Annotated in this window: 55 protein-coding genes (1 of these 55 running past the window's edge); 35 read left to right on the top strand and 20 right to left on the bottom strand. The window is 54.5% G+C overall.

Annotated elements, in window-relative coordinates:
• A protein-coding gene (locus tag OK409_RS14670) for a glycine C-acetyltransferase (RefSeq protein ID WP_061704418.1) crosses the window boundary here: on the bottom strand, positions 1–855 show its 5' portion. The gene continues 342 nt to the left of window position 1, outside the view; the window shows 855 of its 1,197 coding nt (coding positions 1–855); its start codon is at positions 853–855; the stop codon falls past the left edge of the window.
• Between the two features lie 230 nt (positions 856–1,085).
• Between OK409_RS14670 and rfaD the strand changes: the two genes are divergently transcribed.
• From rfaD to coaD, 11 genes are all read left to right on the top strand, one after another.
• On the top strand, positions 1,086–2,018 hold the full coding sequence (rfaD, locus tag OK409_RS14665) for an ADP-glyceromanno-heptose 6-epimerase (RefSeq protein WP_010258257.1): 933 nt from the start codon (positions 1,086–1,088) through the stop codon (positions 2,016–2,018).
• Between the two features lie 17 nt (positions 2,019–2,035).
• Complete coding sequence (gene rfaF, locus OK409_RS14660) at positions 2,036–3,091, top strand: ADP-heptose--LPS heptosyltransferase RfaF (protein WP_010258260.1); 1,056 nt, start codon at positions 2,036–2,038, stop codon at positions 3,089–3,091.
• Positions 3,079–4,056 carry a lipopolysaccharide heptosyltransferase RfaC gene (gene rfaC / locus OK409_RS14655; protein ID WP_010258262.1) on the top strand — a complete coding sequence of 326 codons (978 nt, stop codon included), beginning with the start codon at positions 3,079–3,081 and terminating at the stop codon, positions 4,054–4,056. Before rfaF ends, rfaC begins: the two co-directional genes overlap by 13 nt.
• Complete coding sequence (locus tag OK409_RS14650) at positions 4,053–5,129, top strand: glycosyltransferase family 9 protein (RefSeq protein ID WP_050680319.1); 1,077 nt, start codon at positions 4,053–4,055, stop codon at positions 5,127–5,129. Before rfaC ends, OK409_RS14650 begins: the two co-directional genes overlap by 4 nt.
• Before the next feature lie 9 nt (positions 5,130–5,138).
• Positions 5,139–6,143: a glycosyltransferase family 8 protein gene (locus OK409_RS14645; protein ID WP_033773154.1), complete on the top strand. Its 1,005-nt coding sequence runs from the start codon at positions 5,139–5,141 to the stop codon at positions 6,141–6,143.
• A gap of 327 nt (positions 6,144–6,470) precedes the next feature.
• The gene (locus OK409_RS14640; protein ID WP_264367180.1) at positions 6,471–7,457 is read left to right on the top strand and encodes a glycosyltransferase; all 987 of its coding nucleotides are present in this window, start codon (positions 6,471–6,473) and stop codon (positions 7,455–7,457) included.
• A gap of 73 nt (positions 7,458–7,530) precedes the next feature.
• Positions 7,531–8,607 (top strand): putative lipopolysaccharide heptosyltransferase III, encoded by a 1,077-nt coding sequence (gene rfaQ, locus OK409_RS14635; RefSeq protein WP_010672090.1) that lies wholly within the window; start codon positions 7,531–7,533, stop codon positions 8,605–8,607.
• Positions 8,600–9,733, top strand: coding sequence for a glycosyltransferase family 4 protein (locus tag OK409_RS14630; protein ID WP_163799712.1), 1,134 nt, complete (start codon positions 8,600–8,602; stop codon positions 9,731–9,733). Before rfaQ ends, OK409_RS14630 begins: the two co-directional genes overlap by 8 nt.
• A gap of 92 nt (positions 9,734–9,825) precedes the next feature.
• Positions 9,826–11,100: a lipid IV(A) 3-deoxy-D-manno-octulosonic acid transferase gene (waaA, locus tag OK409_RS14625; RefSeq protein WP_010258275.1), complete on the top strand. Its 1,275-nt coding sequence runs from the start codon at positions 9,826–9,828 to the stop codon at positions 11,098–11,100.
• Positions 11,100–11,876, top strand: coding sequence for a glycosyltransferase family 2 protein (locus OK409_RS14620; RefSeq protein WP_010672093.1), 777 nt, complete (start codon positions 11,100–11,102; stop codon positions 11,874–11,876). The genes waaA and OK409_RS14620 overlap by 1 nt, the downstream gene beginning before the upstream one ends.
• Complete coding sequence (gene coaD / locus OK409_RS14615; RefSeq protein ID WP_010258279.1) at positions 11,873–12,352, top strand: pantetheine-phosphate adenylyltransferase; 480 nt, start codon at positions 11,873–11,875, stop codon at positions 12,350–12,352. Before OK409_RS14620 ends, coaD begins: the two co-directional genes overlap by 4 nt.
• Here the strand turns inward: coaD and mutM are convergent.
• From mutM to radC, 4 genes are all read right to left on the bottom strand, one after another.
• Positions 12,349–13,158, bottom strand: a complete 810-nt coding sequence (mutM, locus tag OK409_RS14610) for a bifunctional DNA-formamidopyrimidine glycosylase/DNA-(apurinic or apyrimidinic site) lyase (protein WP_010258280.1) — start codon at positions 13,156–13,158, stop codon at positions 12,349–12,351. The genes coaD and mutM overlap by 4 nt on opposite strands.
• Before the next feature lie 69 nt (positions 13,159–13,227).
• Complete coding sequence (gene rpmG / locus OK409_RS14605; protein ID WP_003024094.1) at positions 13,228–13,395, bottom strand: 50S ribosomal protein L33; 168 nt, start codon at positions 13,393–13,395, stop codon at positions 13,228–13,230.
• 19 nt (positions 13,396–13,414) lie between these two features.
• Positions 13,415–13,651, bottom strand: a complete 237-nt coding sequence (rpmB, locus tag OK409_RS14600; RefSeq protein WP_006121249.1) for a 50S ribosomal protein L28 — start codon at positions 13,649–13,651, stop codon at positions 13,415–13,417.
• A 241-nt stretch (positions 13,652–13,892) separates the two neighbouring features.
• Complete coding sequence (gene radC, locus OK409_RS14595) at positions 13,893–14,549, bottom strand: RadC family protein (protein ID WP_010258361.1); 657 nt, start codon at positions 14,547–14,549, stop codon at positions 13,893–13,895.
• A 180-nt stretch (positions 14,550–14,729) separates the two neighbouring features.
• Between radC and coaBC the strand changes: the two genes are divergently transcribed.
• From coaBC to slmA, 3 genes are all read left to right on the top strand, one after another.
• Positions 14,730–15,950, top strand: a complete 1,221-nt coding sequence (gene coaBC, locus OK409_RS14590; RefSeq protein ID WP_182500989.1) for a bifunctional phosphopantothenoylcysteine decarboxylase/phosphopantothenate--cysteine ligase CoaBC — start codon at positions 14,730–14,732, stop codon at positions 15,948–15,950.
• Positions 15,928–16,386, top strand: coding sequence for a dUTP diphosphatase (gene dut / locus OK409_RS14585; protein ID WP_022624903.1), 459 nt, complete (start codon positions 15,928–15,930; stop codon positions 16,384–16,386). Before coaBC ends, dut begins: the two co-directional genes overlap by 23 nt.
• 120 nt (positions 16,387–16,506) lie before the next feature.
• Positions 16,507–17,103, top strand: coding sequence for a nucleoid occlusion factor SlmA (gene slmA, locus OK409_RS14580; RefSeq protein WP_010258372.1), 597 nt, complete (start codon positions 16,507–16,509; stop codon positions 17,101–17,103).
• Between the two features lie 35 nt (positions 17,104–17,138).
• Here slmA and pyrE read toward each other — a convergent pair whose 3' ends face one another.
• Both pyrE and rph read right to left on the bottom strand, forming a co-directional pair.
• Positions 17,139–17,780: an orotate phosphoribosyltransferase gene (gene pyrE / locus OK409_RS14575; RefSeq protein ID WP_010672097.1), complete on the bottom strand. Its 642-nt coding sequence runs from the start codon at positions 17,778–17,780 to the stop codon at positions 17,139–17,141.
• Between the two features lie 49 nt (positions 17,781–17,829).
• Positions 17,830–18,546, bottom strand: coding sequence for a ribonuclease PH (rph, locus tag OK409_RS14570; RefSeq protein ID WP_010258378.1), 717 nt, complete (start codon positions 18,544–18,546; stop codon positions 17,830–17,832).
• A gap of 150 nt (positions 18,547–18,696) precedes the next feature.
• Here rph and OK409_RS14565 point away from each other — a divergent pair, with 150 nt between their 5' ends.
• A complete protein-coding gene (locus OK409_RS14565) occupies positions 18,697–19,881 on the top strand; it encodes a NupC/NupG family nucleoside CNT transporter (protein WP_010672098.1) in 1,185 nt (394 codons plus the stop codon).
• Positions 19,882–19,919: 38 nt separating this feature from the next.
• On the opposite strand, the gene OK409_RS14560 is transcribed toward OK409_RS14565, so the two are convergent.
• Positions 19,920–20,345 carry a DUF3574 domain-containing protein gene (locus OK409_RS14560; RefSeq protein ID WP_010672099.1) on the bottom strand — a complete coding sequence of 142 codons (426 nt, stop codon included), beginning with the start codon at positions 20,343–20,345 and terminating at the stop codon, positions 19,920–19,922.
• 155 nt (positions 20,346–20,500) lie between these two features.
• Here OK409_RS14560 and OK409_RS14555 point away from each other — a divergent pair, with 155 nt between their 5' ends.
• From OK409_RS14555 to OK409_RS14525, 7 genes are all read left to right on the top strand, one after another.
• Positions 20,501–21,364 carry a YicC/YloC family endoribonuclease gene (locus OK409_RS14555; protein ID WP_010258384.1) on the top strand — a complete coding sequence of 288 codons (864 nt, stop codon included), beginning with the start codon at positions 20,501–20,503 and terminating at the stop codon, positions 21,362–21,364.
• A gap of 423 nt (positions 21,365–21,787) precedes the next feature.
• The gene (gene lpxP / locus OK409_RS14550) at positions 21,788–22,711 is read left to right on the top strand and encodes a kdo(2)-lipid IV(A) palmitoleoyltransferase (protein ID WP_022624898.1); all 924 of its coding nucleotides are present in this window, start codon (positions 21,788–21,790) and stop codon (positions 22,709–22,711) included.
• A gap of 234 nt (positions 22,712–22,945) precedes the next feature.
• Complete coding sequence (locus OK409_RS14545) at positions 22,946–24,088, top strand: alanine racemase (protein WP_061902121.1); 1,143 nt, start codon at positions 22,946–22,948, stop codon at positions 24,086–24,088.
• Positions 24,089–24,224: 136 nt separating this feature from the next.
• Positions 24,225–24,620: a polyketide cyclase gene (locus OK409_RS14540; RefSeq protein WP_122889940.1), complete on the top strand. Its 396-nt coding sequence runs from the start codon at positions 24,225–24,227 to the stop codon at positions 24,618–24,620.
• Positions 24,621–25,054: 434 nt separating this feature from the next.
• Positions 25,055–25,255, top strand: a complete 201-nt coding sequence (locus tag OK409_RS14535) for a hypothetical protein (RefSeq protein ID WP_010258393.1) — start codon at positions 25,055–25,057, stop codon at positions 25,253–25,255.
• Positions 25,256–25,401: 146 nt separating this feature from the next.
• Entirely contained in the window at positions 25,402–26,046 is a 645-nt protein-coding gene (locus OK409_RS14530; RefSeq protein WP_010258395.1) for an oligosaccharide flippase family protein, read from the top strand.
• Between the two features lie 432 nt (positions 26,047–26,478).
• On the top strand, positions 26,479–27,096 hold the full coding sequence (locus tag OK409_RS14525; protein WP_264367179.1) for a trimeric intracellular cation channel family protein: 618 nt from the start codon (positions 26,479–26,481) through the stop codon (positions 27,094–27,096).
• Here the strand turns inward: OK409_RS14525 and ligB are convergent.
• A complete protein-coding gene (ligB, locus tag OK409_RS14520; RefSeq protein ID WP_264367178.1) occupies positions 27,034–28,785 on the bottom strand; it encodes an NAD-dependent DNA ligase LigB in 1,752 nt (583 codons plus the stop codon). The genes OK409_RS14525 and ligB overlap by 63 nt on opposite strands.
• A gap of 239 nt (positions 28,786–29,024) precedes the next feature.
• Between ligB and gmk the strand changes: the two genes are divergently transcribed.
• From gmk to OK409_RS14485, 7 genes are all read left to right on the top strand, one after another.
• Positions 29,025–29,648, top strand: a complete 624-nt coding sequence (gmk, locus tag OK409_RS14515; protein WP_010258405.1) for a guanylate kinase — start codon at positions 29,025–29,027, stop codon at positions 29,646–29,648.
• A gap of 54 nt (positions 29,649–29,702) precedes the next feature.
• Positions 29,703–29,978, top strand: coding sequence for a DNA-directed RNA polymerase subunit omega (gene rpoZ / locus OK409_RS14510; RefSeq protein ID WP_003851346.1), 276 nt, complete (start codon positions 29,703–29,705; stop codon positions 29,976–29,978).
• Between the two features lie 20 nt (positions 29,979–29,998).
• Entirely contained in the window at positions 29,999–32,107 is a 2,109-nt protein-coding gene (gene spoT, locus OK409_RS14505) for a bifunctional GTP diphosphokinase/guanosine-3',5'-bis pyrophosphate 3'-pyrophosphohydrolase (protein ID WP_010258411.1), read from the top strand.
• 2 nt (positions 32,108–32,109) lie between these two features.
• The gene (trmH, locus tag OK409_RS14500) at positions 32,110–32,808 is read left to right on the top strand and encodes a tRNA (guanosine(18)-2'-O)-methyltransferase TrmH (RefSeq protein ID WP_003851348.1); all 699 of its coding nucleotides are present in this window, start codon (positions 32,110–32,112) and stop codon (positions 32,806–32,808) included.
• The gene (gene recG / locus OK409_RS14495; RefSeq protein ID WP_010258417.1) at positions 32,805–34,883 is read left to right on the top strand and encodes an ATP-dependent DNA helicase RecG; all 2,079 of its coding nucleotides are present in this window, start codon (positions 32,805–32,807) and stop codon (positions 34,881–34,883) included. Before trmH ends, recG begins: the two co-directional genes overlap by 4 nt.
• A gap of 103 nt (positions 34,884–34,986) precedes the next feature.
• Positions 34,987–36,360, top strand: a complete 1,374-nt coding sequence (locus OK409_RS14490; RefSeq protein ID WP_033786501.1) for a nucleobase:cation symporter-2 family protein — start codon at positions 34,987–34,989, stop codon at positions 36,358–36,360.
• A 118-nt stretch (positions 36,361–36,478) separates the two neighbouring features.
• Positions 36,479–38,158, top strand: coding sequence for an AsmA family protein (locus OK409_RS14485; RefSeq protein ID WP_052271768.1), 1,680 nt, complete (start codon positions 36,479–36,481; stop codon positions 38,156–38,158).
• Between the two features lie 34 nt (positions 38,159–38,192).
• Here the strand turns inward: OK409_RS14485 and fabY are convergent, their stop codons facing one another.
• From fabY to typA, 5 genes are all read right to left on the bottom strand, one after another.
• Positions 38,193–39,140 carry a fatty acid biosynthesis protein FabY gene (fabY, locus tag OK409_RS14480; protein ID WP_010258423.1) on the bottom strand — a complete coding sequence of 316 codons (948 nt, stop codon included), beginning with the start codon at positions 39,138–39,140 and terminating at the stop codon, positions 38,193–38,195.
• A gap of 56 nt (positions 39,141–39,196) precedes the next feature.
• Entirely contained in the window at positions 39,197–39,634 is a 438-nt protein-coding gene (gene dtd, locus OK409_RS14475) for a D-aminoacyl-tRNA deacylase (protein ID WP_052271767.1), read from the bottom strand.
• Entirely contained in the window at positions 39,631–40,500 is an 870-nt protein-coding gene (locus OK409_RS14470) for a virulence factor BrkB family protein (RefSeq protein ID WP_010672108.1), read from the bottom strand. The genes dtd and OK409_RS14470 overlap by 4 nt, the downstream gene beginning before the upstream one ends.
• A 3-nt stretch (positions 40,501–40,503) precedes the next feature.
• On the bottom strand, positions 40,504–41,100 hold the full coding sequence (gene yihX, locus OK409_RS14465; RefSeq protein ID WP_010258428.1) for a glucose-1-phosphatase: 597 nt from the start codon (positions 41,098–41,100) through the stop codon (positions 40,504–40,506).
• Positions 41,101–41,311: 211 nt separating this feature from the next.
• Positions 41,312–43,135, bottom strand: coding sequence for a ribosome-dependent GTPase TypA (gene typA, locus OK409_RS14460; protein WP_010258429.1), 1,824 nt, complete (start codon positions 43,133–43,135; stop codon positions 41,312–41,314).
• A gap of 438 nt (positions 43,136–43,573) precedes the next feature.
• Here typA and glnA point away from each other — a divergent pair, with 438 nt between their 5' ends.
• The 3 genes from glnA (at position 43,574) to glnG (ending at position 47,589) form a co-directional block, all read left to right on the top strand.
• Complete coding sequence (gene glnA, locus OK409_RS14455; RefSeq protein ID WP_010258434.1) at positions 43,574–44,983, top strand: glutamate--ammonia ligase; 1,410 nt, start codon at positions 43,574–43,576, stop codon at positions 44,981–44,983.
• Between the two features lie 139 nt (positions 44,984–45,122).
• Complete coding sequence (gene glnL / locus OK409_RS14450) at positions 45,123–46,172, top strand: nitrogen regulation protein NR(II) (RefSeq protein WP_008926971.1); 1,050 nt, start codon at positions 45,123–45,125, stop codon at positions 46,170–46,172.
• Positions 46,173–46,179: 7 nt separating this feature from the next.
• Positions 46,180–47,589 carry a nitrogen regulation protein NR(I) gene (glnG, locus tag OK409_RS14445; RefSeq protein WP_010258440.1) on the top strand — a complete coding sequence of 470 codons (1,410 nt, stop codon included), beginning with the start codon at positions 46,180–46,182 and terminating at the stop codon, positions 47,587–47,589.
• Positions 47,590–47,630: 41 nt separating this feature from the next.
• On the opposite strand, the gene hemN is transcribed toward glnG, so the two are convergent.
• A complete protein-coding gene (hemN, locus tag OK409_RS14440) occupies positions 47,631–49,004 on the bottom strand; it encodes an oxygen-independent coproporphyrinogen III oxidase (protein WP_052271766.1) in 1,374 nt (457 codons plus the stop codon).
• 232 nt (positions 49,005–49,236) lie between these two features.
• Positions 49,237–49,761: a Der GTPase-activating protein YihI gene (gene yihI / locus OK409_RS14435; RefSeq protein ID WP_010258445.1), complete on the bottom strand. Its 525-nt coding sequence runs from the start codon at positions 49,759–49,761 to the stop codon at positions 49,237–49,239.
• A gap of 551 nt (positions 49,762–50,312) precedes the next feature.
• Between yihI and yihA the strand changes: the two genes are divergently transcribed.
• Complete coding sequence (yihA, locus tag OK409_RS14430) at positions 50,313–50,948, top strand: ribosome biogenesis GTP-binding protein YihA/YsxC (RefSeq protein WP_010258448.1); 636 nt, start codon at positions 50,313–50,315, stop codon at positions 50,946–50,948.
• Between the two features lie 417 nt (positions 50,949–51,365).
• Here yihA and polA read toward each other — a convergent pair whose 3' ends face one another.
• The 4 genes from polA to OK409_RS14410 all read right to left on the bottom strand — a co-directional run bounded on the left by polA (position 51,366) and on the right by OK409_RS14410 (position 56,494).
• On the bottom strand, positions 51,366–54,152 hold the full coding sequence (polA, locus tag OK409_RS14425) for a DNA polymerase I (protein WP_031591928.1): 2,787 nt from the start codon (positions 54,150–54,152) through the stop codon (positions 51,366–51,368).
• A 378-nt stretch (positions 54,153–54,530) separates the two neighbouring features.
• A complete protein-coding gene (gene dsbA, locus OK409_RS14420) occupies positions 54,531–55,160 on the bottom strand; it encodes a thiol:disulfide interchange protein DsbA (RefSeq protein ID WP_010258458.1) in 630 nt (209 codons plus the stop codon).
• A 26-nt stretch (positions 55,161–55,186) separates the two neighbouring features.
• On the bottom strand, positions 55,187–56,173 hold the full coding sequence (locus OK409_RS14415) for a serine/threonine protein kinase (RefSeq protein ID WP_033773175.1): 987 nt from the start codon (positions 56,171–56,173) through the stop codon (positions 55,187–55,189).
• A gap of 45 nt (positions 56,174–56,218) precedes the next feature.
• Positions 56,219–56,494, bottom strand: coding sequence for a YihD family protein (locus tag OK409_RS14410; protein ID WP_033759287.1), 276 nt, complete (start codon positions 56,492–56,494; stop codon positions 56,219–56,221).
• A 44-nt stretch (positions 56,495–56,538) separates the two neighbouring features.
• Here OK409_RS14410 and mobA point away from each other — a divergent pair, with 44 nt between their 5' ends.
• The gene (mobA, locus tag OK409_RS14405) at positions 56,539–57,105 is read left to right on the top strand and encodes a molybdenum cofactor guanylyltransferase MobA (RefSeq protein WP_033781132.1); all 567 of its coding nucleotides are present in this window, start codon (positions 56,539–56,541) and stop codon (positions 57,103–57,105) included.
• 1 nt (position 57,106) lies between these two features.
• Positions 57,107–57,613: a molybdopterin-guanine dinucleotide biosynthesis protein MobB gene (mobB, locus tag OK409_RS14400; RefSeq protein ID WP_052271761.1), complete on the top strand. Its 507-nt coding sequence runs from the start codon at positions 57,107–57,109 to the stop codon at positions 57,611–57,613.
• The last annotated feature ends 58 nt before the right edge of the window (positions 57,614–57,671 follow it).

Below are 57,671 nucleotides of genomic sequence, written 5' to 3'. Positions count from 1 at the left end.
CGAGGCGGCAACAATGGCCGGGGCCAGCGAGTTAGAGAACAGATAGGGACGGGAACGCTGGCGCAGCCACTCCACCACTTCTGCTTTTGCGGCGGTGTAGCCACCGGAGGCGCCACCCAGCGCTTTACCCAGCGTGCCGGTAATGATGTCGACCCGGCCCATGACGTCGCAATATTCATGGGTTCCGCGTCCGGCGTTCCCGACAAAGCCCACCGCATGGGAATCATCCACCATCACCAGCGCAGAGAACTCGTCGGCCAGATCGCAGATAGCGGGCAGATTCGCAATTACCCCATCCATTGAGAAGACCCCATCGGTGGCGATCAGAATATGACGCGCGCCTTTAGCGCGCGCTTCCTGCAAGCAGGCGCGCAGCTGCGCCATATCGTTATTGGCATAGCGGTAACGCTGCGCTTTGCACAGCCGGACGCCATCGATAATGGAAGCGTGGTTCAGCGCATCAGAGATGACGGCATCCTGCGCATCAAGCAGGGTTTCAAACAGGCCGCCATTGGCATCGAAACAGGAGGAGTAAAGAATGGCATCCTCCATGCCGAGAAAGTCTGCCAGCCGCTTTTCCAGCTGCTTATGACTATCCTGCGTGCCGCAAATAAAGCGCACCGACGCCATACCAAAACCATGCGAATCCATCCCCTCTTTCGCCGCCTGAATCAGCGCCGGATGGTTCGCTAAACCTAAGTAGTTATTAGCACAGAAGTTAATCACCGCCGGGTTATCGCCAACCGCGATCTCCGTCTGCTGGGCAGAGGTGATGATCCGCTCCTGTTTAAACAGTCCTTCCTGACGTGCATCATCAAGTTGCTGACGAAGTTGTTGATAAAATTGCGCAGGCATCATTGCTCTCCTCAGATGGCAAAAATCTGGCATATCTTACTGAACAGGCCGCTTCTTCACGATAAATCGCCCAACAGAATGTCATTTTTGCAGCATAGTTCACGCCGCAAGGATGTACGCACAAAGCGTTACAGAGTCATCTGGCTGTCTGCACCCTGATGAAATGTTATGATGTGAGGTATTCGTGTGTGAAACCTCCTGTTTCACCCCACAACGTTGAAGGTAACAACATGATTATCGTAACTGGCGGCGCAGGAATGATTGGCAGCAACATCGTCAAAGCGCTGAACGATCGCGGTCACACCGACATTCTGGTGGTGGATAATCTGAAGGATGGCACCAAGTTTGCCAATTTAGTCGACCTGGATATCGTCGATTACATGGACAAAGAAGAGTTCCTGATGAGCGTGATGGCGGGCGATGATTTAGGCCCGATCGAAGCGGTGTTCCATCAGGGCGCCTGCTCCTCCACCACCGAGTGGGATGGCAAGTACATGATGGAGAACAACTATCAGTACTCCAAAGAGCTGCTGCACTTCTGTCTTGAGCGCGAGATCCCGTTCCTCTACGCCTCTTCCGCAGCGACCTACGGCGGACGCAACGAGAATTTCATTGAAGAGCGTCAGTATGAGCAGCCGCTTAATGTTTATGGCTACTCTAAGATGCTGTTCGACCATTACGTCCGTCAGATGCTGCCGGAAGCGAACTCGCCGGTATGCGGCTTCCGCTATTTCAACGTCTATGGACCGCGTGAAGGCCACAAGGGCAGCATGGCAAGCGTGGCATTCCATCTGAACACGCAGATCAGCAACGATGAAAATCCAAAACTGTTTGAAGGCAGCGACGGCTTTAAACGTGATTTCATCCACGTTGATGATGTTGCGGAAGTGAACCTGTGGTGCTGGGAAAATGGCGTCTCCGGGATTTACAACTGTGGCACAGGCCGCGCCGAGTCCTTCCAGGAAGTGGCTGACGCAGTACTGAAGTTCCACCAGAAAGGTCAGATCGAGTACATCCCGTTCCCGGAAAAACTCAAAGGACGGTACCAGGCCTATACTCAGGCCGATCTCACTAAGCTGCGTGCGGCCGGCTACGACAAGCCATTTAAAACGGTGGCGCAGGGCGTCGCTGACTATATGGTCTGGCTGAACCGTAACGCATAAAGGAAGCTGCTCCGGCGATGAAAATTCTGGTAATCGGCCCGTCGTGGGTCGGCGATATGATGATGTCGCAAAGTCTCTATCGCACCCTCAAGGCCGAACATCCCGATGCGGTGATTGACGTGATGGCACCTGCATGGTGCCGTCCGTTGTTGTCACGCATGCCGGAGGTGAATCAGGCGCTGGCGATGCCACTTGGGCATGGCGCGCTGGAAATCGGTGAGCGTCGCCGGTTGGGCAAAGTGCTGCGCGCCAGTCACTACGACCGTGCTTATGTGCTGCCTAACTCCTTCAAGTCGGCGCTGGTCCCCTTCTTTGCCGGAATAAAACGCCGCGTCGGCTGGCGCGGTGAAATGCGCTATGGCCTGCTGAATGATTTGCGCGTGCTGGATAAAGCCGCGTTTCCGCTGATGGTTGAGCGCTACGTTGCGCTGGGCTACGACACACCTGTTGCGTCGGCGGCGCAGCTGCCACAGCCGCTGTTGTGGCCAAAACTGCAGGTTGAAGAGCAGGAAAAAATTGAAACGGCCGCACAGTTTCAGCTCGCCGCGACCCGTCCGGTCATCGGTTTTTGTCCGGGCGCTGAATTTGGTCCGGCCAAACGCTGGCCGCACTATCACTACGCCACGCTGGCCCGCCAGTTGATTGCTGAAGGCTTTCAGATCGTGCTGTTTGGCTCCGCCAAAGATCGCCCGACCGGCGAAGAGATTATCGCGGCGCTGCCCGAAGAGGCTCGCGGCCACTGCCGTAATCTGGCGGGTGAAACCCAGCTGGAACAGGCGGTGATTCTGCTGGCACAATGCCGTGCCGTGGTCAGCAACGACTCCGGCCTGATGCATATCGCCGCGGCGCTGGATCGTCCACTGGTGGCGCTCTATGGACCAAGCAGTCCTGACTTTACGCCGCCGCTGGCAAAGCAGGCGCGAATTATTCGCCTGATTACCGGCTATCACAAAGTGCGCAAAGGCGATGCCGAACAGGGCTATCACCAGAGCCTGATCGATATTCAGCCTGAACGTGTACATCAGACGCTGAGCGAACTGCTCGCGCCACAGGAGGTGCCATGCACGTCCTGATTGTTAAAACCTCATCAATGGGCGATGTGCTGCATTCGCTCCCGGCACTGACCGATGCAATGCATGCCATTCCCGGCATCCGTTTCGACTGGGTAGTGGAAGAGAATTTCGCACAGATCCCTGGCTGGCATCCCGCAGTAGATAAGGTGTTACCGGTTGCGATTCGCCGCTGGCGCAAACACTGGTTTGGCAGTCAGCAGCGTGAAGAGCGCGTGCTGTTTAAGCGCGCGTTACAGTCACGTGAGTACGATATCGTGATTGATGCACAGGGCCTGATCAAAAGTGCCGCGCTGGTCACCCGCTTATCGAAAGGGGTGAAACATGGGCAGGACAGCCGCAGCGCGCGTGAGCCGTTCGCCAGCTGGTGGTATGACATCCGCCATGAGGTCAGTAAGCGACAGCACGCGGTTGAGCGGACGCGCGAACTGTTCGCCAAAAGCCTGGGCTATGAAAAACCGCAAAGTCAGGGTGACTACGCGATTGCCGGACACTTTCTGCATCATCTGCCCGCTGACGCACATCATTACCTGGTCTTTCTGCATGCCACAACGCGTGACAACAAGCATTGGCCGGAATCACACTGGCGACAGCTGATTGAGCAGATGCAGCCCAGCGGGTTGCGGGTGAAATTGCCCTGGGGTGCTGAACATGAGCATCAGCGTGCGCAGCGCCTTGCAGAAGGATTTGAGCATGTCGATGTACTGCCTAAGCTGACGCTGGAAGCGATAGCACAACAGCTGGCGGGCGCACGCGCGGTGGTCTCAGTGGATACCGGATTGAGCCATCTGACGGCGGCACTGGATCGCCCCAACCTCACGCTTTATGGTCCGACCGATCCTGGACTGATTGGCGGTTACGGGCAGAACCAACAGGCATTGAGCGCCCCGAATCATAATCTGGCGGAGCTGACTGCTGACACGGTGGCAGAGAAACTGCGGGCCGTTATTACGGAAAACATGCCATGAACTATGTGCTGATCTACCTGCTGTTGCTGCCTTTCCGGGCCATAATGCGGCTGTTTTACCGGCCAACCGGACGCAGCCTGATCATCCAGACGGCGAAGATTGGTGATTTTATTAATATCACCCCGATGCTGCGCGCACTGGGTCAGTCTGAGTTGCTGATCAGCAAAGCGGTGGAGCCGCTGGCGCGTCACGATGACACGGTCAGCCGCTATTTCCTGATTGAAGAGGCGAAGCGCAGCTTTTTTGCCAAACTGAAGCTCGCGTTCACTCTGATGAACCGCTATGACAACGTCTATCTGGTGCAGCCAAACAGCGTGAACCTGTTTTTCGCCGCGCTCTGCAACGCATCGAACAAGCAGTTTCTGCGCACCTATGTGCGTAAGTCCTACCATAAGACCTTCTATCGCAGCGCCAGCGGTATTGTCGACCACACCAAAACGGATTTAACGCTCGACAGCTACCTGAAGCTGATTAATCGTGACTACCGCTACACAGATTTCCCTAAGCATGCGACCTCACCGCTCTGGCAGCCGCCTGCGCCGCCCGCCGCGCTGCTTAATCCGCGCAGCGGTATTAAAATTGGCATCAGTATTTCTGCTGGTAACCGGGCTAAAACCATTCCTGCCAGCATCTGGCAGCAGCTGATGGCGTCGCTGGCTGACCTGCCCTGCACCTTTTATGTGTTTGGCCCACCGGCTGAGCAGCCGTGGCTGGATGAGTTACTGAGCCTGACCGGCCCGAAAGACAATATCGTCAGTCTGATTGGTGAGCTAAAACTGGAAGAGGTTCCGTGGGCCATTGCACAGATGGATTTCTACATCTCCTCTGACTCTGGCAATGCTTATATTGCGGATGCGCAGCAGATACCGGTGATCATGCTTTATGGCCCGTGTGAAGTCCGGGAACAGCGTCCGGTCAATAACGTTTTGTTTATCGGACCGGATAATATTGCTGCGTCGACGTTCGTTTTTGCCACCCGTTTTCAGTTTGATCAGCCTGCTGAAAAATTATTCGGGCTGGATCACGATAAACTGACTAGAATACAAACGTTTATTACTCATAATCTGGAATAGTGAAGCGTAATGGCAATTACCCCTCTTGCTGAGGCCGTTCAGCAAAGTCAGCTGCTGGTTAACACGCTTGCTGACACGGATGATAATCCGGTTCATGTTGCGTTTGGCATCAACTACGCCTACGCGCGTGGCCTGGGCATTACGTTGTTTTCACTTCTCAGCCATCATCCTGATACCGCTTTCCACGCCCATGTTTTTTCAGACTCGCTTTGCGAAGAGGATGTGGAAAAACTGCGTTCACTGGCCACGGGCCATCGTCTGGCGATCACGCTGCATATCTTTAACCGTGCCTGGGTTGATCAGCTGCCTGCGGTCGGACGCTATCCCAAAAGTATCCACTACCGTTTCCTGATCCCGGAAACCGTAGCGAGCTACAGCGATCGGGTGATCTATATTGATGCTGACACCCTGGTGGTGGGCGACTACTCTCCCCTGTTCACACTGGATATCACTGATTACACGCTGGCGGCCTGTAATGACACACCGCGAGCGCGACATAACCAGTGCGCAAGGCTGGGGCTGAAGCACCACCACTATTTCAACTCCGGCTTTATGCTGATTAATATTCCACGCTGGCTCGAAAGGCAGACCACCGCGCGCATTACCGACGTGCTGGTAACGCGGGGCGCAGAGTTTGGTTTTCCCGATCAGGATGCGCTGAATATCGTGCTGGAGGATGAGGTCCTGATCCTGCCAGACCGCTATAACCACATTTACGACATCATCGCCAATAAAGTCTGGGATCACACGAGCGTGCCAGAAGAGACGGTAATGATTCACTACACCGGTAAATGCAAACCCTGGCATGCATGGGCTGGCAGCGATCTTTCCCAGCGCTACTACAGCTATTACCAGCGCTCCCCCTGGGCTTCACAACCGCTTGATACGCCAAAGCATTATAAAGAGATGAAGCGATTCGCCCGCGTAAAGTGGCATCAGAAACAGTATGCTGAAAGCCTGAGCTGGATGATGAAGTATGTCAGTCTCAAGTTTTTTAAGCAGAGTGAGCAATAGCACACTCAGGTTTATCAGATTGATACGGGCGCTGTTATTTCAGCGCCTGACTTTCCCGCCATTTATCCCGCCAGCTGTTTGCCACAACCTCTGTAATAACGGCGCTGACAGCAAGCCAGCATAATAATCTGTTTACCTGCACGGCCACATTGCGTAAAAAAAGCGCATATAGCGCATTATTATTGTCGGGCGTGGTTTTTAGTAAAGCAGGGATGCAACATCGTTTTATAATTGTGAACTCCCTGATTTCACTCTGCTGATTTGGAAATGATTTATGACGAGGCAACGCCTTTTCGCAGTGAATACAATGCTGGTGCAGATATTGTCATGAGTACTTCTCCTCTGCTGAGTATCATTACCCCGATGTACAATGCGGGCAGCATGTTTGATGAGTTCATGCAGTCACTGCTGGCGCAGACGCTGACTCTGCTTGAGATCATTATCGTCGATGACGGTTCAACCGATGGCTCAGGCGAGCGCGCCGATCAGTATGCACAGCAGCATTCTCACATTCGTGTGATACATCAGAAAAATGGCGGCGTCTCGCGCGCCCGCAACGCCGGACTGGCGATTGCCCGCGGGAAATATGTCACCTTCCCTGATGCGGATGACACCATGCAACCCGATATGTATCAGACGCTGGTGACGCTGGCGGAAGCAGATAATCTGGATGCGGCACAGTGCAACGCCGAGTGGTTTTTCAAACACAGCCAGCGGGTAAAGCCGCTGATTCCGCTGGATCGCCTGCGCAGCACGCCGGTGCTGAGCGGTGCCGACTGGCTGAATACCGCGCTAAAAACCCATCGTTATATGCATGTGGTCTGGCTGGGCATCTATCGCCGGGAACTGATTGAGCAGCATCAGTTGCAGTTTGAACCCGGCCTGCATCATCAGGATATTCCCTGGACCACCGAGTTTATGCTGCTGGCAAAACGCGTGCGTTATACCGAAGCGGTACTCTATCGCTACTATATGCACGACGCCTCAATCAGCAATCGCAAACGTACCGGCGAGCGCAACGTAGAGTATCAGCGTCACTACATGAAGATTGCGCGACTGCTGGAAGAGCTCAATGACCGCTATCGTGACCGCGTGAAGATCTACCCGTCGTTTCACTATCAGGTGACCCATGAAGCGCTCAGCGTTTGCCACAGTGTAAGACGTGAGCCTGACGCCCGCGCACGCCAGGCAATCATTGCCGAGCTGTTCGCCACCCGGACGCACCTGCGCATGTTACGCAACGCCCGGGGAATTAAGCAGTGGTATCAGTTGCTGTTGTGGCTGGCCCGGCTCTATCGCTGGCGTGATAAATAACCTTTGAGGCTGGCTTTATCCTAAAAAGGGTTTGCCCTACAATCGGTTCACTGAATTCTGAGAACTCTTGTTTATGGCCAGCCTGACTCCAGCAAACATCTCTCCAAAAAATATATTACTGATTAAGCTGCGCCATCATGGTGACATGCTGCTCACAACGCCCGCCATCAATGCGCTTCATGAGCGTTATCCGCAGGCCAGCATCGACGTGTTGCTCTATCAGGAGACGCGTCCGATGCTGGAAGCGCATCCGGCTATCCGCCATTTGCACGTCATCGATCGTAAATGGAAGCAGGAGGGCACCTGGCGCAAGCTGGGCCATGAGCGTGCATTAATTCGCGCCATACGTGACGCACATTATGATCTGGTGATTAATCTGGCCGATCAGTGGCGGGCTGCCCTGATTACGCGGCTCTCTGCGGCACCCGTTCGCATCGGTTTTGCCTATAAAAAACGCGATAACGTCCTGTGGCGATGGTGTCACAACCAGCTAGTCTCCACACACAATCACAGCAAGCTGCATACCGTTGAGCAGAATATGTCGGCGCTGGCACCCCTCGGCATCAGCAGCGACGGCGCACGGGTCTCAATGCACTACAGCGACGCTGACCAGCAAATTGTGCTGACCCGACTGGCAGAACACCAGGTAACCGCGCCCTATATTGTGGTGCAGCCGACCTCACGCTGGGGCTTTAAATGCTGGGAAGAGGAGAGTGTTGCCGCCACGCTCGATCAGCTGGCGCAGCCGGGCCGCAAAGTGGTGCTGACCGCCGGGCCGGACAAACAGGAGCTGGCGATGATCAACCGCATTCGGGCACTGTGTGCGTCGCCGGATGTGGTTTCGCTGGCCGGTCAGTTTACTCTGCCACAGCTGGCGGCGCTTATCGATCATGCCCGGCTGTTTATTGGTGTCGACTCTGCACCAATGCACATGGCCGCCGCACTTGAAACGCCCTGTATTGCGCTGTTTGGCCCGACCAAGCTGCAGCACTGGCGGCCATGGGGCGACAATAATCATGTCATCTGGGCGGGGGATTATGGCCCGCTGCCCTCACCCGATTCCATCGACACCAAAACAGACCAGCGTTATCTGTCGGCCATTCCGGTGAAGGATGTGGTCGCGGCAGCGAGGAGTTATCTGAATGAGTAAGTTACGGCTGGCGATTGTCCGGCAGAAATATCGTCCGGATGGCGGTGCCGAGCGTTTTATCTCGCGCGCGCTGGAAGCGCTGGGCAGCGAGCAGCTCGATCTCAACATCATTACCCGCAGCTGGCAGGGCACACCCAATCCTGACTGGCATCTGCATATCTGTAATCCTGCAAAGCTGGGCCGGGTATCCCGTGAGCGCGGTTTTGCCCTTGCAGCACGCGCCTGCTGGGAGCGCGAAAAGTTCGATATTGTGCAAAGCCACGAGCGCATCGCGGGCTGTGATATTTTTCGCGCGGGTGATGGTGTTCATCGCGTCTGGCTGGAACAGCGCGCCCGCATCGTCTCATCGTGGCAACGACTGAGTGCTGTGCTCAGCCCTTATCATCGCTATGTCCTGCAGGCGGAAGCGGAGATGTTTAACTCTCCGACGCTGAAAGCGGTAATCTGTAATTCTGAGATGGTAAAGCGCGATATCCTGCGCTGTTTCTCGCTCGACGCCGGAAAAATCCACGTTATTCATAATGCTATCGATGCCAGCCGTTTCCAGCCCGCCACGGAAGCTGCACGTCGCGCCACCCGTCAGCAGCTGGCGCTGCCCGATGCGGCCACCGTACTGATTTATGTCGGCTCCGGCTTTGAACGCAAGGGGTTGAAAGCGGCGATAAAGGCGCTGGCTGCCAGCGACCGTTATCTGATTGTGGTGGGTCAGGATAAGCAACTGCAACGGTATCAGCAGCTGGCAAATCAGCTTAACTGTCTGGATCGCCTGCGCTTTGTCGGCGTACAGCAGGATGTGCAGCCGTTCTATCACGCGGCTGATGGCCTGCTGCTGCCCACCCTCTACGATCCTTTTCCTAATGTGGTACTGGAGGCGATGGCCTGCGGCTTACCGGTGATTACCAGCACTGGCTGCGGTGGCGCAGAATTTATTACCGCTGGTCAGGAAGGCTTCGTCTGTGATGCGTTGGATATCAACGGGTTAAATCAGGCTGTTAATGCAATACCGGCGCTTTCCGTCGATTCACGAATGGGTGACGCGGCGCGGCGCAAAATTGAACCTTATGGTCCACAACGGCTGGCGCAGGCGCTGACTTCGCTTTATCAGCAGGTCCTGAGCAGCAACTGACAATGTGGGATGAGTGCATGCGGGGTTTCTGATAACATGCCGCCATCTGATTTTAATCTGCTTTTAGACGCGAATTTGCTGTAACGGTAACTATGACGACCTTTTACACCGCATTGCTCTACTTAATTCAGCCACTGATTTGGCTGCGCCTGTGGCTGCGCGGTCGTAAAGCGCCTGCCTATCGCAAACGCTGGGCAGAACGCTATGGCTATTGTGTCGGCAAAGTTAAGCCCGACGGCATTGTGCTGCACTCGGTCTCTGTGGGTGAAACCCTGGCTGCGATCCCGCTGGTGCGCGCTCTGCGTCATCGTTACCCGACCCTGCCGATTACCGTCACCACCATGACGCCTACCGGCTCTGAACGCGCGCAATCTGCATTTGGCAAAGATGTGCATCACGTCTATCTGCCTTATGATCTGCCGGGTTCGATTAATCGTTTTCTGGATACGGTCAACCCACGCCTGGTGATCATCATGGAAACCGAGCTGTGGCCGAATATTATCCGCATTCTGCACCAGCGTAATATTCCGCTGGTGATCGCCAATGCCCGCCTCTCGGCCCGATCGGCCAAAGGCTACCGCAAGCTGGGTAAATTCATGCGCCGACTGTTGCAGAGCATCACGCTTATCGCGGCGCAGAATGCGGAAGATGGCGACCGCTTCCTGAGCCTGGGCCTGAAACGTTCTCAACTAACGATTACCGGCAGCCTGAAGTTTGATATTTCCGTGACGCCAGAACTGGCCGCCAGAGCGGTGACGCTGCGTCGTCAGTGGGCGCCGCGCCGTCCGGTGTGGATCGCCACCAGCACGCACGAAGGTGAAGAGGCCATTGTGCTGGATGCTCATCGCCGCCTGCTGCAGACCTTCCCGGATTTGCTGCTGATTCTGGTGCCCCGCCATCCCGAGCGTTTTAACGATGCCCGTGAACTGACGCAGGAACGCGGCTTCAGTTTTATCCTGCGCAGCAGCGGCGAGATCCCTTCTGGCTCAACGCAGGTGGTTATCGGAGACTCAATGGGCGAACTGATGCTGCTATACGGCATTGCCGATCTGGCCTTTGTCGGCGGCAGCCTGGTTGAACGGGGTGGACACAACCCGCTGGAGCCTGCTGCCCATGCGCTTCCGGTTCTGATGGGACCCCATATCTGGAACTTCAAAGATATCTGCAGCAAGTTGCAGGAAGGCCAGGGGCTGATCACCGTCACCGACGTGATTTCGCTGGAAAAAGAGGTCACCAACCTGTTACAGGATGATGATTACCGCCGTTATTACGGACGTCATGCGGTAGACGTGCTGCACCAGAATCAGGGTGCGCTACAGCGTCTGCTACAGTTACTCGAACCGCATCTGCCACCACGGGCCCACTAATGTCAGCACGCCAACGTCTTTCCGTGGTGATGATCGCCAAAAACGAAGCGGAACTGCTGCCTGACTGCCTGGCCTCGGTCAGTTGGGCCGATGAAATTATCGTGCTGGACTCAGGCAGCCATGACAACAGTGTCGACATCGCCTCACAGGCTGGGGCGAAGGTCTACCACAATGATGACTGGCAGGGCTATGGCATCCAGCGCCAGCGCGCGCAGCACTATGCCACCGGCGACATGATTCTGATGATCGATGCGGATGAACGCGTGACACCTGAACTGCGCGCCGCGATTGAGCAGGTGCTGGTCGCGCCACCCAGCCGTACGGTTTATAGCCTGGGCCGCAGTAATCTGTTTCTCGGCCGCTTTATGCGCCATAGCGGCTGGTATCCTGACCGCGTCATGCGACTCTACCCACGCACCTTCCGCTACAATGACAATCTGGTGCATGAATCACTGCAGAGTGACGGCGCGCCGGTGGTGGCATTACCCGGCGATCTGCAGCATCTGACCTGCCGCGATTTAATCGCCTTTCAGCGCAAGCAGCTGGCTTATGCCGAAGCCTGGGCTACGGAACGCCATCGGCGCGGTAAGCGTTGCAGCCTGTTTTCTCTGTTCAGCCATACGCTGGGCGCGTTTATGAAAACCCTGCTGCTGCGTGCCGGTTTTCTTGACGGAAAGCAGGGCTGGATTCTGGCGGTGGTCAATGCGCAATATACCTTCAATAAATATTCAGCCCTCTGGGCGCTGAATCATGCTTCGGCAAAAGGGCGAGTATGATCACGAAAGCCATCTATCCCGGAACGTTCGATCCTGTGACGCTCGGCCATCTCGACATCGTGACGCGAGCAGCGCAGATGTTTGATCAGGTCATTCTGGCCGTTGCCGCCAGCCCCAGCAAAAAACCAATGTTCAGCCTGGATGAGCGCGTGGCGCTGGCCGGTGAAGTGATAGCCCATCTGCCCAACGTTGAAGTGGTCGGATTCAGCGACCTGATGGCGAATTTCGCCCGTGACCAGCAGGCGAATGTGCTGGTTCGTGGCTTGCGTGCGGTGTCAGACTTTGAATATGAAATGCAGCTGGCGCAGATGAATCGTCACCTGCTGCCAACGCTGGAGAGTGTTTTCCTGATGCCGTCTGAAGGCTTCTCGTTTATCTCATCTTCGCTGGTCAAAGAGGTGGCGCGTCACGGCGGCGATGTGACCGCCTTCCTGCCCGCGCCGGTGCATCAGGCATTGCTGGCTAAACTGGCTTAATGCTGGCAATTCGGGCACCAGTAGGTGCTGCGCTGTCCATGTCTGCCGCTGACAATCGGCGTACCGCATGCCCGGCAGGGTTCGCCTGCCCGCCCATAAACCTGTAACTGCTGTGCAAAATAGCCGGGTTTACCGTCGGTCTGTAAGAAGTCACGCAGTGTGGTTCCGCCCTGCTCAATGGAGCGTAACAGCACCGCTTTGATGGTATTGACCAGCAGTTCCGCTTCGGCCTGCGACAGACTGCCGGCAGCACGATCGGGAATGATCCCGGCGGTAAACAGTGACTCGCTGGCGTAAATGTTGCCCACGCCCACCACCACTTTGTTATCCATCAGCCACTGCTTGATGAGCGTCCGCTTGCCGCGTGACTTCTCAAACAGGTAAGTGCCGTCAAACTCCTCGCTAAGCGGCTCCGGCCCGAGATGTGCCAGCACGCTGCTGCCCGCCAGATCGCTGCTCCAGAGCCAGGCGCCAAAGCGGCGCGGGTCGGTGTAGCGCAGCACTTTGCCGTTGCTCATGACCAGATCAACATGGTCATGCTTCGCCGCTGGCAGCTCTTCTGACAGCACGCGCAGGCTACCGGACATGCCAAGGTGGATAATGATCCAGCCATGCGGCAGCTCCAGCAGCAGATATTTCGCCCGGCGCTGCACACTGAGCACCGGCTGATCGCTCAGCGCCAGGATCTCCTGCGAAACAGGCCAGCGCAAACGTGAATTACGCACCACGGCGTGAAGGATGGTTTCACCGACCAAATGCGGTTCGATACCGCGACGGCTGGTTTCAACCTCTGGCAACTCTGGCATACCCTCTCCTCAGCGTTTTACACAAACAAAAAACCCGGCCGGAGCCGGGTTTTTAGCAGAACACTAAAATTACTTAATTTTAGCTTCTTTGTAGAGCACATGCTGACGTACAACCGGATCGAACTTTTTCAGTTCCAGCTTCTCTGGTTTAGTACGTTTGTTCTTCGTGGTGGTATAGAAGTGACCTGTACCAGCAGAGGAAACCAGCTTGATCTTCTCACGAATACCTTTAGCCATGATTCAGTTCCTTAGTACCTTAGTACTTCTCACCACGGGCACGCATATCGGCTAACACCGTATCAATGCCCTTTTTATCAATAATACGCATACCTTTAACAGATACACGCAGAGTAACGAAGCGCTTCTCGCTCTCAACCCAAAAACGGTGTGAGTGCAGGTTCGGAAGGAAACGGCGTTTCGTCGCGTTCATTGCGTGGGAACGGTTGTTACCCGTCACCGGACGCTTTCCAGTTACCTGGCAGACTCGTGACATGTCAATATCTCCAAAAATCAAATCAGCTCGAGCTTTAAAAATTAGGTTTGGGCCGCCTCGTCAGGCTTGCAGCCCGCCAGGCGAATTCCATGGAACCCGCTAAGCTGGCCTAACCGCCAAACCCGAGATTCTCAAAGGTGGCGTAGTATACGCCGCTCAGCCCAAGTGCTCAAGTCCCGAACAGATAAAGATCCCGAATGATCGGGCAAAAAGCCGCCACCTGGCGTGAAATTCCCCCCTGTCAGAGCCATCCCCGCTCGGCAAAGGAGACATATTCGCCATGCCCAATCACCAGATGATCGAGCAGACGGATGTCGAGTAGCTGGCAGGCTTCGCTGACTTTATGGGTCACTTCACGGTCTGCACGGCTCGGCTCCGCCATGCCCGACGGGTGATTATGCGCCAGTATCAGAGCGGCAGCATTGAGCTTCAGCGCTTCCCGGACAATCTCGCGGGGGTGAACTTCCACGCTGTTAATGGAACCAGAGAACATATTTTGTGCCCGTAGCACCCGATGCTGATTATCCAGAAACAGTGCCATAAAGATCTCACGCTCCTGATGGGCTAACAGACTTTGCAGATACTGGCGCGTGATTTGTGGATTTTCCATTGCGCTTTCGCGGGCCAGCTTACTGGCGAAAAAACGCTTCGCCAGTTCGGCAATCGCATGAAGTTGTGCCAGCTTGGCATCGCCGACCCCTTTGATTTCACCGAATGCCGCTTTGTCTGACGTCATGAGCTGATAAAGCGAGCCAAAACCGTCCAGCATCTGTCCGGCCAGCTCCAGGACGTTCTGTCCAGGCGATCCGGTACGGAGAAAAATGGCCAGTAGTTCGGTATCGCTGAGGGCATGCGCACCCAGCTTCCGGAGTTTTTCCCGTGGTCCCTTTATTTTCATGTCCGCTCTCCCTGAGATGAGCCTCAGCATGGCCCATCATGAAGAGTGCAGCTATCAGTGAAGCTGCAATCTACGAGACGGCTCGCAAACGCAGTCAGTGAAAAGGCGCATCCGCGCTTTTGTGATAAAGTCCGTGCATTCGCCGCCGCGAGCGGCAGAGAGCTTAGTGAGGCCAACATCATGATGGGATTAGCCGGCAAAAAAATTCTTCTTGGCGTGAGCGGCGGTATTGCTGCTTATAAAGCACCTGAGCTGGTGCGCCGCCTGCGCGATCGCGGTGCTGATGTCCGCGTGATGATGACAGAGGGTGCGAAAGCATTTATTACTCCGCTCAGCCTGCAGGCTGTCTCCGGCTATCCGGTATTTGACGATCTGCTTGATCCGGCAGCGGAGGCAGCGATGGGTCATATTGAACTGGCAAAATGGGCCGACCTTATTGTGCTGGCACCGGCCACTGCTGACCTGATTGCCCGTATTACTGCCGGTATGGCAAACGATCTGGTGACGACCGCCGTGTTAGCGACGGCCTCACCCGTGGCAGTGGTGCCCGCTATGAATCAGCAGATGTATCGTGCGGCGGTGACCCAGCATAACCTGCAGAGCCTGCAGGCGCGTGGCGTGCTGATTTGGGGACCGGACAGCGGCAGCCAGGCCTGCGGCGATGTCGGGCCGGGCCGGATGCTCGACCCGCTGGTGATTGTTGACCATGCGGTGCAGTGGGCTACGCCCGTCAACGATCTGCAACATCTCAACATTATGATTACCGCCGGCCCTACCCGTGAGGCGCTGGACCCGGTGCGCTACATCACTAACCACAGCTCCGGCAAAATGGGCTTTGCTATTGCCGACGCCGCCGCCAGACGCGGTGCACAGGTCACGCTGGTCAGCGGCCCGGTCACCCTGTCTGCGCCAGCGGGTGTGCGGCGAATTGATGTGACCAGCGCGCTGGATATGCAGGCCGCCGTCATGAGTGAGATAGATAAACAACATATTTTCATTGCAAGCGCAGCCGTGGCAGACTACCGGGCAGCCGATATTGCGGCCGATAAAATCAAGAAACAGGGCGGCGATGATAACGTCACGCTGAACCTGGTAAAGAATCCCGATATTGTTGCCGGCGTCGCTGCACTTCAGGAAAACCGGCCATTCGTCGTTGGATTTGCTGCTGAAACACAGAATGTGGAAGAATACGCCCGGCAAAAACGGGTGCGCAAGAATCTGGATCTGATCTGCGCTAACGACGTCGCTAAAGCCGGACAGGGGTTTAATAGCGACACCAATGCTCTTCACCTTTTTTGGCAGGATGGAGAAAAACGCTTACCGCTCAGCGATAAGTCTCTCCTTGGCCAACAATTAATAGACGAGATTGTCAGCCGTTATGATGAAAAAAATAGACGTTAAAATCCTGGATCCGCGCGTCGGCAAAGAGTTTCCACTGCCGACCTACGCGACTTCAGGTTCCGCTGGGTTAGATTTACGCGCCTGCATTGATGATGTTCTCGACATCGCACCAGGCACCACAACGCTGGTTCCGACCGGCCTGGCAATTCATATTGCCGACCCCGATCTGGCCGCTGTGATCCTGCCGCGCTCAGGCCTTGGCCATAAACATGGCATCGTGCTGGGCAACCTGGTGGGTCTGATTGACTCCGACTATCAGGGACAGCTGATGGTCTCGGTCTGGAATCGCGGCCAGGAAAGCTTCTCGCTGCAACCCGGCGATCGCATGGCACAACTGGTCTTTGTACCGGTGGTGCAGGCGGAATTTAACCTGGTCGAAGATTTCGACGCCAGCCTGCGCGGCGAAGGCGGCTTCGGCCACTCCGGTCGCCAGTAACCCGCATTACCGACTTTCACTTACGCCCGTTATTTTTTCCTCATCGCCACAGGACGCGTTCCTGTGGCAGATGCGTAGGTGTTGCCTGTTTTTAGGTGAATTTCAGGGGTCTTTAAGGTCATGGCAGAAAAAAAAGTCGCGAAGCGGAATCGTCGCGAAGAGATTTTGCAGGCGCTGGCGCAGATGCTGGAGTCGGGTGATGGCAGTCAGCGCATTACCACAGCCAAACTGGCAGCCACGGTGGGCGTTTCCGAAGCGGCGCTGTATCGTCACTTCCCGAGTAAAACACGAATGTTCGATAGCCTGATTGAGTTTATCGAAGACAGTCTGATTACCCGCATCAATCTGATCCTCAAGGATGAAAAAGAGACCATGACGCGTCTGCGTCTGATCGTGCAACTGATTCTGGGATTTGGTGAGCGTAATCCGGGACTGACGCGCATTCTGACCGGCCATGCATTGATGTTTGAGCAGGACCGACTGCAGGGACGCATCAATCAGCTGTTTGAGCGGATTGAAGTGCAGCTGCGACAGGTGATGCGGGAACGGAAAATGCGCGAGGGCGAAGCCTTTCAGGCTGATGAGGCGCTGCTGGCAAGTCAGTTGCTGGCATTCTGTGAGGGTTTACTGTCACGGTATGTCCGTTCTGAGTTTCGTTTCAGTCCTACCGCAGACTTTGAGGCTCGCTGGCCGCTGATTGCCGCGCAGCTGGCGTAAAGCGTAAAAGAAGGCGGGCATTGCGCCCGCCTCTGTTAAATCCCGTACGCTTTCTGATAGGCACGTACCTGAGCCAGATGATCGGCCATCTCAGGCTTCTCTTCCAGCCAGGCAATCAGGTCTGCCAGCGTAATAATTGCGGTCACTTTGCAGCCGTAATCACGTTCCACTTCCTGAATCGCCGACATTTCTCCGCGTCCACGCTCCTGACGATCAAGCGAGACCAGCACGCCTGCCAGAGTGGCGTTGTGCGCACCGATAATATCCATCGACTCACGAATTGCGGTGCCTGCGGTGATCACATCGTCCACCAGCATCACTTTGCCCTGCAGCGGACTGCCAACCAGCAGGCCACCTTCGCCGTGATCTTTCGCTTCTTTACGGTTAAAGCAGTAAGGCACATCGCGGTCATGATGATCCGCCAGCGCCACCGCCGTGGTGGTGGCAATCGGAATGCCTTTATAGGCCGGGCCGAACAGCAGATCAAACTCAACAGCGCCATCCACCAGCGCCTGCGCGTAGAAGCGTCCCAGCAGCGCTAAATCCCGTCCGCTGTTAAACAGACCAGCATTAAAGAAATAGGGGCTTTTACGCCCGGACTTCAAAGTGAACTCACCGAACTTCAGCACCTGCTTGTTCAGGGCAAATTCAATAAACTGACGCTGCCAGGCTTTCATTTCTCACTCCTCAAATAAAGAAAAGGCGACTCTGAGGTCGCCTGTTACATCAATTTTCCAGCGCTGCTTTCTGCGCCTGAATTAATTCCTCAATTCCGCCCCGAGCCAGCGCCAGTAGCGTTAACAACTCTTCATGGCTGAACGGTTCGCCTTCGGCAGTGCCCTGCACCTCGATCATGCGGCCATCTTCCAGCATCACGACGTTCATGTCGGTTTCTGCGGCTGAGTCTTCAACATACTCCAGATCGCACAGCGCTTCGCCTTTGACGATGCCCACTGAAATCGCCGCGACCATGCCCTTCATCGGGTTCGCTTTCAGTTTGCCGCTGGCCACCAGCTTGTTCAGCGCATCAGCCAGCGCCACACAGGCTCCGGTGATTGATGCGGTGCGAGTGCCGCCATCAGCCTGAATTACGTCACAGTCGAGCGTAATAGTAAATTCACCCAGCGCTTTAAGATCAACCGCGGCGCGCAGTGAACGGGCGATCAGACGCTGAATCTCCAGCGTACGGCCGCCCTGCTTGCCTTTTGCGGCTTCACGCGCCATACGGCTGTGCGTCGAACGCGGCAGCATGCCATATTCGGCCGTTACCCAACCCTGGCCCTGGCCTTTGAGGAAACGCGGAACCCCTTCGTCTACCGAGGCAGTGCAAAGCACTTTCGTTTCGCCGAATTCCACCAGAACGGAACCCTCTGCGTGTTTGGTGTAATTGCGGGTCAATGTGACTGGACGCACCTGTTGTGCGCTACGGCCTGCTGGACGCATGGGTATTCTCCGGCTTGCTAATGATTGGCTGCGCATTATACGGACTTCCTTGTCCGCTGTCTCTTACGCTGGTCTGACGCAGGCATCAGATGAAATTCCCCGCCAGCTGTGGCTAAATGCGCGTTCCTTTCTCTCTGATAAAAAAGACATATGGCCGCCATTCTTCATTTCCTGCTGGCGCTGGTGGTGATTTTTGCCCTTGCGCTGCTGGTCAGTCATGACCGTAAACAGATTCGTCTGCGCTTTATTGTTCAACTGATTGTGGTGGAAGCCGCGCTGGGTTGGTTCTTCCTTCACTCTGCCGGGGGTCTGGCGCTGGTCGGTTCGTTCGCCGGTTTCTTTGAAACGCTGCTGGGTTTTGCCGCACAGGGCACGGAGTTCGTGTTTGGCGGAATGAGCAAACAGGGGCTGGCATTTATCTTCCTTGGCGTGCTCTGCCCGATTGTCTTTATTTCGGCACTGATCGGCATATTGCAGCACTGGCGCATCCTGCCGCTGCTGATCCGTATTTTCGGGACGCTGCTGTCGAAGATTAACGGCATGGGCAAGCTGGAGTCGTTCAACGCCGTCAGCACGCTGATTCTTGGGCAGTCGGAAAACTTCATCGCTTATAAAGGGATTCTGGGTGATATCCCGCCACGCCGGCTCTACACCATGGCGGCGACCGCGATGTCTACCGTTTCGCTGTCGATTGTCGGTGCTTATATGTCGATGATCGAACCGAAGTATGTGGTTGCGGCACTGCTGCTTAACATGTTCAGCACCTTTATTATCCTGTCGATCATCAACCCGATGAAAAGCCAGGATGAGCAGCCTATCGCGCTGGATAAACTGCATGAAGAGCAGAGCTTCTTTGAGATGCTGGGTGAGTACATCCTGGCAGGCTTCAAAGTCGCGATGATTATTCTGGCCATGCTGATTGGCTTTATTGCCCTGATTGCTGCCGTCAACGCGCTGTTTGCGGCGGTGTTCGGCTACAGCTTCCAGCAACTGCTCGGCTACCTGTTCTATCCTCTGGCCTGGCTGATTGGCATTCCCAAAGCCGATGCCCTGCAGGCGGCCAGCATCATGGCAACCAAACTGGTGGCGAATGAGTTTGTGGCGATGATTGAACTGCAGAAAGTCGCGGCGGGCATGAGTGCGCGTGGGCTGGGTATTCTGTCGGTGTTCCTGGTCTCGTTCGCTAACTTTGCCTCTATCGGCATTGTGGCGGGTGCAATAAAAGGACTGAATGAGAAACAGGGAAATGTGGTTTCCCGTTTTGGCTGGAAGCTGGTCTATGGCTCCACGCTGGTCAGTCTGCTCTCCGCAGCCTTTGCTGGTCTGTTTATCTGATTATTCAACGGGCGGCAGTTCTGCCGCCCGCTTTCGCCTTAGAATCCGACGCAGACGGGTGCATCCACCCGCATAACCGACTCCTGACCAAACCGTTTTTTATAGAGGCTGCGTAACGCCTCAATATCAACGTTGGTGGCGGGGTCGATCCCGTGGATCAGCATCAACGCCTTACTGTTCTCCCGTGCCAGCTGACCGTTCTCGCCCAGCCATTGCCCTTTGGCATCATAGACCGACAGGCCCGCTTTAAACCGTGGCGTGACCTCATTATCCACGAAGTTCATCCAGTCGAGTGAACTCACCCTGCCGCCATCAGGCTTGCTCAGTCCAAACCACAACGTGGTCTGCATCATCATGTCGCCACCCGCACAGATGGGTTGCGGTTTAGTGGGCGGCGAGTGGCGTGCCTGGCAACCTGCCAGCAGCAGAGCCATCACAACAGGAAGGGCAATAACGCGAGACATAGATCAGTCATCCTCACAAAGGGTCAACGGCCATCATAAGTGGCTGTCGCTGAAAGCGGAAATGGTTCGTTATTTTCCTGTGCGACGCTTATGCCTGTTATGCCGTGGCTCGCCTCGCTATACTTCACCCATCTTTCCGCAAATGAGTACCGCTTATGATCCGCAGTATGACCGCTTATGCCCGCAGCGAAGCCAAAGGCGAATGGGGCAGCGCCGCCTGGGAGCTGCGTTCCGTGAACCAGCGTTATCTGGAAACCTACATCCGCCTGCCGGAACAGTTTCGTGGGCTGGAGCCGGTTATCCGCGAGCGCATTCGCCAGCGTCTGACGCGCGGTAAAATTGAGTGCAACCTTCGTTATGATGCCGATCCCAGCGCGCAGGGCGAACTGATGCTCAACGAAACGCTGGCGAAACAGCTGGTGCAGGCTGCCAACTGGGTAAAAATGCAGAGCGACGAAGGCGCAATTAATCCGCTGGATATTCTGCGCTGGCCAGGTGTGATGTCTGCGCAGGAACAGGATCTGGATGCCATCAACACCCAGTTGTTGCAGGCACTGGATGGTGCGCTTGATGACTTTATTGCGGCACGCGAAAGCGAAGGTACCGCCCTGAAAGCGATGATTGAGCAGCGTCTGGAAGGCGTCTCGCAGGAAGTCAGCAAAGTGCGTGCGCAGATGCCTGAGGTGATCAAATGGCAGCGTGAGCGGCTGGTCGCCAAACTGGAAGATGCTGAAGTCCAGCTGGAAAACAATCGCCTTGAGCAGGAACTGGTGATGATGGCGCAGCGTGTTGACGTTTCTGAAGAGCTGGATCGTCTGGATGCGCACGTTAAAGAGACTTACAACATCCTGAAAAAGAAAGAAGCAGTTGGCCGCCGTCTCGACTTTATGATGCAGGAGTTCAATCGTGAGTCGAACACGCTGGCTTCGAAGTCGATCAACGCCGAAATCACTACGTCAGCTATTGAACTGAAGGTGCTGATTGAGCAGATGCGCGAGCAGATTCAGAATATCGAGTAATTTCCACTCAACAAAGCGCTCGCAGTAGCGCTTTGTTCCCCTCTCAGGCGCTGTCAGCACTTAAAGAGTTAGCTCCTTCCGCGAATTGATCGCTTTTTCAGCGCGGCCAGCATCAGAATCAGGTAAAGATAAATAAATAATCATTTCCAGACTGTTCCTGAAACGGCCTCGCTTACAATTAAAGCTTCTTCCAGGCTTAGATTAATTATTTGAAAAATAATGATTTTATCGGGTTAATGTACTTTTATAGCCGGTATTAACGCTTCTCCATGAAACAGGTCAATCCTGTAGATGCCGGAGTTTCCCTTTCTTTGAAGGCACTTTTTGATAAAATGTTGGTCGAAATCAGTACAGCTGTACCGCCTTAAGACTCATGGAAGTGCTCTTTGTGCGATGCATCCCTCTATCCCATGAAGGTTGTTAATGAAAAACACCGGAAAATTTAGCAGTTCGCTGCTGCATCCGCGTTATTGGTTTACCTGGTTTGGCCTTGGCGTACTCTGGCTGCTGGTCCAGCTCCCCTATCCTGTTCTTATGCGTCTCGGTGCCGGTGCCGGCAAAATCTCTCGCCATTTCCTGCAGCGCCGCGAGCGTATTACCCGTCGTAACATCGAACTCTGCTTTCCGGGCATCAGCGAAGAAAAAACAGAACATATGATTGCCGGCAATTTCGCGTCGCTTGGGATGGCGCTGGCTGAAACCGGTATTGCCTGGTTCTGGTCTGACCGTGCGGTAAGACGTCTGTTTAAAGTGTCGGGAATGGAAAACCTGCATGCCGCGCAGAAAGAAAAGCGAGGCGTGATGCTGATTGGTGTGCATTTCATGTCACTGGAGTTGGGCGGCCGCATCAGCGGACTCTGTCAGCCAATGATGGCGATGTATCGCCCACACAATAACCAGGCGATGGAGTATGTGCAGACTAAAGGCCGGATGCGCTCAAATAAAGCGATGATCGACCGTCGTGATCTACGCGGTATGGTTAATGCCCTGAAACAGGGTGAATCGGTCTGGTTTGCGCCTGACCAGGATTACGGCCCTAAAGGCAGCACCTTTGCGCCGCTGTTTGCGGTGGAAAAAGCCGCCACGACTAACGGGACTTTTGTTCTGTCGCGTCTGGCGAAGCCAGCGATGGTGCCAATTATGCTGATTCGTAATCCAGGAAATGATGGCTACCATTTGATCATCGAACCGATGCTGGAAAATTATCCTCATACGGACGAGGCTGCTGCTGCTGCTTATATGAACAAAGTGATCGAAAATCAGATCCTTCGCGCACCCGAACAGTATCTTTGGCTGCATCGTCGCTTCAAAACCCGGCCACCGGGTGAAAAGTCGCTCTACGTCTGAGTTAACTGATAAAGCAGGCCTCGTGCCTGCTTTGTTGTTTTAATCCGCTGAACGACATCTGCTTTACGTCCACTCTCTCATCCCCGTTTGCTGTGCTCTCATACTGCCTCTGCCGTTATAGCTACCTCTACAGTTTCTGCTGTTCAGCACACCTGTTTGCTTCCGGCAGGCTGGTATCAAAGAGATAATTAAGGAATGATGAATCCCCTTACCTCGTCAATGCCGGACAATCTTATGGATATCAACGATACACAGCAGTGGCAGCGTCCGCTGATTGATGATCGCCTTACGCCCTATATTGAAGTGGATGCAGAGCGCCTGGAGCAGAACCTGCAGCATATGCAGCGCAAAGCCAGTGCGGCAGGCGTCGCGTTGCGACCCCATATCAAAACGCATAAAAGCGTCTGGATTGCGCAGCGTCAGATCGCGTCCGGTGCACAGGGTGTTACCGTCTCTAAGCCCAGCGAAGGCATCAGCTTTATTCAGGGCGGTGTTCGTGATCTGCTATTAGCCTACCCGATTGTGCAACCGCAAAGCGTGGCTGAATTGCTGCGCCACGCCGTGCTTCATCAGGCAAAGCTCACCCTGATTGCGGACAGACTGCAGGGCGTGGCGGCTATTGCTGATGCCTGCCAGCAGCAACCGGAATGCGACCTGGCGGTAGCGATTAAGGTTGATGTTGGATTACATCGGATAGGTGTCAATCCTGATACAGATGAAGCGGTGCTGATTGCTCAGGCGCTGCAGGACAAAGGGTTACGCTTTGCCGGATTAGTGTCACATGCTGGCCACGCTTATGGTGCCGGGAATGCCGCGGCCATTGCGGATGTCGCCCGGCAGGAAACGGCATTGATGCAGCGAGTACAGGCAAAACTGCAGGCGGCTGGTTTTACCGACTGCCCTCTCTCTGTAGGTTCAACGCCTACGGCGCTGGCAGCAGAGATTGCACCCTGCATTAATGAAATCCGGCCAGGAAACTATGCACTACTGGACCTTACCGCCTGCCGTCTCGGATTAAGTCACGTCGATCAGCTGGCAATGAGCGTCATTACCCGTGTCGTGGCGGTGAACGATCATTTCGCGATTGTGGATGCCGGGTCAAAAATGCTGAGTTCGGATAAAGGGCCACACGGCACCAATGCCAGCGGCTTTGGTGTGGCAGCCGACGAAGCGGGTCAGACTTATGAAGTGACAAAATTATCTGAGGAGCACGGTTTTCTGCTTTATCAGGATCGCCGCCCTGAAGTCGGCACGCTGCTGCGTATTTTCCCTAATCACAGTTGTGCCGTGATGGCGCAGTCGGACGGCTTTGTTCTGCGGCACGCTAACGGCCATAGCGAAGATCATGTGGTTTCTGCGCGCGGCAATTTCATCTGAGTCAGTGGCAGACAGCATCATCCGTTGTCTGCCATTTGTACGAAACCCTTTCAACACCACACTTCTGCTGTTACAACGTTTTAACAAGCCTGACCCCATGCTTTAATGCCTTTTTAGCTTATTCACCGGAGGTTACATGCTCTCCTCTCGCACTCTGAGCCTGACGATTCCACGTCACTGGTTAGATCTTTATGAAACCATCTGGAAGCCAGAGTTTTTCCCAAAGTGGGCTTCCGGGCTGACGCACAGTGCGTTAGAACCCGATGGCAATCGCTGGCGTGCTAAAGGCCCCCAGGGCAATGTGAAGATCCGGTTCTCGCCACATAATCCGTTTGGGGTAATGGATCACTGGATTGATAGCGGCTCGGGAAAGGAGATCTACGTACCGATGCGCGTGATATCAAACGAACAGGGCGCCGAGGTGATGGTAACGGTTTATCGCCAGCCATTTACTTCAGATGAGAAATTTAAGCAGGATATTGAATGGGTTAGCAACGATCTTGAGAAACTCAACCAGCTTCTTACACAATAAATCAATGACTTAGCGCGCCTTTTTCTCTGCATTTATCACTGGCCGTTAATGAAAAAAAATAGAAAAACTTTCGACGATAAAGCATAAAGCGCTTATCTGATTACTCATCATCCTTACGCATTTATCACCACCCCTGCTTAAGCATCGCTGCCAGGAAAAATCCTGGCAAAATCCTCTGAAAGGCAGGCGACCCCCTCTGATTTCGGGCCTCCTGGTTTGCCGCACAAACAATTTCTGACTGACCCATACATTAATCATTAACAATCGTTTATTAGCAATCTGCTGGGGATTTAATATTTATCATGCATAAAGTGAAACCATTTATTTCTGCGGTCGCGTAATCAGACTTTTCTTATGGTGTTAAATTAAATAAAACAATGTATAAATCATTCCACACACAGCAATACCCATAATGATAAAGCAGGAAAAAAGTCATGGACCGCTCAACGTATCCTTTGTTATCAGAAAAAGAATGCGTTGAGATTGCCGCAAGGATGCTGGCAGGAGAATATAAAACTACAACAGGATTTATTCGTGATCTGGCGGAATTCTTATTCGCTGAAGGGAATTCCGCCATGACACGAAACAGCGATTTCACCAGGGATATCTTTTTTATCCAGGCATCATTTGATTGAACCCATAATAACATGGCAAGCCTGTAAAGCGTTTTCAGGACTTCGGCCGGAAAAATTGCACTAACTAACGGTGTTACAGCAACCTCTCCTTGCCGTTACACAACTATTTAATTCTCACAGAGTCGATGGACTCTAACGAGTATATTATGGCAATACGTGAAAGCAGTCTGAATGGCGCAAAATGGTCTCTGCTCTCTTCAATCAAAATTATTGGCATCGGCGTATTACAACTCTCGTTGCTGGCGCAGATTCTGCAGGCGAATGAGCTCAATCTGCTGGCGATCGCCGTGATAGCTTTACTGGCTATCGATACTCTGGCCGATCGGGGCTTCTCAAATACGCTGATCCGCCGCTCGATTCTCTCTATCAATGACCTCTCCACGATCTACTGGGGTAATATGTTGATGGGGGTCGCGGTGTTTGGTCTGTTATTTACTGGCAGCCACCTGCTGACCAGCCTTTTTGATCAACCTGAACTGGCATTAATGCTGCAGATGGTCTCAGTGGTGTTTATTATCATCCCACAGGGTCAGCATTACCGTGCGATATTACAGCGCGAAAAACAATATACCCGTATCGCTTTTGCTGAAACCTCCTCGGTATTAGCCGGACTTGCCGTCACCTTATTTACCGTCTGGCTGACCCCTTCAGTATTGTGTGCGATCTGGGGTTACCTGGCGATGGCATCCATTCGTATGCTGATTTACTGCTACTACGGTCGTTCATGGTTCCAGCCGGAATACCGTTTTAGCCTGAATGCATTTTCTAAAATTCGTGCAAGAAACAAATAATAAAATAAGTCTGTATGGTGGGCTCTGAGCATCCGAAACGATGCGTTGGCGTGCTGTTAACCAGCACGCCTTTTCTTTTTATTTAGTCTGTCGCAATATTTACCTGATCGCTTCTTTTCCCGCAACATCCAGCCCTTTTTTATCTCCTGTATAAATGGTTTTCGACCAGCGGCTATCTGGCGATCGTCGTCAGTTTACCGCCCGCCCTGAGTGGGAAAACCCCACACCGGAACGCGCAAACCCTCTGTACGTTGTTTCCTCTCAACTTTTTCAATCACCTGCCACAGGCCCTTCGCAAAAAAGTCTTTCTATGATGACGCCAGCGCTGGCTGATATAAACTGCGCTCATCCCGGACGCCGATCGCCAGAAAATCTTCGGCGCCGTCTCTCAAGCAATGCCGTAGTCTTGCCGCCGTCTTACTGGAGTCTGCTATGTTACTGACCGTTCTCTACATTATTGGTATTACTGCTGAAGCCATGACGGGTGCGCTGGCGGCGGGGCGTCGCAAAATGGATCTGTTCGGTGTCATCATTATCGCGTCCGTGACCGCCATTGGTGGCGGTTCGGTGCGCGACATCCTGCTGGGTCACTATCCGCTGGGCTGGGTGAAACATCCCGAATACATCATGATTGTTGCAGCGGCGGCGGTAGTGACCACTTTCCTGGCACCCCTGATGACGCATCTGCGCAAAGTGTTTCTGGTGCTCGATGCGTTAGGACTGGTGGTCTTTTCTATTATCGGCGCGCAGGTTGCGCTCGATTCAGGACACGCCATGATTATTGCCGCGATAAGAGCGGTCATTACCGGCGTCTTTGGCGGCGTACTGCGTGACATGTTCTGTAATCGCATTCCGCTGGTGTTTCAGAAGGAACTCTACGCCGGTATCGCTTTCGCCTCTGGCTGGATGTATATCCTGCTGCTGAAAACCACACTGGCGCATGAAGCGGTGATTATCATTACCCTGTTGTTCGGATTCTTCGCCCGTTTACTGGCGCTGCGCTTCCGTCTTGGTTTGCCGATTTTCAACTATCCCCATCCCGAGCATTGAGGCTGCGGGAATTCCCTGCTGTCTCAGAAAAGCGATCAGCGTCTGCAGGCGGGCATCATGGAACTGCGTAACCAGGCGCTTTGCCAGCGCCGCCCCGACACCCGGTAAAACTTGCCAGTCCCTGACATCCCGCTGCGTTAAGCTCTCCCACTGCTGATCGGGCAGCGCATTGAGGGCCTTCCGCGGCAGTGAAACACCTAAGGCATCCACCCAGCGACGAAGCGGCTGCTGACGGGTGAGATTAAAACGGTGCCAGAGCTGACCCGCCCGCTCCCGAGAGAGGCCCGTTGCGGCGGCGATCTGTTCCGGTGTTAACGTCAGCCAGCCGAACAGGTGCGTCATACTGCCGGTTTCCAGTAAGTGCAGCCAGGTGCTGCGCTCAACGCCAGGAATATTCAGTACCGTTTTCTGACTGAGCCAGCGTAATTTTGCCAGTAGCTGCTTCTGGCATTCAGCGCTGAAGGTGTAACAACTCAGCGGCGTGTAGCGCGACACGTCGGGAGGCTGAGGATAGTGCCGCTCTGCCACGCGCCAGATCACCCGCTCCAGCCGGGGAATGCCCTGGCCTGCCAGACTCAGTGTGATGACATCTCCCGCCACGATATCGCTCTCCTGCCAGCGACGCAGCGATCCAACATTGACCCGCCTGACCGTCTTATCATCCAGCTGTACCGGCTGCAGATTAAGTACCGCGGCTATCTTCCCGGTTCGGCCGACTGGAAAATCGACGGAGAGCACTTCAGCGCTGACTTCCGGAGGCTGATATTTCCAGGCAACGGCCCATGTTCCCTCTCCAGGCAACCAGTTTTTGCCCGCAGGTCGCAGGCTCTGATGAACGACGACACCGTCAGTGACAAAGGGCAGCTCAGCATGAAACCAGCGCTCCCGCCACGCTGCAACCTCCTCTTCGTCTTTAACGCTGTGGCTCCATTTTGCGGCAACGCCCAGTCCCCAGCGGCTGAGTTGCTGAAGGCGTTCCGTCATCGTGGCGGGGCCATCTGGCCAGGCCCAGATAAAAATATCGAGCGAATCCAGCAGAGGAACCCGCTGCTTGCTCATCATGGCGCCAGCGACCTGTGAGCGCGCATTCCTGCCGCCATCAACCGCCTGCTGATGACCGGTCATCGACAAAAACAGCTCACCCTGCAGCACAACCTCTTCAAGTCCGGTCTCGATCTGCAGCGGAATCGCAGGGATCCAGGCGGCTTTAGCCAGCCACTCTTCACCGCGTAATCCATCACCACGACTCAACAGTGAAACCAGTCTGCCGTGGCGATAAACCAGGGAAACGGCAATGCCATCCACTTTCGGCTGCACCCAGAGATCGTGCCGCCCCTGCATCCAGTAAGCCAGGGCCAGCTTGTCGCGCATCTTTTTTACGCCCGTGTGGGCGACCGGATGCAGGTGCTCACCCTCACCCGGCAGTTGCGATGCGTAAGCGGGCTGTGGAGGGTTAAAGCAGTGCTGCCAGTGATTCAGTCGCTGCTGCAGACTGTCATAATCGGCATCAGCCACCGGACTCTGCCCCTGACGATAGTAAGCATCATCCCAGTGCTGCAGCTGCTGTTGCAGACGACGGATCTCTTCTGTCGCCCGGGTGGGAGTCCAGACCGGACAAAGGGCGCTATGCGCAGGCCATAGGACGATCCACAGAGCAGCCGCAAACAGCGGCCAGCCGAATCCTTTCATGATCTCTCTCCTGACGTTTTGCAGCATTCAATACCAGTGCTTCAGCGTCAGCCAGAGGTGATGTTCAGCTATGGAAGGAATGCCGTCGCAATCAGGGGATAATTACAGTCGTCCGACAGAGATTTGCGCGAAGATGCGCAAAAGTTGGGTGTTGCCGCTGCGCAAACGCTGCGTGGCGGCGGGAAGCTGTGTATACTGTGCAGGAAATCGACTCCGCTTTTAATCAATTCAAGAAAACCATGGCTCAAGGCACGCTCTATATTGTTTCTGCTCCCAGCGGCGCAGGTAAATCCAGCCTGATTCAGGCGCTGTTAAAGACCCAGCCGTTGTATGATACGCAGGTCTCTGTTTCGCACACGACGCGCGGTATGCGTCCGGGTGAAACCCATGGCGAACATTACTTTTTTGTTGAGAAGCATGAATTTGAGCAGATGATCGCAGAAGAGGCTTTCCTCGAACATGCCAAAGTTTTCGACAACTATTACGGTACCTCGCGCCATGCTATTGAGCAGGTGCTGGCAACCGGCGTTGACGTGTTTCTCGACATCGACTGGCAGGGTGCGCAGCAAATTCGCACCAAAATGCCTGGCGCACGCAGCATCTTTGTTTTGCCGCCTTCGAAAGAAGAGCTCGATCGCCGTCTGCGCGGTCGTGGCCAGGACAGCGAAGAGGTGATCACGCGTCGCATGGCTCAGGCGGTAGCGGAAATGAGCCACTACGCCGAGTATGACTATTTAATTGTGAATGATGATTTCGATCTGGCGCTGTCCGATCTGAAAACCATTATTCGCGCAGAACGTCTGCGTATGGCGCGTCAGAAGGCGCGTCACGATGCTTTAATCAGCAAACTGTTGGCAGTCTGAATACAGTTTCAGTATGATGCGCAGTCATTTCTTCATCTGTGGAGTAGCACACCTATGGCACGCGTAACCGTTCAGGACGCAGTAGAAAAAGTTGGTAATCGTTTTGACCTGGTGTTGGTCGCTGCACGTCGTGCACGTCAGATGCAGGTAGGCGGCAAAGATCCACTGGTTCCGGAAGAGAACGATAAACCTACCGTTATCGCCCTGCGCGAAATCGAAGAAGGTTTGGTCACCAATCAGATTTTAGATGTGCGTGATCGTCAGGAACAGCAAGAGCAGGAAGCCGCTGAGTTACAGGCCGTTACCGCTATCGCTGAAGGTCGTCGTTAACAGCCACCTGCAGGTCGCCCTTGTATCTGTTTGAAAGTCTCAATCAACTGATTGAAAAATACTTGCCAGAGGAGCAGATCAAGCGCCTCCAGCAAGCCTACCTTGTCGCACGTGATGCCCACGAGGGACAGACACGCTCCAGCGGTGAGCCTTATATCACCCACCCGGTTGCCGTGGCCTGTATTCTGGCAGAAATGAAGCTCGACCATGAAACTCTCATGGCCGCGCTGCTGCATGACGTGATCGAAGATACGCCTGCCACTTACCAGGACATGGAACAACTGTTCGGTAAAAGCGTGGCGGAACTGGTCGAAGGCGTTTCCAAGCTGGATAAGCTGAAATTCCGCGACAAGAAAGAAGCGCAGGCAGAGAACTTCCGCAAGATGATTATGGCGATGGTGCAGGATATCCGCGTCATTCTCATCAAGCTGGCTGACCGTACCCACAATATGCGCACTCTCGGCGCATTACGCCCGGACAAACGTCGCCGCATCGCGCTGGAAACGTTAGAGATTTACAGTCCGCTGGCGCACCGCCTGGGTATTCATCATCTTAAAACAGAGCTGGAAGAGCTCGGTTTTGAGGCCCTCTATCCGAACCGTTATCGGGTCATTAAAGAGGTGGTGAAAGCCGCGCGCGGTAATCGTAAAGAGATGATCCAGAAGATTCTTTCTGAGATCGACGGCCGTTTGCAGGAAGCGGGCATTCCCTGCCGCGTCAGCGGGCGTGAAAAGCATCTTTACTCGATTTACCGCAAAATGACGCTGAAAGAGCAGCGTTTTCACTCGATCATGGATATCTATGCCTTTCGCGTCATCGTGAAAGATCTGGATACCTGCTATCGCGTTCTGGGCCAGATGCACAGTTTGTATAAACCGCGTCCGGGCCGCGTCAAAGATTATATCGCCATCCCCAAAGCGAACGGCTATCAATCGCTCCATACCTCAATGATTGGTCCGCACGGCGTGCCGGTCGAAGTACAGATTCGCACCGAGGATATGGATCAGATGGCGGAAATGGGGGTCGCTGCGCACTGGGCTTATAAACAGGCGGGCGAAAGTGGCACCACCGCACAGATTCGCGCTCAGCGCTGGCTGCAAAGCCTGCTGGAGCTGCAACAGAGTGCGGGCAGTTCGTTTGAATTTATTGAAAGCGTGAAGTCCGATCTCTTTCCCGATGAGATCTACGTCTTTACACCTGAAGGCCGCATTGTTGAGCTGCCAACCGGTGCGACGCCGGTGGACTTCGCTTATGCGGTCCACACCGATATCGGCCATGCCTGCGTTGGCGCACGCGTTGACCGCCAGCCTTATCCGCTGTCGCAAACCCTGACCAGCGGTCAGACGATTGAGATCATCACCGCGCCAGGCGCCCGTCCTAACGCCGCCTGGCTCAACTTTGTCGTCAGCTCCAAAGCCCGCGCAAAAATTCGTCAGCTGCTGAAAAACCTCAAACGCGAAGACTCCGTCAATCTGGGTCGCCGCCTGCTCAGCCATGCGCTGGGCGGCAGCCGTAAACTGGCTGAGATTCCGCCTGAGAATATCAGGCAGGAGCTGGATCGTATGAAGCTGACCTCGCTTGACGATCTGCTGGCAGAAATCGGTCTGGGCAATGCGATGAGCGTCGTGGTGGCGAAGAACCTGTTGCAGGCTGACAGCAACGCCATCAGCAGCAATAGCAAGCGCGGTAAGCTGCCGATCAAAGGTGCAGATGGCGTGTTGATTACCTTCGCCAAATGCTGCCGTCCGATTCCCGGTGACCCGATTGTTGCCCATGTCAGTCCCGGCAAAGGGCTGGTGGTGCATCATGAATCCTGTCGGAATATTCGCGGCTACCAGAAAGAGCCTGAAAAATTCATGCCGGTCGAGTGGGATAAAGTCACCGAGCAGGAGTTCGTGGCGGAAATCAAAGTCGACATGTTTAACCATCAGGGCGCACTGGCTAACCTGACGGCGGCAATCAACACGGCCGGTTCCAATATTCAGAGCCTGAATACCGAAGAGCGTGATGGCCGCGTTTACAGCGCCTTTATCCGCCTGACCGCACGTGATCGCGTCCATCTGGCGAATATCATGCGTAAAATTCGCGTGATGCCGGATGTGATCAAAGTCCATCGTAACCGTAATTAGGCATGAACGATCAACGATTTGCCCGGATTCAGGCGATGCTGGCACTGCGCCAGCACGATCTCACGGTCTGTATGGAGCAGGTGCATAAGCCGCACAATGTTTCCGCAGTGATCCGCACGGCGGACGCCGTCGGCATCCACGAAGTGCACGCCGTCTGGCCGAGCCAGCGGATGCGCACTCAGGCTTCCGCATCTGCCGGAAGCAACAGCTGGGTGAAAGTGGTCACCCATCCCACTATCGGCGATGCTGTAAAACAGCTCAAACAACAGAAGATGCAGGTTTTAGCGACCCATCTCTCTGCCGATGCCGTGGATTTCCGTGAGATCGATTATACCCTTCCGACCTGCATCCTGATGGGCCAGGAAAAAACCGGCATCACCGAAGAAGCGCTGGCGCTGGCCGATCGGCAGATTGTGATTCCGATGGTGGGTATGGTGCAGTCGCTGAATGTCTCGGTCGCCTGCGCGCTGATCCTGTATGAAGCACAGCGGCAGCGGCAGAACGCGGGTCTGTACCTGCGCGACTACAGCCTGCTGGACGAAGATGAGCAGCAACGCCTGTTGTTCGAAGGTGGATTCCCGGTACTGGCGCGGGTCGCAAAACAGAAAGGTTTACCCTATCCGCGCATCAATGCGCAGGGCGAAGTCGACGCCGATCCCAGCTGGTGGGCAACCATGCAATCGACCGGTAAAAGAAGATGAAAGGCCGTCTGCTGGATGCCATCCCGCTCAGTACCCTGACCGGCGTCGGTGCCAGCCAGGCGGCAAAGCTGGCCAAAATTGACCTGCATACCATTCAGGATCTCCTGCTTCATCTCCCGCTACGCTACGAAGATCGTACCCAACTTTATGCCATTGATGATCTGCTGCCCGGTATCTGGGCCACAGTAGAAGGCGAAGTGCTGCACACAGATATCACCTTTGGTCGCCGCCGGATGATGGTGTGCCAGATTAGCGATGGCAGCGGTGTACTGACGATGCGCTTCTTTAATTTCAATGCCGGAATGAAGAACAACCTGTCGCCGGGCCGGCGCGTCACCGCGTATGGTGAAATTAAACGCGGTCAGCGTGGCGCTGAGATTATCCATCCCGAATACCGGATCCAGGGCGAACAGAGCAATGTGACGCTGGAAGAGACCTTAACGCCGGTTTATCCCACCACCGAAGGTATTCGGCAGGCCACGCTGCGTAATCTCACCGATCAGGCACTGACGCTGCTGGAGAGCTGCCCGATTGCCGAACTGCTGCCGCAGGAACTGAGCGGCGGTTTAATCAGCCTGCCAGATGCGCTCCGCACGCTGCATCGTCCCCCACCCGATCTAAAACTCAGCGAGCTGGAGAGTGGTCGTCATCCGGCACAACGCAGATTGATTCTGGAAGAGCTGCTGGCGCACAACCTCAGCATGCTGGCGGTACGCGCCGGTGCTCAGCGCTATTACGCTTTACCGATGCTTCCCCGGCACAACCTTAGCGACCAGCTGCTGGCTGCGCTGCCCTTTTCACCGACCAATGCGCAGAAACGCGTGGTGGCGGAGATAGAGAAAGATCTGGCAAATGACTTTCCGATGATGCGGCTGGTGCAGGGTGACGTCGGCTCGGGTAAGACACTGGTCGCCGCCCTCTCTGCGCTGAACGTGATCGCACATGGTAAGCAGGTTGCTCTGATGGCGCCGACCGAACTGCTGGCTGAACAGCACGCCAGTAACTTCCGCCAGTGGTTTGCGCCGCTGGGCATTGAAGTGGGCTGGCTGGCAGGAAAACAGAAAGGCAAAGCCCGCCAGGCACAGCAGGAAGCGATAGCCAGCGGTCAGGTGGCGATGGTGGTGGGCACACATGCCCTGTTTCAGGAGCAGGTGCAGTTCAACGGTCTGGCACTGGTCATTATTGATGAGCAGCATCGGTTCGGCGTCCACCAGCGACTGGCGCTGTGGGAGAAAGGTGAGGAGCAGGGCTTCCATCCGCATCAGCTGATCATGACCGCCACACCAATTCCGCGCACCCTGGCGATGACCGCTTATGCCGATCTCGATACCTCCACCATTGATGAGCTGCCGCCGGGACGTACACCGGTGACCACCGTGGCTATCCCCGATACCCGACGTGATGAGATTGTGGCGCGGGTTGAGCATGCCTGCCGCGAAGGGCGTCAGGCCTACTGGGTCTGCACCCTGATTGAAGAGTCAGAATTGCTGGAAGCACAGGCGGCAGAAGCCAGCTGGGAATCCCTGAAAACGGCGCTGCCCGACTTAAACATCGGACTGGTACATGGCCGGATGAAGCCTGCGGAAAAACAGGCGGTGATGCAGGCGTTTAAAGCGAATGAACTGCAGCTGCTGGTGGCGACGACCGTGATTGAGGTTGGCGTGGACGTGCCGAATGCCAGCCTGATGATCATCGAAAACCCGGAGCGGTTAGGGCTGGCGCAGCTGCATCAGCTGCGGGGCCGTGTGGGTCGTGGTGCCGTGGCATCACACTGTGTACTGCTCTACAAAGCGCCGCTGAGCAAGACGGCGCAGAAGCGTTTACAGGTGCTGCGCGACAGCAATGACGGCTTCGTCATTGCCCAGTTCGATCTGGAGATTCGCGGGCCGGGTGAACTGCTGGGCACGCGTCAGACCGGCAATGCCGAATTTAAAGTGGCCGACCTGCTGCGCGATGCGGCGATGGTGCCCGAAGTTCAGCGTGTGGCGCGCCACATCCACCAGCACTATCCCGAGCAGGCCAGCGCATTGATTGAACGCTGGCTGCCAGAGAACACCCGTTATACCAACGTCTGAACGCCCCCCTCTGATTCGGCTTTTTTATCCCTGCCGGGCAAACGATTGCTTTTAGCCTGCGGATGATTACAATCGCCACATTATTTTTTGGGAAGAACAGAAGATGTCCACTAATCCGCAGCCAGAACAGCCTTCCGCCACGCAAAGCGAACTGATTTATCGTCTTGAAGATCGTCCTCCTCTGCCGCAAACGCTGTTTGCCGCCGGTCAGCATCTGCTGGCGATGTTTGTCGCGGTCATTACCCCCGCGATTCTGATTTGTCAGGCGTTAGGGCTGCCCGCAGAGGATACCCGGCACGTGATCAGCATGTCGCTGTTTGCATCGGGTGTGGCATCACTGCTGCAAATCAAAACATGGGGGCCGGTGGGTTCGGGCCTGCTGTCGATTCAGGGCACCAGCTTCAACTTCGTTACGCCCTTGATTATGGGCGGCATGGCGCTAAAAAATGGCGGCGCTGACGTGCCCACCATGATGGCGGCGCTGTTTGGTACGCTGATGATCGCCTCCTGTACCGAAATGGTGCTGTCACGCGTATTGCACCTGGCGCGCCGGATCATTACGCCGCTGGTTTCCGGTATCGTGGTGATGATTATCGGCCTGTCGCTGATTCAGGTAGGGCTGACCTCCATTGGCGGCGGTTTCAGCGCGATTAACGACCATACTTTTGGTGCGCCGAAAAATCTGATGCTGGCAGGGGCTGTGCTGCTGGTGATCGTGCTACTTAACCGGCAGAAGAACCCCTACCTGCGCGTTGCCTCCCTGGTTATTGCCATGGCGGTGGGCTATCTGCTGGCCTGGGCGATGGGCATGCTGCCTGCCGCCGGCATCCCCACCGATCAGCCGCTGATCGTGGTGCCGACCCCGCTCTATTACGGGCTGGGCTTCGACTGGAATCTGCTCATCCCGCTGATGCTGGTGTTTATGGTGACCTCTCTGGAGACTATCGGCGATATCACCGCCACCTCGGATGTGTCAGAGCAGCCGGTCAGCGGGCCCCTCTATATGAAACGCCTGAAAGGCGGCGTGCTGGCGAATGGCCTCAACTCCTTTGTCTCCGCGCTGTTTAATACTTTCCCGAACTCCTGCTTCGGTCAGAACAATGGCGTGATCCAGTTGACCGGTGTTGCCAGCCGCTACGTCGGCTTTGTTGTCGCGCTGATGCTGATTGTGCTGGGGCTGTTCCCGGCGGTCAGCGGACTGGTGCAGATGATCCCTGAACCGGTACTCGGCGGCGCCACCATTGTGATGTTCGGCACCATCGCCGCCTCGGGTGTCCGCATTGTGTCACGCGAGCCGCTTAACCGCCGCGCCATCATGATTATTGCGCTGTCGCTGGCGGTGGGCCTGGGCGTTTCCCAGCAGCCGCTGATCCTGCAGTTTGCGCCTGACTGGCTGAAAACCCTGCTCTCTTCCGGTATAGCGGCGGGCGGTATTACCGCTATCGTACTCAACCTGATTTTTCCGCCAGAGAAGTAAGGCCAGAGGCAGGCTTCGGCCTGCCTGCTAATTATTCGGATTTACATCCAGGCTGTTGAGCTGTAACGGTAATTCAGGCATAACAACCTCTCACCGGATTTAACTCGGGAAGGATGCTATGAAATTTATTGGAAAGTTTTTCCTCACCTTACTTTTGCTGCTGCTTTTCACCCTGGTCGTGATCTATGTTCTGTTGCAGACACAGTGGGGTGCAGGCTGGTTTAGCCGTTGGGTGAGTGACAAAACCGAATGGCATCTCTCCCTGAGTAAAATTGAACACAATTTCTCCTCTCCCTCTCATATCATTCTGGATGACTTCAGCTTTGGTCACGATGGACAGCCTGCAGTTCTGGTGGCGAAACGGGTCGATCTCGGTCTGGCACTGATTCAGTTCAGCGATCCGCTGCATTTCAGCAGCCTTGAGCTGCGAGATGGAGAAGTGAATCTGGCCAATCTGGCGCCAGGCAGCGCGCTACCGATTCAGGCCGATCGCCTGCAACTCAACAATATGCGTATCGACAGCCCCAACAGCGCGTTACCGCTGTTTGCTCAGCAAGTTAATGGCGGCATTCTGCCGTGGAAACCCACTGCCCTTGATATGCTGGGCCGCGATGCCCGCTTCCAGATGAGCGCAGGCAGCATGACGCTGAATAATGTGCCGGGTGAAAACGTACTGATCCAGGGCAGTGTTGCCCAGGGTCGGATGCGCTTTGACAATATTGGTGCCGACCTGGCGCGTGGCTCTATGACCGGCAACGGTGAGCGCGATGCCCAGGGCAACTGGAAAATTAATCAGCTGCGCCTGAACGACATCCGTCTGCAGACCACCAGCAGCCTGAAAGATTTCCTGCATAGCCTGCAGGTTGTCCCCTCGATCGCCATTACGCGGCTCGACATGACCGATGCCCGCCTGCAGGGGCCTGACTGGGCGGTAACGGATCTGGATCTGACGCTGAGAAACGTTAACTGGCAGGGTGATGACTGGCAAAGTAACGATGGTTCGCTGGCGCTGAATGCCAGCAATTTTATCAACGGTGGATTCGAACTAAATGACCCCATCGTTAACCTGGACTTCTCACCGCAGGGCGTGGCGCTGACGCAGTTCAGTTCACGCTGGGCGAATGGGGTGATTCGGGCTGACGGTGACTGGTCGCGTAGCGATAAGCGCCTGACACTGAAAAACCTGGCGGTGGCGGGACTGGAATACACTCTGCCGCAGGACTGGCGCGATCGCTGGCAGGCGACACTGCCCGCGTGGCTGGATAGCGTAGAGGTGACGCGCTTCACCTCTAACCGAAACCTGATTATCGACATCAATCCGGCTTTTCCCTTCCAGCTGACCTCACTGGATGGATCCGGTGAAAACCTGCTGCTGGCGCAGCAGCACCAGTGGGGGATCTGGTCGGGTAAGCTCAGCCTGAACGCGGCAGAATCAACCTTTAATCGCACCGACCTGCGTCATCCGTCGATTGCGCTGAGCGCTGACCAGCAGCAGATTCAGATTACGGAGCTGAGTGCGTTCAGTAATAAGGGTCTGCTCGAAGGGACGGCCACCGTAGGCCAGCAGCCAGCCCGTCCGCTGACGCTGCAACTGACAGGTCGTGCTGTACCGGTGAATGTGTTGCAGAACTGGGGATGGCCCGCGTTGCCGTTAACCGGTGACAGCAATATGCAGCTGCAGCTCAGCGGTGCATTAACCGCAAATCAGCCGCTGCGCCCGACGGTTAATGGCAGTTTGTCAGTGACAACCGACAGTCAGCAACTGCAGCAGACCATGCAGGCTGGCGAGGTACGTTAACAACAGATCAGGGCCGCTGAAGCGGCCCTGATGATTAGTTGATACGCGCGCCGGACCCCCCCTCTTCCAGCGGCCCATCAGGATCGGCGGGCAGGACGATATAGACCCCTTCAAACACAGCGCCACACTCATCATTGCCAAACAGCTCAACTTCGAGCTGCACACGCGCTTTACGTCCGCGCGCCAGGCGGTCGAGATCGCCGCTTAATGAGCCCAGATCGGCAATCGCGCCAGGCCGTCCGCTGATGGGGTGGCTATAGCGAATGTGCGCATCCGCCAGAATAATGGTGCCACCCAGATGACGCTCGCGCAGCAGCAACCAGATCAACCCCCAGCCGGTCAGCGTTGCCAGCGAAAACAGGCTGCCAGCGAACAGCGTCTGGTGTGGATTCTGGTTGCCCGCTTCCGGCATGGTGGTGATAAATTTTTGCCCGGTAAACTGCAGAATACGGACGCCCATCTTTTCGCTGAGCGGGATATGATCATACCAGGCCTGTTGCAGCTGACCGCACCAGTCGGCGCGATGCAGGATATCGTCAAGCGTGACGACCGGTTTGATCATCAGAAAGTGACGTACCGGCGTCGTCTGCGGCGCGGTAATCTCGCCCTGATTGATGTAGCCGAGTTTAGCGAAGAAAGCGACAGCATCTTCGCGGGCACTGCAGGTTACCCGCTTAGCCCCTTCCTGACGCGCCACGGATTCCAGCGTCATCGCCACCAGAGTACCCAATCCCTTGCCCTGAACCGAAGGATGAACGGCCATGAAGCGGATAGCGGCCTCATTGTCGGCATTAATATAGAGACGGCCGATGGCGACCGGATTTCCCTGCTCATCAACCACCATCTGATGATGCGCCAGCGCATCCCAGGCGTCACGTTCCGACCCCTGCGGCTGACGCAGAGGTTTACGCAACATCTCCCAGCGGAACTGATAATAGATATCCAGTTCTTCCGCCGTCTGTGGCACGCGAAGGTGATACATGTAATGTTTCTCCCGCTCGGATGTGTGGCCAGTTCCCTGCCGCTCAGCTGACGTTCTCACACCTGTAACCAGAACGTCACAGGACCATCATTCACCAGCGAGACCTGCATATCCGCAGCAAAACGGCCATTAGCCGTGGTGATGCCCTGCTTGCGACAGCAGTCGCTGAAATATTCATACAGCCGCTCGGCTTCAGCGGGCTCGGCGCCACCCGAAAAGGAGGGACGCATCCCTTTTTGGGTATCTGCGGCCAGCGTAAACTGTGACACCACCAGCACGCTTCCGCCCGCCTGGCGAATACTCAGGTTCATTTTGCCCTGCTCATCACTAAAGATGCGATAGCCCAATACGCGTTCTGCGAGACGTTCCGCACGCGCGTTGTCATCGCCCTTTTCCACGCCCAGCAAAACCAGTAAACCGGCATCAATTTCACCGACCACTTCCTGATTGACGCTGACGCTGGCGCGCTGTACGCGTTGAATCAATGCAATCATGTTTCCTCGCGTTGCTCCTCTTTGTGTTGCTGCTTTAACTGCCGATAATCGGCTAACGCAACGGTGATTTCAGCGCCTAACAACACAATACACCAGGTCCAGTAGACCCAGAGAAACAGAATGGGGATCACGGCCAGTACGCCGTAGATCAGCTGATAAGAGGGGAACATAGTAACATAGAGCGCAAAGCCCTTTTTGCCCAGCTCAAACAGCGCACCGGCAACCAGCGCGCCAATCAGCGCATCGCGCGGCGGCACTCGCTGGGTAGGAACGATGCTGTAGAGCAACCAGAAGGCGAGCCACGACAGCAGGAGCGGGAAAATACGCAGCATCTGATCGACCAGGCTGGTGACGCCTGTCGCGTTAATCCAGCGCAGCGACAGCAGATAGGAGCTGATCGCCAGACTGGCACCGGCCAGTAACGGGCCAAGTGTCAGGATCATCCAGTAGACCGCAAAGGAATAGACCATCGGCCGCTTCTTGTTGCTGCGCCAGATGGTGTTTAACGCGGTATCGACGGAATGCATCAGCAGTAAGGCGGTAACAATCAGGCCGACCGCTCCGACCGCCGTCATCCGGTTTACGTTAGCCACAAACTGCTCAAGATAGCGTTGCAGCGTGTTACCTGCAGCCGGCATCAGATTGGTAAAGACAAAGTGCTTCAACTGCACACTGATATCAGAGAAGACCGGAAACGCCGCAAACAGGGCAAACACCACCGCAATCAGCGGCACCAGCGCCAGCAATGAGACATAAGCCAGATTACCGGCCTGGGTCGTCATGCCATCCTCATCAATGCGTTTCCACAACAGTTTGAGCCACAACCAGAACGCATGCAGCCCGGGACGAAATTTACGTGACATCATGAATTACTGTTGACCTGCAAACCAGTTGGGTACCGTTTTACTGTCAGTAACCAGTACACTTTCAATACCCAGGGCGCGGGCCGCCTCAATGTTTTGTGGATTATCGTCAAAAAATACCGCCTGATCGGCAGCCACACCTTCTGCGTCCAGCACATGCTGGTATATCCGGGCTTCCGGTTTACGCATGCCCAGCTCCTGGGAGAGATAGAGCTTGTCGGCTGCCTGCTGCACGTCCGGATACTGCGTTGGCCAGAATTCGCAATGCAGTTTGTTGGTGTTAGAGAGGATCACCACCCGATGACCTTCCAGCCGCAGCCGGTTCATCAGCGCCAGGATTTCCGGACGCACGTCAACGAATACCGCCTGCCAGCCAGCGGCAAACTGTTCATAGCTCAGCGCGATTTCCAGCTTTTCACACAGCGCCAGCGCGAAATCTTCATCGCTGATCTCGCCACGTTCGTGTTGTTCAAACGCCTCATCCATCTGGAAATGGCTTTGCAGCGAGGCCAGCGGCACACGACTAAGGTCACTCCAGACACCCAGCACGCGGTTAAAGTCGATATCGATAATCACATTGCCCAAATCAAAGATATACAGCATGGTGTGTCTCCTTCTGTTCCCTGGAGTATTCACTCTAGCGGCAAAAGGGCAGGCTGAACAGGCACTCGCGGAGAGAAAAGCGTAAACGGCAGCGGGCAGCTAAAAAGCGCGACCTATCCCACAAATAATCGCTGGCCCGGCTGAAGAGGCAGGAATTTCAGGCAAAAAAAAAGCCCCGCAGGCGGGGGCTCTTTATCAGTTAAAGGCGCAATTATGCGTCTTTAGGACCACGTGATGCACGTTTACGGTCATTTTCAGTCAGGTGACGTTTACGGATACGCACTGACTGTGGTGTAACTTCTACCAGTTCGTCATCATCGATGAACTCGATCGCCTGCTCAAGGGTCATCTTGATTGGCGGAACCAGCGTCGTGGCTTCATCAGTACCTGAAGCACGCATGTTGGTCAGTTTCTTACCGGTCAGGCAGTTAACTGTCAGGTCGTTAGAACGGCTGTGAATACCGATGATCTGGCCTTCATAGACTTCTGCACCGTGACCCAGGAACAGCTTACCGCGGTCCTGCAGGCTGAACAGTGCAAACGCAACTGCTTTACCCTGACCGTTGGAGATCAGTACGCCGTTCTGACGCTGGCCCACTTCGCCCGCACGAATGTCATCGTAGTGGCTGAAGGTAGAGTAGAGCAGACCGGTACCGGAAGTCATGGTCATGAATTCGTTACGGAAGCCGATCAGGCCACGGCTTGGGATCACGTAGTCGAGACGTACGCGGCCTTTGCCATCCGGATCCATGTTTTTCAGATCGCCCTTACGCTCACCCATGGCTTGCATGACTGAACCCTGGTTGTTCTCTTCGATATCCAGCGTAACGTTCTCGAATGGCTCCTGTTTACGGCCATCGATTTCGCGGAAGATAACTTTCGGACGGGATACCGCCAGTTCGAAACCTTCACGACGCATGTTTTCGATCAGAACTGACAGGTGAAGCTCACCACGACCTGATACGCGGAACGCGTCAGCATCTTCGGTTTCTTCAACGCGCAGTGCCACGTTGTGAACCAGTTCTTTGTTCAGACGCTCAAGGATCTGACGTGACGTCACGTACTTACCTTCTTTACCGCAGAACGGTGAGGTGTTGACGTTAAAGAACATGGTAACTGTTGGCTCATCGACACTCAGTGCTGGCAGCGCCTGCACGTTCTGTGGATCACAGATGGTGTCAGAGATGTTCAGCTCGCCCAGACCGGTGATAGCAATGATATCGCCCGCTTCTGCCAGGTCGCTGTCGATACGCTCAAGACCCAGGTGAGTCAGGACTTTACCGACTTTACCGTTACGGGTTTTGCCTTCGCTATCGATGATAGTGACTTGCTGGTTAGGCTTAACTTTACCGCGCTTGATACGGCCGATGCCGATCACGCCCAGGTAGTTGTTGTAGTCCAGCTGAGAGATTTGCATCTGCAGTGGGGCGTCAGCCTCAACCTGCGGAGGCGCAACGTGGTCGACGATCGCCTGATACAGCGGGGTCATATCGTCAGCCATGTCGGTGTGCTCAAGACCAGCAATACCATTCAGCGCAGAGGCGAAAATGATAGGGAAGTCGAGCTGCTCATCAGTAGCATCCAGGTTAACGAACAGGTCAAAGACCTGATCAACAACCCAATCCGGACGCGCACCAGGGCGGTCTACTTTGTTGATAACCACAATCGGCTTCAGACCATGCGCGAACGCTTTTTTGGTCACGAAGCGGGTTTGCGGCATAGGGCCATCCATCGCATCTACAACCAGCAGCACCGAGTCCACCATGGACATGACGCGCTCAACTTCACCACCGAAGTCGGCGTGTCCCGGGGTATCAACGATGTTGATACGGTAGTCATTCCACTTAATGGCGGTGTTTTTTGCGAGGATGGTAATCCCACGCTCTTTCTCCAAATCATTGGAGTCCATCACGCGCTCTGTTGCTTCGGTACGGGCATCAAAAGTACCGGATTGTTGCAGCAGTTTGTCAACCAGGGTGGTCTTTCCATGGTCAACGTGCGCGATGATGGCGATGTTACGCAAATTTTCGATCACAGCTTTGCCTCAGGCATTAGAAATAGCGCGTTATTGTACACTGATTAAGCGGAAGACTGAACACGATCACACTTTTCACTGAAAGTTTATTGCGTGGAGGCCAATTTGCCCTGTTACCGGTGCAGAAAATGCACTAAGTTGGTCTGATGCACCAAAATAGTGCCACCAGATGGCCGCTAAGCACCACAGTGGTGCAATAAAACGATCGTGGTGCAGCCGCTTTATGACAAAAAGGTGCACCACAAGGCGATTTAAGCATCATCAAAAAAGTTGGCACAGAATTCGCTTTATCTAAATCAAGCGTAAACGCCAGACAGATGTCGGTTGAAGAGCGTGCCGGAAGAGGTTGGTCAGGGAGTTGTTTTCCCGCAACGTATTCCGGAAACGACGTTTCCTCGCCATGTAGATAATGAAAGACCATTTCCAGGAGAGTTGAGTATGTCCGCTGAACACGTTCTCTCGATGATGAACGAGCATGAAGTTAAGTTTGTTGACCTGCGTTTTACCGATACCAAAGGTAAAGAACAGCACGTTACGATCCCTGCTCACCAGGTTAACGCTGACTTCTTCGAAGAAGGCAAAATGTTCGATGGTTCGTCTATCGGCGGCTGGAAAGGCATTAACGAATCAGACATGGTGCTGATGCCTGACGCCACCACGGCGGTCATGGATCCTTTCTTCGAAGATTCTACGCTGATCATCCGTTGTGACATCCTCGAGCCAGGCACCATGCAGGGCTACGACCGCGATCCACGCTCTATCGCTAAGCGCGCTGAAGATTTCCTGCGCTCTTCCGGCATCGCTGATACCGTACTGTTTGGACCAGAACCAGAATTCTTCCTGTTCGATGACATCCGTTTCGGCTCATCGACGTCCGGTTCACACGTTGCTATCGACGATATAGAAGCGGCATGGAACACCGGTAAAGAGTACGAAGGCGGTAACAAAGGTCACCGTCCAGGTCTGAAAGGCGGCTACTTCCCGGTTCCACCGGTTGACTCATCACAGGACATTCGTTCTGCCATGTGTCTGACCATGGAGCAGATGGGCCTGGTTGTTGAAGCGCATCACCACGAAGTGGCGACCGCGGGTCAGAACGAAGTGGCAACCCGCTTCAATACCATGACCAAAAAAGCGGACGAAATTCAGATTTACAAATATGTGGTTCACAACGTTGCGCACGCTTACGGCAAAACCGCGACCTTTATGCCGAAGCCTATGTTTGGCGACAACGGTTCAGGCATGCACTGCCATATGTCACTCTCCAAAGGTGGCCAGAACCTGTTTGCCGGCGATAAGTACGGCGGCCTGTCTGAAATGGCGCTGTTCTACATCGGCGGTATCATCAAGCACGCTAAAGCGATCAACGCCCTGGCGAACCCGACCACCAACTCTTACAAGCGTCTGGTCCCGGGTTACGAAGCACCGGTTATGCTGGCTTACTCTGCCCGTAACCGTTCAGCCTCAATCCGTATTCCGGTTGTTGCCAGCCCGAAAGCGCGTCGTATCGAAGCGCGCTTCCCGGATCCAGCGGCTAACCCATACCTGGCGTTCACCGCACTGCTGATGGCTGGCCTGGATGGCATCATCAACAAAATCCATCCTGGCGATGCGATGGACAAAAACCTGTATGACCTGCCACCGGAAGAAGAAGCTGAGATTCCAAAAGTTGCAGGCTCTCTGGAAGAAGCGCTGAATGCACTGAACGAAGACCGCGAGTTCCTGACCCGCGGCGGAGTATTCACTGACGAATCGATCGATGCTTACATCGAACTGCGTAAAGCAGAGATGGATCGCGTTCGCATGACGCCACACCCGGTTGAGTTCGAGCTCTACTACAGCGTTTAACTGGTCAGACGTTTTTTGTTGCCGTGGAAACTTTTAGCCCATCTTCGGATGGGCTTTTTTCTCCGCGAATTCACCGTTCATTCGCCCTCTTTTCGGCTTAAAGACTAAAATGCACCTCTTTAGTGCAGAGGAACGTTGTATGGCAACTGGCTCTCTGCCCGATGCAGGGCAGATTCTCAACGCGTTAATCAACAGTATTTTGTTGGTGGATAACGATCTGGTTATTCATTACGCCAACCCGGCGGCGCAGCAATTACTGGCGCAAAGCTCACGCAAATTGTTCGGCACGCCGTTACCGGAATTAACCGGCTACTTTTCGCTGAATATCGAGGTGATGCGCGAGAGTCTTGAGGCTGGCCAGGGATTTACTGACAGTGAGGTCACGCTGGTGGTAGATGGTCGCGCGCACATTATGTCGCTGACCGCCCAGCGGTTACCCGATGGCTTAATCCTGATGGAAATGGCGCCGATGGATAATCAGCGTCGTCTCAGTCAGGAGCAGTTACAGCACGCCCAGCAGGTGGCCGCTCGCGATCTGGTTCGCGGCCTGGCCCATGAGATTAAAAATCCGCTGGGAGGATTGCGCGGCGCGGCACAGCTTTTATCCCGCGCCCTGCCCGATCCCTCGCTGAATGAATATACCAAAGTGATTATTGAACAGGCCGACCGGTTGCGGAATCTGGTTGATCGTCTGCTGGGGCCGCAGCAGCCGGGCATGCACATCACGCAGAGCATTCATCAGGTGGCCGAACGGGTGGTCAATCTGGTGTCGATGGAGCTGCCGGAGAATGTCTCGCTGGTACGGGATTATGATCCCAGCCTGCCGGAACTGCCGCACGATCCCGATCAGATTGAACAGGTGCTGCTTAACGTGGTGCGCAATGCGCTTCAGGCGCTGGGCGACGATGGCGGCACCATTATTATCCGCACCCGCACGGCTTTCCAGCTGACGCTGCACGGCACGCGTTATCGCCTGGTGGCACGTATTGATATTGAAGATGATGGCCCCGGCATTCCGGCCCAGCTGCAGGATACGCTGTTTTATCCGATGGTCAGCGGACGCGAAGGCGGTACCGGTTTAGGCCTCTCCATCGCCCGTAGCCTGATTGATCAACATTCAGGAAAAATAGAATTTAACAGTTGGCCGGGACACACCGAATTCTCGGTTTACCTGCCTATTCGCCAGTGAGGTTTCTATGCAACGAGGGATAGTCTGGATCGTCGATGACGATAGCTCCATCCGCTGGGTGCTTGAACGCGCGCTCACTGGAGCCGGTTTGAGCTGTGCGACTTTTGACAGCGCAAGCGAGGTGCTGGATGCCCTCTCAACCAAGACCCCGGACGTTTTACTGTCAGACATTCGCATGCCCGGTATGGATGGCCTGGCGCTGCTGAAACAGATTAAGCAGCGTCATCCGATGCTTCCGGTCATCATAATGACGGCGCATTCTGATCTGGACGCTGCCGTCAGCGCCTATCAGCAGGGTGCCTTTGATTACCTGCCTAAGCCGTTCGATATTGATGAAGCGGTTGCGCTGGTCGAGCGTGCTATCAGCCACTATCAGGAGCAGCAGCAGCCACGTAATCAGCCGGTCAGCGGACCCACCACCGATATCATCGGTGAAGCGCCCGCGATGCAGGATGTGTTCCGCATCATCGGACGATTATCGCGCTCGTCGATCAGTGTGCTGATCAACGGCGAGTCCGGTACCGGTAAAGAGCTGGTGGCCCATGCGCTGCATCGCCATAGCCCGCGCACCAAAGCGCCCTTTATCGCGCTCAACATGGCGGCGATCCCCAAAGATTTAATTGAATCAGAACTGTTTGGTCACGAAAAAGGCGCCTTTACCGGGGCGAACCAGATCCGTCAGGGCCGTTTTGAGCAGGCGGATGGCGGCACGCTGTTTCTGGATGAGATCGGTGATATGCCGCTGGATGTGCAGACCCGTCTGCTGCGCGTGCTGGCCGATGGCCAGTTCTATCGCGTTGGTGGCTATGCGCCGGTCAAAGTGGATGTGCGTATTATCGCGGCGACCCACCAGAATCTGGAATTACGCGTACAGGAAGGCAAGTTCCGTGAGGATCTGTTTCACCGCCTGAATGTGATTCGTGTGCATCTGCCACCGCTGCGTGAGCGTCGTGAGGATATCCCGCGTCTGGCGCGTTATTTCCTCCAGGTAGCGGCGCGTGAGCTGGGTGTGGAAGCGAAGATTCTGCATCCGGAAACCGAGACAGCGTTAACCCGACTGCACTGGTCAGGTAACGTGCGTCAGCTGGAGAACACCTGTCGCTGGCTGACCGTGATGGCTGCGGGTCAGGAAGTCCTGATTCAGGACCTGCCCGGAGAACTGTTTGAATCCAGTACGCCGGAGAATCCGGTACAGTCGCTGCCTGACAGCTGGGCAACGCTGCTGGCACAGTGGGCCGATCGCGCTCTGCGTTCCGGTCATCAGAATCTGCTGTCAGAAGCCCAGCCGGAGATGGAGCGCACGCTGCTCACTACTGCGCTGCGTCATACGCAGGGCCACAAACAGGAAGCGGCACGTTTGCTGGGCTGGGGACGAAACACGCTGACGCGCAAGCTCAAAGAGCTGGGCATGGAATAAGCGGTTCAGTACGGGCTGGTGAAGTCTGCCAGCCCGTTTCTTCAGATAACGCGGGAGAACTGCTGCTGACGCGCTTTCTGACGCAGATAGCGATCAAAGCACATGCAGATATTGCGGATCAGTAACCGGCCAATTCCCGTCACCTCCAGCCCCGTAGCGGTTTGTTCCACCAGCCCATCAGCTATCAACGGCTTCAGCAGCGCCAGGTCCTCAGCAAAATAGTCGCTGAAGCGAATGCCCCATTGCGCTTCTGTCGCGGCAAAATTCAGCGAGAAGTTACAAATCAGCGTTTTTATCACGTCCCGACGCAGGCAATCATCGTCGGTTAAGGCGATGCCACGCCACAGGCCATTTCCCTGCTGTTCCACACAATTGTACCAGGTATTAAGGTCTTTCTGGTTCTGCGCATAACTGTCGCCAATCATGCTGATGGCAGAGACGCCAAGCCCCAGCAAATCGCTGTCGCCCTGCGTCGTGTATCCCTGGAAATTGCGATGCAGCTGGCCTTTGCGCTGCGCGATAGCCAGTTCATCCTGCGGCTTCGCAAAGTGATCCATTCCAATGAACTGGTAGCCCTGCTGAGTCAGGGTTGCGATGGTCTGCTGTAAAATATCCAGCTTTTGCTGAGCCGATGGCAGTTCACCCTCTTTGATTTTACGCTGTGCCGCGAACATCGCCGGCAGATGCGCATAGTTAAAGACGCTAAGACGATCCGGGCTCAGCGCCAGTACCCGCTCCAGCGTCCAGGCGAAGCTGGCGGGCGTCTGCAGGGGTAAACCATAGATGAGGTCAATGCTGGTCGAGCTGAACCCCTGTTCACGGGCACGCGCCATCAGCCCGAAAATCACCTCTTCATCCTGTACCCGGTTAACCCGCTCCTGCACCGATTTGTTGAAGTCCTGCACCCCCATGCTCAGCCGGTTGAATCCCAGCGATCGCAGGTGATCAATCACATCCAGCGCAATTTCCCGGGGATCCACTTCGATCGACATTTCGGCATCATCGGCCACGCTGAAATGCTGCTTCAGTAAACCCACCAGCCGGGAAATCTGCGCATTGTCGAGGAAGGTTGGCGTGCCGCCGCCCCAGTGAAGCTGCGTGACCTGACGCTGACGAAACAGCGGCGCACGCTGAATAATCTCCTGCTCAAGCACATCCAGATAGCGGTCCGCTTTGTGGCGCTGACGCGTCACTATCTTATTGCAGCCGCAGAAGTAGCAGAGACGATGGCAGAAGGGAATATGGACATAGAGCGACAGCGGACGATCGGGGTAACGCGCCACGGCACGCTGGAAGTCGTTTTCCGCGTACTGCTCGCTGAACTCCAGCGCAGTGGGATAGGAGGTGTAACGCGGGCCGGCATAATTGTACTTTTCAATTAACGCCTGATCCCACTCAATCTGCTGCGATGGCATGCTCACTCCTTCCGGTGACGTCGTCTGAGAGAAGGTCGCGAAGAAGAGGAGATAAAAGGTGAGCGGGATGAGACCCGACGTAAACGTTGCTTCAGACGCGACAGCGTCGTAGTTTAAACAATAACCACAGCAGATAACATGTCGCCAGCAGCGCGAAAATTGATCCAGGCCAAAACATTGTCGTTTACCTGTTAAGCGCGGCATGCGGGTAACGCATGCCGATCAAATTTGCTTAGTTGCCTTTCAGCAGACGGTACATATCTTCTTCAGCCTGCTCATCTTCGGCATCATCCATCACAATGCCTAACTGCTCCATCAGTTCGTCGATACGATCCAGCGAGGCATCCAGCCAGCCCTGATCTTCAGCCGACAGCGTTTCGCCATTTTCCAGCCGATCCAGCAGCGCATCCAGACGTTCGTCATTTTCCAGCTTCGCCAGCTCTTCTTCTGGTGTCAGACGCACTTTCTTCTCTGCTGCCGGTTTTTCTGCGCTTTTCTTTGGTTTAACGGCGGCGGTTTTTCCTTCAGCGATCAGGGCCACCGGTTTTTTACTCCCGATGCGCGGATCTTTGACGCTGTCCGCCTGACGTCCGCCATTGTTTTCGGACGCAGCCGGATTAGCACGGCTGCCAGATGCATGTCCGCGATGCTTTTTATCACGTTTGCGATCGCGTGCTTCATGGTTGATATCGTCACGCGATTTGCGTTTGGCTTTGACGGCAGGTTTGCCGTTAGCAGCTCGTGCAGGTTGCTTCATAGTATTCGGTCCCGGCTTTTTTTATTCAGTATAGAATTGCGGCGAAATCTAGCAGAAAGTAGACAAAGAAAAAAGGCGACAGCTCAAGCTGTCGCCTTATTTCATACCTTCATAAGAAGGAATCATGTTTTAAATCCTTTTCGGCTCGTAACATCCCGGTTAATCCCGCGCCTGCTCAACTCCTGAGCTATTCCTTATCCCTGTCTGGCCGCATCCCTGACCCTGTTCCATTCCATCGCTCATAACCCTCCTGGTATCCCTGAGCGCATCATCCTGATGTGTGCTGCCGTGCACTGCACACTAATGTAGACCAACTGGTAAAAGCCTCAAGTCAGTGTCAAAAATAGTTAGTTCAAAAAAAGAACGATTAACATCAAGGCATTGAATTACATATTTTTTTATTTTTAGTAATTAAAGTAAAAAGCGAAATAACCCGCACCGTTAATGGCAAATCTCTTACAAAGTTTGTTACCGAGATGCGATTGAGCACTTTCGCGTCATAACGCGTATAATCGCCCGCATTGCCTTAATGCGTTTTCTGGAGTGTCACCTTGTCTGAATTGAATTATCACGTTACCCACTTTGTCATGAGCGCGCCGGATATCCGCCATCTGCCTGCCGATACCGGAATTGAAGTGGCTTTCGCTGGCCGCTCGAACGCGGGAAAATCGAGTGCGCTGAATACGTTAACCAATCAGAAGGGTCTGGCGCGTACCAGTAAAACGCCGGGACGTACGCAGCTGATTAACCTGTTTGAAGTGAAAGAAGGTAAGCGTCTGGTCGACCTGCCCGGTTACGGTTATGCCGAAGTCCCGGAAGAGATGAAGCTGAAGTGGCAGCGCGCGTTAGGTGAATACCTGCAAAAACGTCAGGCGCTGAAAGGACTGGTTATCCTGATGGATATCCGTCATCCGCTGAAAGATCTCGACCGGCAGATGATTCAGTGGTCAGTGGAAAGTGGCATTCCGGTGCTGTTGCTTCTTACTAAAGCAGACAAACTGGCCTCAGGTGCCCGTAAAGCGCAGCTCAATGTCGTGCGTGAAGCCGCACTCGAATTTGTTGGTGATGTGCAGGTAGAACTCTTCTCATCGCTGAAGAAAATCGGCGTGGATAAGGTTCGTCAGAAGCTGGACAGCTGGTTTAATACGCTTGAACCGGCGGTTGAAGATCAGGACGCGGAAGAGTGAGTGGAAACCCTGTGCCGGTGACGCTGACGGTACAAAAAGCCCAATAAAAAACGCCCCAGTCACAGAATGACTGGGGCGGCTAAATTCAGCCAAATCCGATTACGTGAAGTAAAAGGTCTGAAAGATAGAACATCTTACCTCTGTACCCTACGCGACGAACTTTACCTGATTTTCTGTGCGTGACAAAGGCTTTTTTGTTGCTTACTTACATCAAACAGGACTTTTTTTACCATGCACGTCACAAAAATAGCGTTGTGATGTAGTTTAATGACGAAAAAAGTGTTTAGCCGATAAGCAGTTAGAAAAGCGCTTTCTCTCAGTGCCAGCGTTGACCGCGCTAAACCGGTCAACTAAACGAATTTCTTATACCTGATTCAGGGCCGATTCTGTTCTTCAGAACCGACCACACGCATCGAATCAGTGGGCTTCATCCCAGTTGTCACCCACACCGACCTCAACCAGTAAAGGTACGTCGAGCTGTACGCTATCTTCCATCAACGCACGGATTTTCTGGCTCGCCTCTTCAACCGCCTCGGCTTTGACTTCGAACACCAGTTCATCGTGAACCTGCATGATCATTCTGACGGCATTGTCGTTTTGCTGTTCCAGCCAGTTATCCACGGCAATCATTGCCCGCTTGATGATATCGGCTGCCGTTCCCTGCATCGGCGCATTGATCGCGGCACGTTCAGCGGCTTTCCGGCGAATGGCGTTACCGGATTTAATATCGGGCAGCCACAGCCGACGGCCTTCCAGCGTTTCGACATAGCCTTTACTCGCCGCCAGCTGGCGTGTGTTCTCCATATAGCGCAGGACGCCCGGATAGCGTTCAAAGTAGAGATCCATATACTTTTTCGCTTCACCCGCGCCGATATTCAGCTGACGCGACAGACCAAAGGCGCTCATGCCATAAATCAGACCAAAGTTGATCGCTTTGGCGCTGCGACGCTGTTCGCCGCTGACCTTATCCAGCGCCACGCCAAACACTTCGGATGCCGTCGCGCGGTGGATATCTTCGCCCTGGGCAAAAGCGTCCAGCAATCCTTTGTCCTGAGAGAGATGCGCCATGATACGCAGTTCGATTTGTGAATAGTCTGCCGCCACAATGCGATGGCCTTTGGCCGCAACAAATGCCTGACGGATTCGGCGTCCTTCATCATTACGCACCGGAATGTTTTGCAGATTCGGATCGGCAGAGGATAAGCGTCCGGTTGCGGTGACGGCCTGATGATAAGAGGTATGTACCCTGCCACTGATCGGATTAATCATCAGCGGTAATTTATCCGTGTAAGTAGACTTAAGTTTGGATAAGCCGCGATGCTCCAGAATCACTTTGGGCAACGGATAATCAAGTGCCAGCTCGGCTAACACCTCTTCGCTGGTTGACGGCGCGCCGCCTGGTGTTTTCTTCGTGGGTTTGATGCCCTGTTTTTCAAACAGGATCACCTGAAGCTGCTTGGTGGATGAGAGGTTAAAGGGTTCCCCCGCCAGCTCATGCGCTTTTAACTCAAGCTCAGCCAGTCGGGCCGTCAGCTCTTTCGAGTGCTGCGCCAGAATAGACTGATCGATCAGCACGCCGTTGCGCTCTATGCGGGAAATCACCGTCAGTAACGGCATCTCAATCTGTTCGAAGACTTTTTTCGGTCCCGCTTCTTTCTCCAGCTCTGGCCACATCTTCAGATGCAGCTGCAAAGTCACATCTGCATCTTCGGCAGCGTAATGGGATGCCTGCTCTAACGCGATTTGATTGAACGTCAGCTGATTTTTACCTTTACCGGCGATCTCCTGGAAGGTCACGGTTTTATGGTTAAGCCAGCGAGCGGCCAGGCTATCCATGTCATGTTTGCCCACCACGCTGTTGAGGATATAGGACTCAAGCATGGTGTCGAATTTGATACCGGCCAGTTCAATGTCGTAGTTTTTCAGCACGCCGCGATCGTATTTCAGGTTCTGGCCAACTTTCCAGGCGCTCTCATCTTCCAGCAGGGGCTTGAGCTGTGCCAGAACGGTGGCGCGATCCAGTTGATCAGGCGCATCAAGATAGTCATGGGCAACCGGCAGATAGGCGGCTTCACCGGGCGCCACCGCGAAGCTGATGCCGACGATGTTAGCGCTCAGGGTATCCAGCGCGTCGGTCTCCAGATCAAACGCAAAGACTTCGCTGTTTTTCAGCTTCTCCAGCCAGCTATCAAAGAGATCCTGATCCAGAATGGTGACATAACCCTCGGTCGGTAACACGCTGCTGGTTTCAGCCACCGGGGCCGGTTCATCAGCCAGCGCTTTTTGCGCCTGCGTAGTGCTCTTTTTGCCCTGCAGCCATTTACCGTCCTGCAGGTCACTCAGCCAGCGTTTGAACTCGTAACGACTGAACAGGGCCTGCAATGCCTCTGTATCGGGTTCAGTGACTGTGAGCTCTTCACAGGGCAGCGCCAGCTCAACGTCTGTCTTAATGGTCGCCAGCTGATAAGAGAGAAACGCCACATCACGATTCTGCTCAAGTTTGGTCGCCATGGTTTTGGCACCACGAAATCCGAGATCGGCCACTTTGTCCAGATTGTCATAGATCGTCTGCATGCTGCCCAGCCCCTGCAGCAACGCCTGTGCCGTTTTCTCACCGACGCCTGGCACGCCAGGAATGTTATCGGAGCTATCACCCATCATGGCAAGGAAATCGATGATCAATGCGGGTGGAACACCATATTTCTGCTCAACCTCTTCTGGTCCCAGAATGGTGTTGCTCATGGTGTTAATCAGCGTGATGGCGGGCGTGACCAGCTGCGCCATATCTTTGTCGCCGGTGCTGATCAGCACTGAGAGACCCTTTTTCTCCGCTTCCAGCGCCAGCGTACCGATGACATCATCAGCCTCGACGCCGCTCACAGCCAGCAACGGCAGCCCCATCGCCCGCACCATCTCATGCAGTGGCTCAATTTGTGCACGGAGCTCGTCAGGCATCGGGGGACGGTGAGATTTGTAATGCTCAAACAGCTCGTCTCTGAAGGTTTTGCCTTTGGCATCGAACACCACAGCAACGTGACTCGGATTGTATTGCGCCAGCAGGCTTTTCAGCATGTTGAGCACGCCGTACATGGCGCCAGTGGGTTCACCTGCACTGTTGGTCAGCGGCGGAAACGCGTGATACGCGCGATAAAGATAGGATGAGCCATCGACCAGAATCAGGGGATTTTCTGCTATTTGCGCCATAAGTCTGTGTAGTCTTCGTTGCTATGAGTTGGGCTATAAGGATGCCACAACCAGGCAGAAATGGTGAACTAAGGCGTGCCACGTCTGGTGTTTTTCACGCTTTTGGGGACAGGATCGCAACGATCGTTCTGTGGATAACTTTGTGCGTAAAAATTATAACGCGCTGTTTTTCAGGAAAATAAATAATCGGCACCTGAATAAAAATCATAAATTTCATTGGCTTATTTAATTTCCGTGACACGATCGCTATTTTTAATAGCGCGATCCCTTGTGTGGATATTAAATTTATGCCCTGGAGATGGACAAAAATTGGCCCGTTGTTCAAAGGCATAAAAAAAACGCCAGCAGAGCTGGCGTTTAACGGGGGTGTGAGGCTGATTACTTCTGGCTTACCAGGAATTTAACCACGTTCGCATAGTCTGCGACGAAATTATCCATAGAGCTGGTATCAAGACCGCCGTTGTTAACCATGTATTTGCCATTCACGAAAATAGCAGGCACACCACGCAGATCAACATCAGCAGCGGCTTTTTGCTGCTGCGCAACCAGCGCTTTTACGGCGAAGCTGTTCCAGGCTGCATCATAGTCCGCCGCAGAGATACCGGCCGCTTTGACAAAGGTCTCTTTCAGACTGGCAGGATCGGTGATGGTCTGCGTTTTCTGAATGCCATCGAAGATCGGTGCTGTCACTTTATCTTCAACGCCCAGCGCCATCGCGACAGCCCAGGCATGGGTCACGACCGGCCCCAGTTCTCCACCGAGAAAATCGACGTGGTATTTCACCATCTTAGTGTCAGCAGGCAGATTCTTTTTCACCGCGTCATTGACGTGATAAATACGTTCAAACTGATAGCAGTGCGGGCAGAAGAAGGAGAAGAACTCCATCACCTGAGGTTCGCCGGCCACAGGTTTAGGCAGACTCACATATTGTTTACCTTCAGTGAACTGGGCAGCAGATGCGCTGAATGCCAGCACTAAACCCATCAGTGCAAACCAAATTTTTTTCATCGTGAAAAATTCTCCTGACTACGTCATTAATATTGCGGTGTCAGCTGCAGAGGAGGTTCCTGCAACAGCTTCTCCTGCTCGGTAAAGAGTGAAATTTGCCTGCGCCAGAAATCTTCATCTGTCATCCAGGGGAAAGCGCGCGGAAAAGCGGGATCCTGCCAGCGTCGGACAACCCAGGCCAGATAATAAACCATGCGCATGGCGCGTAAAGGTTCAATCAGTGACAATTCATTAATATCAAAATCACTGAACTCACTGTACGCCTCCAGCAGTATATCCCATTGAATACGCTGTTCCTGACGATCGCCGCTGATCAGCATCCAGAGATCCTGCACAGCCGGGCCATTACGGGCATCATCCAGATCGACAAACAGCGGTCCGTCACGCCACAGGATATTACCCGGATGGCAGTCGCCATGTAATCGTAGCGGCTGCCACGTGGTGTGCCACTGTTGTTGCAGCGTGTTTCCCAGCTTATCGATAGCCTGTAGCAGTGCGACTTTAAGCGATGCAGGCACTAACAGAGAGTGCTCCAGCACCTGCCGGGGTTCATGCAGATATTCATCCAGACCGATGGCAGGCCGATGCCTGAACAGCGCTTTACACCCGGTCTGATGAATGCGGCCCAGGAAGCGGCCTACCCACTCCATCTGATCTTCGTTGTCTGTCTCATATTGCCGTCCGCCCAGGCTGGGGAATACGGCAAAGAAGAAGCCAGCGTGACTGTGCAGTGTCTCACCCTTTAACCGCAGTGGCGCCGCGATGGGCACTTCGTCAGCCAGCAGATCAAGTGCGTACTGATGTTCTTCAGCAATCTGTTCGGCACGCCAGCGCTGTGGGCGATAAAACTTCGCAACATAGCGGCGTTTTTCGTCGTCGCTGAATTGATAAACCCTGTTCTCGTAGCTGTTCAGGGCTGTCAGACCCGATTCGACGCGAATTCCTGTTTCCCAGAGCGCATCAAGCAACACGTCGGGATTCAATGTCTGGAAGTTAAAAGCAGCGTCGCTCATCATGTTACCTGTAGTTGCCCTTGCAAATAGCAGCCAAGGATAACACTACTCGTCCTGTTTAATGACACCCCGTGCGCGGAGCAGTGCTGTTTTGAAATCAACTTCATAATCTTTTTTCAGGCCTGGTATCTCATCATCGCTGGCTGAGTCACGCATCTTGAGATGGTAAATTAATACATCATCGGTTAATTCACTTAACGGGCCACGGAAACCAGATTCCTGAGCCAGTTTCTGCAAAAATGTGACCAGATTAAGATCAGGCTCTTTTTGCCAGGCGGGTTGCAGCAACTCGATTAACTCGTTTAAACGATGGCATTTCATTCAGATTTCTCCTTTCACAGTGCGTCATCAGCGAGGGCACAGTCATGACAATATTAACCGGCATCATTCTGGCCGGTGGTCAGGGCCGCCGTATGGGTGGTCAGGACAAAGGGCTAGTACAGCTGGATGGCAGGCCGCTTTATCAGCATGTCCTTGAACGGCTCAGGCCACAAGTCGACATTGTCATGATTAATGCGAATCGTAATATTGATCGCTATCAGTTAAGCGGATGTCGGGTTATTCAGGATGTTTTTGATGATTATCCCGGTCCGCTGGCCGGGATCTACAGTGGGTTGCTCGCCATCGACGGTGAATGGGCCGCTTTTTGCTCCTGCGATACGCCTGCAATACCTCTCTACTTCGTCGAAAAACTGGTCGATCAACGCGGTGAGGCGCCGGCAGTCTGGGTACGTTCACAGTCGCGCGATCATCCTACGCTGGCGCTGATTCATCGAGAAATGGCTGCACCTCTTTATGACTATCTTCAGGCTGGAGAACGACGTCTTATGCATTTTCTGCGCGACCACGGTGGCCATGCTGTCCGGATGGATGAGGATGAGGCTGCCTTCCGCAATATCAATACGCCTGATGACCTGAACAACAGAGGCTGACATGTCATTACCTATACTTGCCATTGTGGGCTGGAGTGGAACCGGGAAAACGACGCTATTGCAGCAGGTGATACCGATTCTCGGCGATAAAGGTATCCGCGCAGGATTGATTAAACATACCCATCATCAGATGGATGTGGATACGCCAGGCAAAGATAGCTATCTGCTCAGAAAAGCGGGTGCCAGTCAGGTGATAGTGGCCAGTTCAGAGCGATGGGCATTGATGTGTGAGACGCCGGAAAAGCAGTCGATTAATCTGCCTTATCTGCTCAGCCGCATGGATCACGCTACGCTTGAGGTCGTGCTGGTCGAAGGCTTCAAAGATGAACCCGTACCTAAAATTGTTTTATGGCGGGCCGGGATCAAGGGTGGGATCGAGGAACTGCTTGATGAGCAGGTAATCGCTGTCGCCAGCGACCAGAAATTAACGCTGAACGTGCCAGTTCTGGATATAAATCGTCCGGACAGCGTTGCAGACTTCATTGCCGACTGGCTTGAGAAACGCTGAAATGGATGTTGTGATGCAGTTTTTCACGATCTGCAGACGTAAAAAAGCCCCGCACTTT

The organism is Pantoea sp. RG18, from assembly GCF_025910075.1.
Lineage (GTDB): Bacteria > Pseudomonadota > Gammaproteobacteria > Enterobacterales > Enterobacteriaceae > Pantoea > Pantoea agglomerans.
This window is presented reverse-complemented; position numbering and strand designations above follow the sequence as displayed.

Coding starts and splice junctions, on each gene's coding strand:
- rfaD (WP_010258257.1), top strand. CDS start 1,086: ATGATTATCGTAACTGGCGGCGCAGGAATGATTGGCAGCAACATCGTC.
- rfaF (WP_010258260.1), top strand. CDS start 2,036: ATGAAAATTCTGGTAATCGGCCCGTCGTGGGTCGGCGATATGATGATG.
- rfaC (WP_010258262.1), top strand. CDS start 3,079: ATGCACGTCCTGATTGTTAAAACCTCATCAATGGGCGATGTGCTGCAT.
- OK409_RS14650 (WP_050680319.1), top strand. CDS start 4,053: ATGAACTATGTGCTGATCTACCTGCTGTTGCTGCCTTTCCGGGCCATA.
- OK409_RS14645 (WP_033773154.1), top strand. CDS start 5,139: ATGGCAATTACCCCTCTTGCTGAGGCCGTTCAGCAAAGTCAGCTGCTG.
- OK409_RS14640 (WP_264367180.1), top strand. CDS start 6,471: ATGAGTACTTCTCCTCTGCTGAGTATCATTACCCCGATGTACAATGCG.
- rfaQ (WP_010672090.1), top strand. CDS start 7,531: ATGGCCAGCCTGACTCCAGCAAACATCTCTCCAAAAAATATATTACTG.
- OK409_RS14630 (WP_163799712.1), top strand. CDS start 8,600: ATGAGTAAGTTACGGCTGGCGATTGTCCGGCAGAAATATCGTCCGGAT.
- waaA (WP_010258275.1), top strand. CDS start 9,826: ATGACGACCTTTTACACCGCATTGCTCTACTTAATTCAGCCACTGATT.
- OK409_RS14620 (WP_010672093.1), top strand. CDS start 11,100: ATGTCAGCACGCCAACGTCTTTCCGTGGTGATGATCGCCAAAAACGAA.
- coaD (WP_010258279.1), top strand. CDS start 11,873: ATGATCACGAAAGCCATCTATCCCGGAACGTTCGATCCTGTGACGCTC.
- mutM (WP_010258280.1), bottom strand. CDS start 13,158: ATGCCAGAGTTGCCAGAGGTTGAAACCAGCCGTCGCGGTATCGAACCG.
- rpmG (WP_003024094.1), bottom strand. CDS start 13,395: ATGGCTAAAGGTATTCGTGAGAAGATCAAGCTGGTTTCCTCTGCTGGT.
- rpmB (WP_006121249.1), bottom strand. CDS start 13,651: ATGTCACGAGTCTGCCAGGTAACTGGAAAGCGTCCGGTGACGGGTAAC.
- radC (WP_010258361.1), bottom strand. CDS start 14,549: ATGAAAATAAAGGGACCACGGGAAAAACTCCGGAAGCTGGGTGCGCAT.
- coaBC (WP_182500989.1), top strand. CDS start 14,730: ATGATGGGATTAGCCGGCAAAAAAATTCTTCTTGGCGTGAGCGGCGGT.
- dut (WP_022624903.1), top strand. CDS start 15,928: ATGATGAAAAAAATAGACGTTAAAATCCTGGATCCGCGCGTCGGCAAA.
- slmA (WP_010258372.1), top strand. CDS start 16,507: ATGGCAGAAAAAAAAGTCGCGAAGCGGAATCGTCGCGAAGAGATTTTG.
- pyrE (WP_010672097.1), bottom strand. CDS start 17,780: ATGAAAGCCTGGCAGCGTCAGTTTATTGAATTTGCCCTGAACAAGCAG.
- rph (WP_010258378.1), bottom strand. CDS start 18,546: ATGCGTCCAGCAGGCCGTAGCGCACAACAGGTGCGTCCAGTCACATTG.
- OK409_RS14565 (WP_010672098.1), top strand. CDS start 18,697: ATGGCCGCCATTCTTCATTTCCTGCTGGCGCTGGTGGTGATTTTTGCC.
- OK409_RS14560 (WP_010672099.1), bottom strand. CDS start 20,345: ATGTCTCGCGTTATTGCCCTTCCTGTTGTGATGGCTCTGCTGCTGGCA.
- OK409_RS14555 (WP_010258384.1), top strand. CDS start 20,501: ATGATCCGCAGTATGACCGCTTATGCCCGCAGCGAAGCCAAAGGCGAA.
- lpxP (WP_022624898.1), top strand. CDS start 21,788: ATGAAAAACACCGGAAAATTTAGCAGTTCGCTGCTGCATCCGCGTTAT.
- OK409_RS14545 (WP_061902121.1), top strand. CDS start 22,946: ATGGATATCAACGATACACAGCAGTGGCAGCGTCCGCTGATTGATGAT.
- OK409_RS14540 (WP_122889940.1), top strand. CDS start 24,225: ATGCTCTCCTCTCGCACTCTGAGCCTGACGATTCCACGTCACTGGTTA.
- OK409_RS14535 (WP_010258393.1), top strand. CDS start 25,055: ATGGACCGCTCAACGTATCCTTTGTTATCAGAAAAAGAATGCGTTGAG.
- OK409_RS14530 (WP_010258395.1), top strand. CDS start 25,402: ATGGCAATACGTGAAAGCAGTCTGAATGGCGCAAAATGGTCTCTGCTC.
- OK409_RS14525 (WP_264367179.1), top strand. CDS start 26,479: ATGTTACTGACCGTTCTCTACATTATTGGTATTACTGCTGAAGCCATG.
- ligB (WP_264367178.1), bottom strand. CDS start 28,785: ATGAAAGGATTCGGCTGGCCGCTGTTTGCGGCTGCTCTGTGGATCGTC.
- gmk (WP_010258405.1), top strand. CDS start 29,025: ATGGCTCAAGGCACGCTCTATATTGTTTCTGCTCCCAGCGGCGCAGGT.
- rpoZ (WP_003851346.1), top strand. CDS start 29,703: ATGGCACGCGTAACCGTTCAGGACGCAGTAGAAAAAGTTGGTAATCGT.
- trmH (WP_003851348.1), top strand. CDS start 32,110: ATGAACGATCAACGATTTGCCCGGATTCAGGCGATGCTGGCACTGCGC.
- recG (WP_010258417.1), top strand. CDS start 32,805: ATGAAAGGCCGTCTGCTGGATGCCATCCCGCTCAGTACCCTGACCGGC.
- OK409_RS14490 (WP_033786501.1), top strand. CDS start 34,987: ATGTCCACTAATCCGCAGCCAGAACAGCCTTCCGCCACGCAAAGCGAA.
- OK409_RS14485 (WP_052271768.1), top strand. CDS start 36,479: ATGAAATTTATTGGAAAGTTTTTCCTCACCTTACTTTTGCTGCTGCTT.
- fabY (WP_010258423.1), bottom strand. CDS start 39,140: ATGTATCACCTTCGCGTGCCACAGACGGCGGAAGAACTGGATATCTAT.
- dtd (WP_052271767.1), bottom strand. CDS start 39,634: ATGATTGCATTGATTCAACGCGTACAGCGCGCCAGCGTCAGCGTCAAT.
- OK409_RS14470 (WP_010672108.1), bottom strand. CDS start 40,500: ATGATGTCACGTAAATTTCGTCCCGGGCTGCATGCGTTCTGGTTGTGG.
- yihX (WP_010258428.1), bottom strand. CDS start 41,100: ATGCTGTATATCTTTGATTTGGGCAATGTGATTATCGATATCGACTTT.
- glnA (WP_010258434.1), top strand. CDS start 43,574: ATGTCCGCTGAACACGTTCTCTCGATGATGAACGAGCATGAAGTTAAG.
- glnL (WP_008926971.1), top strand. CDS start 45,123: ATGGCAACTGGCTCTCTGCCCGATGCAGGGCAGATTCTCAACGCGTTA.
- glnG (WP_010258440.1), top strand. CDS start 46,180: ATGCAACGAGGGATAGTCTGGATCGTCGATGACGATAGCTCCATCCGC.
- hemN (WP_052271766.1), bottom strand. CDS start 49,004: ATGCCATCGCAGCAGATTGAGTGGGATCAGGCGTTAATTGAAAAGTAC.
- yihI (WP_010258445.1), bottom strand. CDS start 49,761: ATGAAGCAACCTGCACGAGCTGCTAACGGCAAACCTGCCGTCAAAGCC.
- polA (WP_031591928.1), bottom strand. CDS start 54,152: ATGGCGCAAATAGCAGAAAATCCCCTGATTCTGGTCGATGGCTCATCC.
- dsbA (WP_010258458.1), bottom strand. CDS start 55,160: ATGAAAAAAATTTGGTTTGCACTGATGGGTTTAGTGCTGGCATTCAGC.
- OK409_RS14415 (WP_033773175.1), bottom strand. CDS start 56,173: ATGAGCGACGCTGCTTTTAACTTCCAGACATTGAATCCCGACGTGTTG.
- OK409_RS14410 (WP_033759287.1), bottom strand. CDS start 56,494: ATGAAATGCCATCGTTTAAACGAGTTAATCGAGTTGCTGCAACCCGCC.
- mobA (WP_033781132.1), top strand. CDS start 56,539: ATGACAATATTAACCGGCATCATTCTGGCCGGTGGTCAGGGCCGCCGT.
- mobB (WP_052271761.1), top strand. CDS start 57,107: ATGTCATTACCTATACTTGCCATTGTGGGCTGGAGTGGAACCGGGAAA.